This is a genomic window from Actinophytocola sp. (assembly GCF_035634895.1).
Lineage (GTDB): Bacteria > Actinomycetota > Actinomycetes > Mycobacteriales > Pseudonocardiaceae > Actinophytocola.
Genome location: NZ_DASQCC010000257.1, coordinates 56,406 through 97,116 on the forward strand (window position 1 = coordinate 56,406; position 40,711 = coordinate 97,116).

The 40,711-nt window shown below is 71.7% G+C and carries 38 protein-coding genes and 1 pseudogene (1 of these 39 running past the window's edge); 14 read left to right on the top strand and 25 right to left on the bottom strand.

Translation table 11 applies throughout. From position 1 onward, the window contains the following. From VET29_RS39815 to VET29_RS39840, 6 genes are all read right to left on the bottom strand, one after another. A protein-coding gene (locus VET29_RS39815) for a non-ribosomal peptide synthetase/type I polyketide synthase (protein ID WP_324931193.1) crosses the window boundary here: on the bottom strand, positions 1-5,328 show its 5' portion. 2,649 nt of this gene lie to the left of the window's left edge; the window shows 5,328 of its 7,977 coding nt (coding positions 1-5,328); it begins with the start codon at positions 5,326-5,328; the stop codon falls past the left edge of the window. A gap of 186 nt (positions 5,329-5,514) precedes the next feature. Further along, entirely contained in the window at positions 5,515-7,038 is a 1,524-nt protein-coding gene (locus VET29_RS39820) for an amino acid adenylation domain-containing protein (protein WP_324931196.1), read from the bottom strand. Further along, a complete protein-coding gene (locus VET29_RS39825) occupies positions 7,035-7,289 on the bottom strand; it encodes an acyl carrier protein (RefSeq protein WP_324931200.1) in 255 nt (84 codons plus the stop codon). Before VET29_RS39825 ends, VET29_RS39820 begins: the two co-directional genes overlap by 4 nt. A gap of 13 nt (positions 7,290-7,302) precedes the next feature. Beyond that, positions 7,303-10,128 (bottom strand): condensation domain-containing protein, encoded by a 2,826-nt coding sequence (locus VET29_RS39830; protein WP_324931204.1) that lies wholly within the window; start codon positions 10,126-10,128, stop codon positions 7,303-7,305. Next, entirely contained in the window at positions 10,125-11,927 is a 1,803-nt protein-coding gene (locus tag VET29_RS39835; RefSeq protein ID WP_324931207.1) for a non-ribosomal peptide synthetase, read from the bottom strand. Before VET29_RS39835 ends, VET29_RS39830 begins: the two co-directional genes overlap by 4 nt. A 252-nt stretch (positions 11,928-12,179) precedes the next feature. Next, a complete protein-coding gene (locus VET29_RS39840) occupies positions 12,180-12,656 on the bottom strand; it encodes a DUF1707 domain-containing protein (protein ID WP_324931210.1) in 477 nt (158 codons plus the stop codon). A gap of 112 nt (positions 12,657-12,768) precedes the next feature. Here VET29_RS39840 and VET29_RS39845 point away from each other — a divergent pair, with 112 nt between their 5' ends. Beyond that, complete coding sequence (locus tag VET29_RS39845) at positions 12,769-13,257, top strand: cupin domain-containing protein (RefSeq protein WP_324931213.1); 489 nt, start codon at positions 12,769-12,771, stop codon at positions 13,255-13,257. 81 nt (positions 13,258-13,338) lie between these two features. Here VET29_RS39845 and VET29_RS39850 read toward each other — a convergent pair whose 3' ends face one another. Further along, a complete protein-coding gene (locus VET29_RS39850; protein ID WP_324931215.1) occupies positions 13,339-14,469 on the bottom strand; it encodes a serine hydrolase domain-containing protein in 1,131 nt (376 codons plus the stop codon). A 13-nt stretch (positions 14,470-14,482) separates the two neighbouring features. Further along, positions 14,483-15,379, bottom strand: a complete 897-nt coding sequence (locus tag VET29_RS39855) for an alpha/beta hydrolase (protein WP_414636727.1) — start codon at positions 15,377-15,379, stop codon at positions 14,483-14,485. Between the two features lie 95 nt (positions 15,380-15,474). Between VET29_RS39855 and VET29_RS39860 the strand changes: the two genes are divergently transcribed. Then, positions 15,475-16,509 carry a helix-turn-helix domain-containing protein gene (locus VET29_RS39860; RefSeq protein WP_324931220.1) on the top strand — a complete coding sequence of 345 codons (1,035 nt, stop codon included), beginning with the start codon at positions 15,475-15,477 and terminating at the stop codon, positions 16,507-16,509. 219 nt (positions 16,510-16,728) lie between these two features. On the opposite strand, the gene VET29_RS39865 is transcribed toward VET29_RS39860, so the two are convergent. Both VET29_RS39865 and VET29_RS39870 read right to left on the bottom strand, forming a co-directional pair. Then, complete coding sequence (locus VET29_RS39865) at positions 16,729-17,226, bottom strand: helix-turn-helix transcriptional regulator (protein ID WP_324931223.1); 498 nt, start codon at positions 17,224-17,226, stop codon at positions 16,729-16,731. A gap of 96 nt (positions 17,227-17,322) precedes the next feature. After that, positions 17,323-18,282: a glutamate ABC transporter substrate-binding protein gene (locus VET29_RS39870; RefSeq protein WP_324931226.1), complete on the bottom strand. Its 960-nt coding sequence runs from the start codon at positions 18,280-18,282 to the stop codon at positions 17,323-17,325. Positions 18,283-18,411: 129 nt separating this feature from the next. Here VET29_RS39870 and VET29_RS39875 point away from each other — a divergent pair, with 129 nt between their 5' ends. Beyond that, positions 18,412-18,690, top strand: a complete 279-nt coding sequence (locus tag VET29_RS39875; protein ID WP_324931229.1) for a hypothetical protein — start codon at positions 18,412-18,414, stop codon at positions 18,688-18,690. A gap of 123 nt (positions 18,691-18,813) precedes the next feature. On the opposite strand, the gene VET29_RS39880 is transcribed toward VET29_RS39875, so the two are convergent. Beyond that, positions 18,814-19,701 carry an alpha/beta hydrolase gene (locus VET29_RS39880; protein WP_324931299.1) on the bottom strand — a complete coding sequence of 296 codons (888 nt, stop codon included), beginning with the start codon at positions 19,699-19,701 and terminating at the stop codon, positions 18,814-18,816. A 48-nt stretch (positions 19,702-19,749) separates the two neighbouring features. Between VET29_RS39880 and VET29_RS39885 the strand changes: the two genes are divergently transcribed. The 4 genes from VET29_RS39885 to VET29_RS39900 all read left to right on the top strand — a co-directional run bounded on the left by VET29_RS39885 (position 19,750) and on the right by VET29_RS39900 (position 22,146). Next, positions 19,750-20,097: a hypothetical protein gene (locus tag VET29_RS39885; protein ID WP_324931231.1), complete on the top strand. Its 348-nt coding sequence runs from the start codon at positions 19,750-19,752 to the stop codon at positions 20,095-20,097. A gap of 344 nt (positions 20,098-20,441) precedes the next feature. After that, a complete protein-coding gene (locus tag VET29_RS39890) occupies positions 20,442-20,795 on the top strand; it encodes an ATP-binding protein (protein ID WP_324931234.1) in 354 nt (117 codons plus the stop codon). Beyond that, positions 20,792-21,457 (top strand): response regulator transcription factor, encoded by a 666-nt coding sequence (locus tag VET29_RS39895; protein WP_324931237.1) that lies wholly within the window; start codon positions 20,792-20,794, stop codon positions 21,455-21,457. Before VET29_RS39890 ends, VET29_RS39895 begins: the two co-directional genes overlap by 4 nt. Before the next feature lie 113 nt (positions 21,458-21,570). Beyond that, entirely contained in the window at positions 21,571-22,146 is a 576-nt protein-coding gene (locus VET29_RS39900) for a dihydrofolate reductase family protein (protein WP_324931240.1), read from the top strand. Positions 22,147-22,334: 188 nt separating this feature from the next. On the opposite strand, the gene VET29_RS39905 is transcribed toward VET29_RS39900, so the two are convergent. Then, positions 22,335-23,486, bottom strand: a complete 1,152-nt coding sequence (locus tag VET29_RS39905) for an MFS transporter (RefSeq protein ID WP_324931242.1) — start codon at positions 23,484-23,486, stop codon at positions 22,335-22,337. Between the two features lie 47 nt (positions 23,487-23,533). Here VET29_RS39905 and VET29_RS39910 point away from each other — a divergent pair, with 47 nt between their 5' ends. Then, positions 23,534-24,964, top strand: a complete 1,431-nt coding sequence (locus VET29_RS39910) for a PLP-dependent aminotransferase family protein (RefSeq protein WP_324931245.1) — start codon at positions 23,534-23,536, stop codon at positions 24,962-24,964. Between the two features lie 180 nt (positions 24,965-25,144). Here VET29_RS39910 and VET29_RS39915 read toward each other — a convergent pair. The 6 genes and pseudogenes from VET29_RS39915 to VET29_RS39940 form a co-directional block, all read right to left on the bottom strand. Beyond that, a pseudogene (locus VET29_RS39915) lies at positions 25,145-25,339 on the bottom strand (DJ-1/PfpI family protein); the annotation flags it as partial. Then, complete coding sequence (locus VET29_RS39920; protein ID WP_324931248.1) at positions 25,336-25,575, bottom strand: DJ-1/PfpI family protein; 240 nt, start codon at positions 25,573-25,575, stop codon at positions 25,336-25,338. The pseudogene VET29_RS39915 and the gene VET29_RS39920, both read right to left, overlap by 4 nt. Next, positions 25,572-26,261, bottom strand: coding sequence for a DJ-1/PfpI family protein (locus VET29_RS39925; protein ID WP_324931251.1), 690 nt, complete (start codon positions 26,259-26,261; stop codon positions 25,572-25,574). The genes VET29_RS39920 and VET29_RS39925 overlap by 4 nt, the downstream gene beginning before the upstream one ends. A gap of 118 nt (positions 26,262-26,379) precedes the next feature. Further along, on the bottom strand, positions 26,380-26,991 hold the full coding sequence (locus tag VET29_RS39930; protein WP_324931254.1) for a DUF5134 domain-containing protein: 612 nt from the start codon (positions 26,989-26,991) through the stop codon (positions 26,380-26,382). Positions 26,992-27,132: 141 nt separating this feature from the next. Continuing rightward, entirely contained in the window at positions 27,133-27,531 is a 399-nt protein-coding gene (locus VET29_RS39935; RefSeq protein ID WP_324931257.1) for a hypothetical protein, read from the bottom strand. A gap of 266 nt (positions 27,532-27,797) precedes the next feature. Further along, positions 27,798-28,160, bottom strand: a complete 363-nt coding sequence (locus VET29_RS39940; RefSeq protein ID WP_324931260.1) for an STAS domain-containing protein — start codon at positions 28,158-28,160, stop codon at positions 27,798-27,800. Between the two features lie 180 nt (positions 28,161-28,340). On the opposite strand from VET29_RS39940, the gene VET29_RS39945 reads away from it, so the two are divergent. The 3 genes from VET29_RS39945 (at position 28,341) to VET29_RS39955 (ending at position 30,820) form a co-directional block, all read left to right on the top strand. Beyond that, positions 28,341-28,820 carry a DUF2975 domain-containing protein gene (locus tag VET29_RS39945; protein ID WP_324931264.1) on the top strand — a complete coding sequence of 160 codons (480 nt, stop codon included), beginning with the start codon at positions 28,341-28,343 and terminating at the stop codon, positions 28,818-28,820. Continuing rightward, positions 28,820-29,041, top strand: coding sequence for a helix-turn-helix transcriptional regulator (locus VET29_RS39950; RefSeq protein ID WP_324931267.1), 222 nt, complete (start codon positions 28,820-28,822; stop codon positions 29,039-29,041). Before VET29_RS39945 ends, VET29_RS39950 begins: the two co-directional genes overlap by 1 nt. Positions 29,042-29,332: 291 nt before the next feature. Continuing rightward, positions 29,333-30,820 (top strand): carboxylesterase/lipase family protein, encoded by a 1,488-nt coding sequence (locus VET29_RS39955; RefSeq protein ID WP_324931270.1) that lies wholly within the window; start codon positions 29,333-29,335, stop codon positions 30,818-30,820. Positions 30,821-31,352: 532 nt separating this feature from the next. On the opposite strand, the gene VET29_RS39960 is transcribed toward VET29_RS39955, so the two are convergent. From VET29_RS39960 to VET29_RS39970, 3 genes are all read right to left on the bottom strand, one after another. Next, positions 31,353-31,766 carry an Lsr2 family protein gene (locus VET29_RS39960; protein WP_324931273.1) on the bottom strand — a complete coding sequence of 138 codons (414 nt, stop codon included), beginning with the start codon at positions 31,764-31,766 and terminating at the stop codon, positions 31,353-31,355. Positions 31,767-32,256: 490 nt separating this feature from the next. Next, positions 32,257-33,138, bottom strand: a complete 882-nt coding sequence (locus VET29_RS39965; protein WP_324931275.1) for a DUF4349 domain-containing protein — start codon at positions 33,136-33,138, stop codon at positions 32,257-32,259. Positions 33,139-33,243: 105 nt separating this feature from the next. Next, complete coding sequence (locus VET29_RS39970; protein WP_324931278.1) at positions 33,244-34,203, bottom strand: NAD-dependent epimerase/dehydratase family protein; 960 nt, start codon at positions 34,201-34,203, stop codon at positions 33,244-33,246. Positions 34,204-34,474: 271 nt separating this feature from the next. Here VET29_RS39970 and VET29_RS39975 point away from each other — a divergent pair, with 271 nt between their 5' ends. Further along, the gene (locus tag VET29_RS39975) at positions 34,475-35,530 is read left to right on the top strand and encodes a glycoside hydrolase family 75 protein (protein WP_324931281.1); all 1,056 of its coding nucleotides are present in this window, start codon (positions 34,475-34,477) and stop codon (positions 35,528-35,530) included. A gap of 63 nt (positions 35,531-35,593) precedes the next feature. Here the strand turns inward: VET29_RS39975 and VET29_RS39980 are convergent, their stop codons facing one another. From VET29_RS39980 to VET29_RS39995, 4 genes are all read right to left on the bottom strand, one after another. Beyond that, positions 35,594-36,727, bottom strand: coding sequence for a helix-turn-helix transcriptional regulator (locus VET29_RS39980; RefSeq protein WP_324931284.1), 1,134 nt, complete (start codon positions 36,725-36,727; stop codon positions 35,594-35,596). Positions 36,728-36,805: 78 nt separating this feature from the next. Continuing rightward, positions 36,806-37,540 (bottom strand): thaumatin family protein, encoded by a 735-nt coding sequence (locus tag VET29_RS39985; RefSeq protein ID WP_324931286.1) that lies wholly within the window; start codon positions 37,538-37,540, stop codon positions 36,806-36,808. Between the two features lie 19 nt (positions 37,541-37,559). Further along, entirely contained in the window at positions 37,560-38,360 is an 801-nt protein-coding gene (locus VET29_RS39990; RefSeq protein WP_324931288.1) for a glycoside hydrolase family protein, read from the bottom strand. 18 nt (positions 38,361-38,378) lie between these two features. Further along, positions 38,379-38,792, bottom strand: a complete 414-nt coding sequence (locus tag VET29_RS39995) for a cysteine/serine endopeptidase inhibitor (RefSeq protein ID WP_324931291.1) — start codon at positions 38,790-38,792, stop codon at positions 38,379-38,381. A gap of 247 nt (positions 38,793-39,039) precedes the next feature. On the opposite strand from VET29_RS39995, the gene VET29_RS40000 reads away from it, so the two are divergent. Continuing rightward, positions 39,040-39,363 carry a hypothetical protein gene (locus tag VET29_RS40000; RefSeq protein WP_324931294.1) on the top strand — a complete coding sequence of 108 codons (324 nt, stop codon included), beginning with the start codon at positions 39,040-39,042 and terminating at the stop codon, positions 39,361-39,363. A gap of 113 nt (positions 39,364-39,476) precedes the next feature. Continuing rightward, entirely contained in the window at positions 39,477-40,508 is a 1,032-nt protein-coding gene (locus VET29_RS40005) for a LacI family DNA-binding transcriptional regulator (RefSeq protein ID WP_324931296.1), read from the top strand. Positions 40,509-40,711: the final 203 nt, after the last annotated feature.

The following is a 40,711-nucleotide window of genomic DNA, read 5'->3' on the forward strand; positions in this document are numbered from 1 at the left end:
GGGCCGGTACCGGCCGAGGTCACCGGTGCGGTAGAGCCGGTCCGCGCCGAGGCGCACGAACTTCTCCGCCGTCGCCTCGGGGCGGCCGAGGTAGTCGCGGGCGAGGCAGACGCCGCCGAGGTGCAGCTCGCCGGGCACGCCGACCGGCACCGGCCGGGAGCCACCGTCGAGCAGGTGCGCGGTGACGCCGGCGAGCGGCCGTCCGATGGTGATCGGCGCGCCGGGTTCGACCTCGGCCATGGTGGCCCAGATGGTGGCTTCGGTCGGGCCGTACATGTTGTACAGCCGGCGAACCCGGCCACCCAGCTGCTCGGCGAGCGCCGTCGGCAACGCCTCTCCCCCGCACACGGCGGTGAGCTGGTCCCGGCCGGCCCAGCCGTCGGCGACCAGCAGCTGCCAGGTGACCGGCGTGGCCTGCATGACGGTGGCGTGCTCGCGGTCGAGCAGCGCGGCCAGGTCGGCGGGGTCGTGTGCGACGTCGCGGCTCGCGATCACGACCCTGGCCCCGCAGGTCAGCGGCAGGAACAGTTCCAGCACCGAGATGTCGAACGCGTAGGTGGTGACGGCCACCAGCGTGTCCGACGGGCCCATGTCCAGCGCGGCACGCATGGCGTGCAGGAAGTTGACCACGGAGCCGTGCTCGACCCGCACGCCCTTCGGCCGGCCGGTCGAGCCGGAGGTGTACAGCACGTAGGCGAGGTTCGCCGGGGACGACGCCACCCGCTCGACGGGTGCGGTGCCGCCGTCGTCCGCGACGACCACCGGCAGGTCCGGGTCCGCGTACCGGTCCGCGAGTGCCCGCTCGGTGAGCAGCACGGCGGCCCGCGAGTCCTCGAGGATGTAGCGCTGCCGGTCGGGTGGGTAGGCCACGTCGAGCGGCACGTAGGCGCCGCCGGCCTTCAGCACCGCGAGCAGCGCGACGACCAGCAGCTCGGACCGCCCGACGGCGACCGCGACCAGCGTCTCCGGCCCGACCCCGGACGCACGCAGCCGGGCGGCCAGCTCGTCCGCGCGCGCGTCGAGCTCGCGGTACCGCAACGACCTCCCCTCGAACGTCACCGCGACCGCGTCCGGCGTGGACGATGCCTGACGCTCGACCAGCTCGTGGATCCCGAGGTCCGGCGCGTCGCTCTCGCCCGTGCCGGCCCACGCGGCGAGCTGCTGCTCCTCCTCGGCCGTGAGCAGTGGGGCCGCGCCGATCGGCGTCGCGGGGTCGTCGCTGAACGCGGTCAGTAGGCGTTCCAGGTGGGCGAGCAGCCGCCGCGCGGTGGCCGCGTCGAACAGGTCGGTGTTGTACTCCAGCTCGCAGACCAGCTCGTCCGCCTGCTCGTGCACGGTCAGCCCGAGGTCGACCTGCGTGGCGCCCAGCCGCACCGGGCGCTCCGTCACCGCCAGGTCCGACAGGGCGAGCCCGGTGCCCGGCGTGTTGAGCAGGTTGAACATCACCTGGAACAGTGGGTTGCGGCTGGGGTCCTTCGGCGGCCGCAACGCCTCGATGACCTGCTGGAGCGGCGCGCCCTGGTGTGCGAACGCACCGAGCGCCGTCGCCCGGACCCTGGCCAGCAGCTCGGCGAACGGCAGGGCGCCGTCGAGCTCGGTGCGCAGCACCAGCGTGTTCAGGAAGCAGCCGACGACCTGCTCCTGCTCGGCCCTCGTCCGGCCGGCGACCGGGGAGCCGACGCAGATGTCGGTCTGCCCGCTGTAGCGGTGCAGCAGCGCCTGCAGTGCGGCGAGCATGGTCATGTACAGCGTCGAGTCGTTGTCCCGGGCCAGCTTGCGCACCCGCCCGGCGTCGAGCACGCGCCTGGCCAGGCCCCCGTCGAAGGTCTGCACCGGCGGGCGCGGTCCGGCCGTGGGCAGGTCGACGGCCTCCGGCGCGCCGGACAGGTTGTCCCGCCAGTACGCCAGGTCCGCCGCGGGCGCGTCGTCCGCGACGCAGTCCGCGTACTGGTTCGGCGGGTCGGTGAGCGGCGAGGGCTTACCGGCGCGGAACGCGTCGTAGAGCGCGCCCAACTCGGCGAACAGCACGCCGAACGACCAGCTGTCGGCGATGATGTGGTGCACCGTGATGCCGAGGACGTGGTGGTCCCCGGCCAGGCACAGCACGGCGAACCGGAACAGCGGCCCGGTGGCCAGGTCGAACGGCAGCCGTGCGATCGCCCGCAGCTCGGTGTCCACGGCGGCCGCGGTCACCTCGGTCACCGGCGCGTCGACCGCGACCTCGGGCAGGATCACCTGCAGTGGCATGCCTTCCGGCGCACGGAACACGGTGCGCAGCGACTCGTGCCGGCGCACGACCTCGGTCAGCGCGGCACGCAACGCGGTCAGGTCCAGTGCGCCACGCAGGTCGACGGCGGTCGCGATGCTGTAGGCGGCCGGGTGGCCGTGCGCGTGGTCGAGGAACCACATCCGCCGCTGCACCGCCGACGCCGGCAGCACACCCTCCCGCCGGGCCGGGAGCGCGGGCGGCAACGCCGTGGTGCCCACCGCGGCGGTCAGCGCGCGCAGGGTGGGGGTGGTGAACACGGCGTCGAGCGGCACGGTCAGGCCGAACCGCGCGGACAGCCGCGCCACCAGCTGGGTGGCCAGCAGCGAGTCGCCGCCCAGCGCGAAGAAGTCGTCGTCCGGGCCGACGCCGTCCACCCCGAGCAGCTCACCCCAGACGGCGGCGACGCGGGCCTGGTCGTCCGTCAGCGTCTCGTCACCGGCGACCTTCGAGTCCACAGTGGACTGTGAGCGGCCGGCGGCCACCCAGTACCGCCGCCGCTCGAACGGGTAACCGGGCAGCGCCACCATGCGGCGCTCGCGACTCGCCGTGAGCCGGGGCAGGTCGACCACCCCGCCGGCGGCCCACAGGCCGCCGACGCCCGACAGCAACGCGACCACGTCGTCCGTGTCGTCCTTGGCGCGGCGCATCATCGGCACGGCGGCGCCGTCGCTCTGCCGCACGAACGTGGACAGCGCGCCGCCCGGTCCGGCCTCCGCGACGACCAGCCCGGCACGCGCCAGCTCGCCGGCCGAGTCGGCGAACCGCACCGTCTCCCGCAGGTGGGTCGCCCAGTACCGCGGGTCGGTGGCCTGCTTGCCGGTGACCCAGGTGCCGGTGACGTTGGACAGGTACCGCAGCTCCGGCTCGGCGAGCGACACCGCGGCGGCCTCGGCGGTGAGCTCGGCCAGCACCGGGTCGAGCATCGCGGAGTGAAACGCGTGCGAGGTGCGCAGCCAGCGGCAGGCGACCGCCCGGCCACGCAGCTGTGCCTCGACCTCGGTCAGCGCCGCGCGCGGCCCGGACAGCACGCATGACCGCGGCCCGTTCACCGCGGCCAGCGACACGTCCGGCCGGAGCGCCTCGATGGCCTCCTTCTCGGACACCCCGACCGCGAGCATCGCGCCGGGCGGCAGTGCGTGCACCAGCCGGCCACGGGCCGCGACCAGGCCGAGCCCGTCCGCCAGGGAGAACACCCCGGCCAGGCAGGCCGCCACGTACTCGCCGACGCTGTGCCCGGCCATGGCCGCCGGGGCGATCCCACGCTCGATCAGCAACCGCGCCAGCGCGTACTCGGTGGCGAACAACGCGGGCTGGGTCAGCCAGGTCTCGTGCAGCGGCGCGTCGTCGCCGTACAGGGCGTCGCGCAGGTCCAGCCCGAGGTCGGCCCGCAGCACGGTGGCGCACTCGTCGATGACGTCGCGGAACTCGGCGTGCCGCCGGTACAGTCCGGCGCCCATCGCCGTGTACTGGCTGCCCTGCCCGGGAAACACGAACGCCACCCGGCGGTCGGCGCCGGACACCGGGCCGGCCGGCGCCCGCAGCGCATCAACCGCGGCCGCGCGGTCGGTGCCCACCACGACCCGGCGCTGGGCCAGCCGAGCCCGGCCACGCTGGAGCGTCGCGGCCACGTCGGCGAGCTCCGCCGGCGTCCGGGCGAGGTGCCCGGCCAACTCGCCCGCCATCGTCTCCAGCGCGCTGGAGGTCTTGGCGGACAAGGGAATCAGCTGCGGCTCGGCGGTCGGCTCCGATGGAACCAGTGCCGGCGCCTGCTCCAGGACCACGTGCGCGTTCGTGCCGCCCATGCCGAACGAGCTGACCCCGGCCCGGCGGGGACCGTCGGCCGGCCAGCCCGTCGCGGCCGGATTGAGCCGGAAAGGGCTGCGGGCGAAGCGGATCCGCGGGTTGGGCGCGTCCAGGTTGACGTTCGGCGGCAGCGTCTCGTGCTCCAGCGCCAGCACGGCCTTGATCAGGCCGGCGACCCCGGCGGCGGCGTCCGCGTGGCCGAAGGTGCCCTTGACCGAGCCGAGCACGCAGAAGCCCGTGTCCTCGGTGCCGGTGCGGAACGCCTTGGTCAGCGCGGAGACCTCGATCGGGTCGCCGAGGCTGGTGCCGGTCCCGTGCGCCTCGACGTAGCCGATCGAGCGTGGTGACACGCCGGCGTCGGCCAGCGCGCGGGTGACCACGTCGACCTGCCCGTCCACGCCCGGCGCGGTGAACCCGACCTTGGCGGCGCCGTCGTTGTTCACCGCGGACCCGCGGATGACCGCGCGGATCGGGTCGCCGTCACGCAGTGCGTCGGCCAGCCGCTTCAGCACCACGACGCCGGCGCCGCTGCAGCCGGTGGTGCCGCGGGCGTCGGCGTCGAACGGCCGGCAGCGCCCGTCCGGGGAGAGGGTGCCGCCGTCGACGTAGCGGTAGCCACGCCGCTGCGCCGGTTCGATGCTCGCGCCGCCGGCCAGTGCCACCTCGCACTCGCCGGCCAGCAGGCTCTGCCGGGCCAGGTGCACGGCCACGAGCGACGACGAGCACGCGGTGTTCACCGCGATCGCCGGCCCGCGCAGGTCGAGCTTGTAGGACACCCTGCTGGCCAGGTAGTCCTTGTCCGTGGAGAGCACGACCTGGTACTCACCGACGGCCGCCAGCAGCTCCGGCGCGGACGAGAGGTTCTCGGCCAGGTAGGCGCTAGTCCGGGCGCCTGCGAACACGCCGACCCGCTGCCCTCCCCTGCCGGGTGCCTGGCCGGCGTTCTCCATCGCCTGCCAGCAGCACTCCAGGAAGATGCGGTGCTGCGGGTCGAGCACCTCCGCCTCGCGCGGGGTCAGGCCGAAGAACTCCGCGTCGAACTCGGCCACGCCGTCGAGCACCGCGCCCGCCCGGACGTAGGCGGGGTCGGCGAGGCCGGCCGGATCCGCGCCGTCGGCGAGCATCTCGGCGTCGGTGAACGGCCGGACCACGTCGGAGCCCGACGTGATCGTGGCCCAGAACTGCTCGGGGTCGGCGGCCGACGGGTACCGGCAGGCCATGCCGATGACGGCCACGTCCCGGTCGGACTGGCGCATGGGTGAGGCTCCTCCTGTGCGGTGTCCACCAACGTTGGTGGGTCTATCGGTGGATCCAGGTCTCCGCTGGCAAGGCGCCGATTCGCCCTCGTACTGGACGTACTTGGGCGGATCGGCAACGCCGTCTCGCCGGCCCGGCGCTCGCTGGGCCGCCGAGAGACCCGGCGAACGTTGGTGGACACCGCACTAGTGCGCGGGCAGGCTTGTGGCGGCCAGCTCGCGCAGCTGTGGACGGTCGAACTTTCCGTTGGCGTTGAGCGGCATGCTCGGTAGCTGGACCAGGCGGCGGGGCACCATGTAGATGGGCAGCCGCCCGCGTACCGCGCGACGCACGTCGGTCACCGCGGGGACGCCGGTGTAGAAGCCGACCAGCTCGGTCTCGCCGTCGCGTCTCGTGGCCACGACCACCGCGGTGTGCACGCCGTCGGTGCGCCGCAGCGCCGCCTCGACCTCGCCCAGCTCCACGCGGTGCCCCCGCACCTGCACCTGGTGGTCGGTCCGGCCGACGTGCACCCACGCGTCGCCGTCGCGGCGTACCACGTCGCCGGTGCGGTAGTAGTGCTCCGGCCGGACCGGACCGGCCACCGGGACCACGCCGTCACCGGCGCGGGCGACGAACCTGCCCGCGTTGTCGGCCGGGTCGAGGTAGCCGTCGAACCGCTGGGCGCCACGCAGGCACAGCTCGCCCTCCTCGGCGGGGTTGCCGGCGCCGTCGACCACCACCGACTCCAGGTGCGGATAGGTGAGCGCGATCGGCACGCTGTCGTTGGTGGTGCGTGGCCACGCCGTCTCGTCCGCGGGCAGCGCGTGGTCGGCGCACAGCACGGTCGTCTCGGTCGGGCCGTGGGCGTTGGCGATCTCGGCGCCGGGCACCACGGCGTGCCAGGCACGTGCCTGCGCCAGGGTCAGCTGCTCACCGCAGAAGACGCTGTGGCGCAGCTCGTTGGGCAGCCCGGCACGCAGCGTGCCCAGCTGGGCGGCGACCGAGATCACCGACGGGACGGAGATCCAGTGGGTGAGCCGGCGCTCCGCGATGTAGCGCACGGGCTCCACCAGCTCGGCGCGGCGAGGGCAGACCAGCGTCGCGCCGCCTGCCCAGGTGACGAACAGGTCGAAGATCGAGACGTCGAAGCTCAGGTCGAAGGTGTGCGACATGCGGGCGCCGGGACCGACCCCGAACCGCGCCACGTTGTGCGCCACGAACGGACTCACGTTGCGGTGCCGGATCGGCACGCCCTTGGGGCGGCCGGTGGAGCCCGAGGTGAACAGGATGTAGGCCACCGCGTCCGGGTCCCGGCGGACCGACGGCAGGTCCACCGTGGACAGTGGCGGGTCGACGAGCGTGCGCGGCACCGCGAACTCGGGTGCCAGCCTGGCGCCGGCCGCGTCGGCCAGCAGCAGCTCCGGTTGTGCGGCGGCACGGATGGCGCGACCACGGGCGACCGGGTGGTCGGGGTTGAGCGGCACAACCACCGCGCCGAGGCGGGTGATGGCCAGGTACCCGGCGAAGGCGAGCAGGCTGCGCGAGGCCAGCAGTGCGACCCGGCCCGGCACCTCCCCGCACTCGGCGACCAGCCGGGTGGCGAGCCGGGCGGACAGCTCGTCGAGCTCGCGGTAGGTCACCTCGCGGTCGTCGACCTCGACCGCCACCGCGTCGGGTAATCGCGCGGCCGAGGCGGCGAACCACTCGTACAGCGTCGGCGTGGTCATCCTGCCGCGGCCAGCAGGTCGGCCTGGGCGGTCACCGTGCTGTGCTGGAACAAGTCGACCGAATCGACCCACACGTCGCCGGTCTCGTTGAGCACGTCGGTGAGGAGCATCAGCAGCATGGAGTCGCCACCGGCGTCGAAGAAGTTGACGTCCAGCGGCACGGCGTCCTCGGTGATGTCCAGCACCTCGGCCCACGCCTGCCGCACCCGCGCGACCAGGTCCTGGCGCACGATGGTTTCGTTGTGTGTCATTGGTTTCCTTTGTTCAGAGAAGGGACCGCGGGTGGCCGGCCAGTTCGGTGGCCGCCGCCAGCAGGGTGTCGGCCAGCTCGGCCGCGGTGGCCGCGTCGAAGAGGCCGGTCAGGTAGGTCAGCTCGAACACCAGCTCGTCGCCGGCATCGAGCGCCAGGAACTCCAGCTCGTACTTGGACTTCAGCGGCCGCAACGGAAGCAGGCTGGCCGGCACGCCGAGGTCGGGTGGGCGGGGCTCGGTGCCCGCCGACACCTGGACCGGCGTGACGGGCGGCCGGCTGAGGTCCCGCTCGGGTTGCAGCGCCGCGGCGACCAGGTCGAACGGCACGTCGGCATGGCGGTAGCCGACCGCACCGGCGGTGGCCACCCGGCGCAACGCGTCCTGCCAGGTCGGCGTGCCCCGCAGGTCCGCCCGGATCGGGACGGTGTTGACGAACATGCCGACCGCCCCTCCGGGCCGCTCGGACCAGGGGAAGACGAAGAGGAAGTCGCGTTGTGTGCCGTGCCGGGAGAGGGAGGCCGCCGCGAGGGTGACGGTGGCCAGGAAGAGGCTGCACCCGGCGTCGGCGATGACCTGGCGGAGCCCCGCGGTCCGGGTGGCGTCGAGCCGGCGGCGCACGGTGGCGGCGTCGACGGACTGCAGCGGGCCACGCGGGCGGTCGTGGGGCAGGGCGATGTCGCCGGGCGCGCCGGTGAGGGCGGCGACCACGGCCGCGGCGCCGGTCCCCGGTTCGTCGGGTGGCGGGTCCGCCGGGTCGGGCAGCGGCTCGCCCCGGTAGGCGGCGCCGATCTGGTCGAGGAGGAGCTGGCGGGAGTGCCCGTCGACGACGATGTGGTGGGCACAGAGGACGAGCAGGGTTTCGTTGTGCCCGGTCAGGATCTCCGCACGCGCGGGGGCATCGGCCGCGAGGTCGAACGGCGTCCAGCAGAGGGTGGCGAGGTGCTCGGCCAGCTTGTCGTCGTGCCACGTGGAGACGTCCGTGACGTCCGTGCGGGCCGGCTCGCCGGTGGTGGTGTGGACGACCCGCTTCGCCGCCCGGTCGAGCCGGAACCGGGACCGCAGCGCGGGATGGCGGGCGAGCACGGTGTCCACGGCGGCGCGGAGCCGGTCCACCGCGAGGTCGCCGTCGAACCGGAGGACAGTGGGGACGAGGTAGGCGGCGCGGAGGTGGCGCATGCGGTCCTGGACCCACATCCGCTGTTGGACGGAGGTCGCGGGTCGTTCGCCGGCCGGCTCGCCGGCCGGCGAAGCGGTCTCGGTGCCGTCGACCCGGGCGAGCAGCCGAGCCAGTCCGGCGACGGTGGGGTCGCCGAGGAACTCGCGTGGCGTGACCGCCGAACCCGCTCTGGCCAGCATGGTCACCGCGAGCATCGAGTTGCCGCCGAGCGCGAAGAAGTTGTCCTCGGCACGCGGTCGGCCGGTCACCAGTCCGTCCACTGTGGACAGAGCATTGTGGAACAGCTCGCCGGCCCGGCGTTCGAACCGTGGCGCGGGCACCCCACCCGCGACGGGCTCCTCGACCGGCGACTCGACCGCCCCGGCCGGACCGTACGGTATCTCCACAGAGGACAGTCGCCGGTCCGGTTCGGCCAGTGCCGCCGCGAGCACCGCCTGGTAGTCGGCGGCGAACCGGTCGCCGAACTCCTCCGGGTAGCGGTCGGTGGCGTACTCCAGCGTGCCGGTGGTGCCGGCCTCGGCCGCGTCGACGATGAGTAGGACGTCGGCCTTGGCCGTGCCGGTGGGCAGCAGCTCCGACCGCCACGGCGGCGTTTCCAGCCGCGGCGCCGGGAAGTTCTGGTACGCGAACCCGACGTCCGGCAACGCCCGCCTGCCCCGCGCCGTGACCGTCGCGGCGAGCCGGTCGTACGGCAACCGCTGCAGGCGCAGGGTGGCGAACGCCTCCGCCCTGGTCGCGGTGAGCAGCTCGCGGAAGGTCTCGGTCCCGTCGCAGTGGCAGCGCAGCGGGACCGTGTTCACGAAGAATCCGACCATCCGCTCCAGCGCCGCGTGCGGCCGGTTCACGGTGAACGTGCCGACCAGGAAGTCCGCTCGGTCCGACCAGCGGCGCAGCGTCTCCAGGTACGCGGCCATGAACACGACGAACGGCGTGGTCCGCGACTCCCGCGCCAGCCGCTCGGCGGCCTGGACCTGTGCCGCGCCGACGGCGAAGTCGACCTGCCGGCCCGGCCGCGCCCCCTCCGGGGTCGCCGCGACCGCCCGGGCGCCGCCCAGCAGCAACGGTGTGGGCACCTGAAGCAGCTCGTCGGCGCGCCGCGTCAGCTGCTGGCGCAGATCGTCGAGCTGGGGCCGCTCCCACGCCGCGTAGTCGACGTACCGCAGCTCGACGGGCGGCAGCTCCTCCGCGCGGTACAGCTGTGCCAGCTCCTCGAACAGCGGCGCCAGCGACCACCCGTCCACGGCGATGTGGTGGACCAGCAGGAGGACCGCGTTCCCGGCCGGCCACACGACACAGCGCACGGGAAGCTCGGTGGCGAGGTCGAACCCCGACCGGGCGCGGCGCAGCGCGTCGGCCCGCACCTCCCCCGGCGTGGCCAGGTCGGCGACGACCTCGACCGGCACCGGCGCGGGCGGCGCCACGACCTGCACCACCTGGTCGCCGCGGCGCTGGTAGTTGGTGCGCAGCACGTCGTGCCGCTGGACCAGCATGGTCATCGCGGCCCGCAACGCGGTCACGTCCACCGGCCGCGCCCACCACAGGAGCAGTGGCACGTTGTACACCGGCGACCCGGGGGCGCCCTGGTCGATCAGCCAGAGCCGCTCCTGCGCGGAGGACAGCGGGGCGACCGTCGCGCCGGTGCCGGCTAACTCGCCCTTCATGCGCCGGCCACCGCTTCGCTCGCCAGCGTGCCGGCGAACTCGGCGAGGGTCTCGGCCAGCAGCAGCTCCGTCGGGTCCACGTCCACCGCCAGCCGCGCCCCGATCCGCGACGCGATCCGCACGGCCAGGATGGAGTTGCCGCCCAGGTCGAGGAAGTTGTCGGACGCGGCCACGCCGTCGACGCCGAGCACCTCCGCGACCACCTGCCCGACAACCGCGAGCTCCGCCTGTCGTGCGGGCTCCGCCGGTCCCGTGGAGTCAGGTGCGGCCGGTGGTGCGGGAGCGGCCAGCATCGCGAGCATGGCCGTGCGGTCGGCCTTGCCGGTCGGGCCCAGTGGCACGGCGTCCAGCGGCACCCAGCGGGCCGGGACCATGTAGCCCGGCAACGTCTCCGCCAGCCGCGTCCGCAGCACCGCGGCCAGGCCGTCATGATCGGCGGCACCGGCGGCACCGGCGGGCAGCACGAAACCGACGAGTGCCGCGTTCGGTCCCTCGCCGACCTTCTCCACGAACACCGCCTCGACCAGACCGGTCGCCGCGGTGGCGTGCTCGATCTCCTCCAGCTCGATGCGGAACCCGCGCACCTTCACCTGCCGGTCGCTGCGCCCCACCACCTCGAGCGCGCCGCCGGGCAGCTCCCGGACCAGGTCGCCGGTGCGGTAGATCGTCCGGCCCGCCCACTCGACGAACCTGCGCGCGGTCAGCTCCGGCTGGCCGAGGTAGCCGAGCGCCACGCCCGGGCCGCCCACGCACAGCTCACCGACCTCGCCCGGGGTCACCGGGGTCAGCCGCTCGTCCAGCACCAGCAGCTCGGTGCGCTGCAGCGGGTAGCCGATCGGCACCTTGGCCATGCCACGCAGGCTCTCCTCGGTGCACTCGTACGCCGCCGCGAACGTCGTCGTCTCGGTGGGGCCGTAGCCGTTGACCAGCCGTCCCGGCGGTTTCCCGGCGAGCACCCGGCGGGACACCGCGAGGTCCAGCTGCTCGCCGCCGACGACGAGGTTCGCCAGCGTGGCGAAGGCACCCGGCCGCTCGCGGGCGATGGTGTGGAACATCGACGTGGTCAGGAACATCGTGTCGACCGCCGCGCCGGCGATCCGCGCGATCCACTCGTCGACCGGCAGCTCCGCCGGCGTCGGCAGCACCACCACCGTGCCGCCGGCGGTCAGCGTGCTCCACAGCTCGAACGTCGTCGCGTCGAACGCCGGGTTCGCCATGTTCGCGACCCGGTCGCCGGGCGAGATCGTGCAGTAGTTGGGTTCGAGCACCAGTCGCGCGACCGCGCGGTGCGGCACGACCACGCCCTTCGGCCGGCCGGTCGACCCCGACGTGAACGACACGTACGCGGGACTGTCCGCGCCGGCCTCGCCGTCGACGGCGCTCCCGCCGCCGGCCGGGACCCGCACCACCGGGTGTCCGGCCAGCCGGTCGGCCCACCGGTCACCCGGCTCGCCCGCGGCGACCACGACGGGCGGGTCACCGGCCTCGTGGAGGATCGCCGCCAGCCGGTCGGCCGGCGCGTGCGGGTCGAGCGGCACGTACGCCGCGCCGGCACGCAGAATGCCGAGCAGCGCGACGGCGAGGTCGACGGACGGGCTCGCGGCGGCGGCAACCAGGCGCCGCGGGGCGCCGGCCAGCTCCGCGGCCAGCCAGCCGGCGTGGCGCCACAGTTCCTCGTAGGTCAGCGAGCGACCGCTCTCGCTTTCGGTCACCGCACAGGCGGTCGGGGTCCGGCGCACCCATCGCGCCACCAGGCCGTGCACGCTCGTCGGCGCAGGCGGCGACTGCCGCGAGATCATGAACCCCCCTGGAGATGAATTCCCTGAACAGGCAATTTAAGTAAGGGTTCACCCAATTCAGATAGCCCGTTCGGCGGCTAATCAACGACAGTTGGAGTATGTGGGACGGCAACGGCCACCAACCGTCTGCCACTGTCACACACAGAGTGATCAACATATGCGTTGACCTGGTTGATGTCGCCGGTCAACACAAACTTCGGAATGCCCCGGACCAAATGTCCGAGGCATGGTGAACCGTTGTCGCGGCGGCGGTCAGCGGTCCCGGCGGCCACGCCGGCGGTCGTGCTCGCGCCGGCCCTCCCCGCCGCCGAAGCGGCCAAGGGCGCCGAGCACCATCGGGATGAGCAGCCAGACCGGCCAGAAGTACAGGAGATGCCCGGTGGTGATGCTGGTAACCAGCCAGATCACCGACGAGAGGACGAAGATTCCGCCGAAACCGCCCAGCCACGCGCGGACGAGCTGACCGGAACGGTCGCGGACCGCCGCGGGCACCGGGGCCGCCGCGGCGGGGGTGGGCTGTGCACCGGCCGGGGCGTGGACGGGCGCCGTGCTGCCGGGCAGGTCGTCGAGCAGCCCCTTCAGGTCGCCGTAGGTCCTGGCGGCGTAGGTCTTCTGCAGACGCTCGTCGTACTCGGCGAGATCGAGCCTGCCCTCGTCCATCGCCTTCTTCAGCTTGTCCGCGACAGCCTGGCGATCACTGTCGGCGGCCCGCATCTCATCACGACCCATGCCCCAAAGAATGCCATCCCCACCCACCGGCGACATCATCACACCGCGAGAACACTCGACGGCCGCCGGTCGAGCCGGTCGCGCCGCACCGGTGTGCGGCAGAATGGCCGGCATGCGACCGACCGCGGAGGAGCTGCGGCAGCTGTGGGGGATGACCAAGCTGCCGCAGGAGGACGTGCTGTTCACCCCGACCTACGAGTCGGCCGGCAAAGGCCCCGACGGCAAGCCCCTCGGCACCGGCATGGTGGCCATGTTCACCGACGAGCCCGGCTCGTTCTCGGACATGCACCGCCTGCCCACCGACGAGATCTGGCACTTCTACCTCGGCGACCCGATCGAGCTGCTCCTCCTCCACCCCGACGGCCGTGACGAGCTGACCATCCTTGGCACCGACGTCCTCAGGGGACAGCATGTCCAGACCGTCGTCCCCGCCGGCGCCTGGATGGGCGCCCGCCTGCGGCCGGGTGGCGAGTACGGCGTCTACGGCAACACCATGGCCCCGGGATTCGTACCCAGCGACTTCGACCCCGGCGACCGTGCCGAGCTGACCCGGCGCTGGCCACACCACGCCGGCCTCATCGCGGCCCTCACCCGGGACTGAGTCGCGGAGATCGCGCCGCCGCTTCTCCGCGATCTCCGCGATCCGGCCGCCGTCCACGAACACCACGCAGCGGATCCGTGGTCATCGGCCGCACAACGCCTGCCGCTGGAAGGCCGCCAGCGCCGCGTCGATGGGATGGGGCTGCGGCACGCCGGCCGAGTCCGCCTTGTTCCACCGCACGAGGTTGACCGCGACGGACAGCTGCCGCCCGCCGTCGGCGCGGGTCATGGAGACCGTGCCGGCGCCCCAGACCGTGCCGTCGTGGCCCCAGAACGTGCCGTGGCCCGGGATCTCGACCTTGTGCAGCCCGAGCCCGTACTCGATCGTCTTCCCGTCCAGCGCGATGACCGGACCCGTCCGCCGCATCTGCGCGAGCGACGAGTCGCCCACGATCTCGCCGGCGAAAAGCTTGTCGTAGAAGCGGTTCAGGTCCGAGACGGTCGACACCAGCCCGGCCGCCGGCCCCACCCAGGACATGTTGTAGACGCTGTAGTCGCGTGGCGGGTCGATCAGGCCGTACAGCGCCTCGTACATCCGCGAATGCGGCTCGTCGATGTACGGCACGGCCGGGAACCCGGTGTGCCGGAGGCCGGCGCGCTGGATGACGTCGCGGGTGATCTGCCGCTCGACCGTGGTGCCGGTGACCAGCTCCAGGAGTTGGCCGAGGAGCAGGTAGTTGGCGTTGGAGTACACCCCCGGCCGCGCTCCCGGCTCGCCGGTGGCCGGCGCGCCGAGCCCCATCCCGATCAGTTCGGTGGGGAGGAACCGGCGGAACCGGTTGTCGTCGATGCTCTCGGGCGAGATCTCCAGCAGCGAGGGGAATCCCGCGAAGGACGGGAACGCGTACGGGAGGTAGTCGGCGATGCCGCTGGTGTGGTTGAGCAGCATCCGCACCGTGATCCGCTCGCCGCGCTCACCCGGCACCAGCGTGGGCAGGTAGCGGCCGATCGGCGCGTCGAGCTCGATCCGTCCACTCTCGACCTGCCGCAGGACCGCGGCGGCGGTGAAGGTCTTGGTGACACTGCCGATGCGGTGCCGCATGCCGGGCGCGACGGGCCGGCCGGTCGCGACGTCGGCGACCCCCGCGGCGCCGAGCCACACCTCGCCACCGGCACGCACCTCGGCGTACAACCCAGGCATTCCCGCGCGGTGCACACCGTCCATCGCGGACCGCAGTGCCGCGGCGTCGAGGCTTTCCAGTTGGAGTTCCATGTGAGTCGTCCTCTCATTCGGCCAACGCGCGGCGCAGGACCGCGCTGAGCTCGGCGATCTGCCGCTGGGACACCTCGGCGGACAGGATCGCCTGCGACCCGTGGAAGGTGCCGGGCCACTGGTGCAGCTCGACGGAGACACCCACCCGCAGCAGGCGCAGCGCGTAGGTGATGGCCTCGTCGCGGATCGGGTCGAACTCCGCGGTGGCCATGTAGGCGGGCGGCAGCCCGGACAGGTCGGTGGCCCGGGCCGGGGCGGCGTACGGCGTTGCCTCCGCGTCGCCGAGGTAGTGCCGCCAGGACCTGGCGACCTTGTCGCGATAGGACCAGGGCGTGTCCGTGAAGTTGCGGGCCGACCAGGTGTCCATCCGGTCGTCGAGCGAGGGCTGGTTGAGCAGCTGGAAGCAGATCGGCGGGCCCTGCTGGTCGCGTGCGCGCAGCGCCAGCGCGGCCGCGAGCCCGCCGCCGGCGCTGTGCCCACCGACCGCGATCCGCCCCGGGTCGACACCCAGCTCGGCCGCGTGCTCGGCCGCCCAGGCCAGCACGGCGTAGGCGTCGTCGAGGGCAGCCGGGAACCGGTGCTCGGGGGCCAGGCGGAAGTTCACCGAGAGCACCACCGCGCCGGCCCGGTCCGCGAGCCGGCCGGCCCACGGGTGCTCGGAGTCCACGTCGCCCATGACGTACCCGCCGCCGTGCAGCCAGACGATGGCGCCGGACGCCTGTCGCGGAAGGTAGATCCGCACCGGCACGTCCGGCGCACCGGGTACGACGCGGTCCTCGACCGCCATGTCCGCGATGTCGGGCGGCGGGACCCCCGCCGCCAGCTCGGCGAGCAGCTTGCGGTCGTTGACCGGGTCGATGAGGTCGGCCGGCGGGAACAGCGGGATGAACGCCTCGAGCTCGGGATCCATGCCGACCATCGTGTCGGTCGGGTCGCGGGAGTTCACCCGCCACCCGTCGCGCGTTCCGGCCTTCTCACGCACCGATCGCGCATATCCTCGGGTGTATGGAGGCACTGGCCAAGCGCCTGTCGCACCTGGGTCCGCAGGTCGAGGGCATGCTGAAGGTGGTCATGTTCTACGACACGCTGATGCGCAGGCGGGTGGACCTGCCGGCACTGACCAGGGCGTCGGCGGGCCTGGCCGAGTGCGTGGTCGGGATCCGGCTGCACGGCACGGGCCGCGTGGTCCGCACGACGCCGGATGGCAGGCCCGCCCCCGAGCCACCACCTCCCGCGTCGACGACGATGCCGATCACCCTGGACGACGAGGAGATCGGCACGGCGTGGCTCGAACGCCCCGGCCGTCCCGGCCCCCTCGACGAGGCGGTACTGGACCGCCTGGCCATCGCCGCGGCGGCGGTGGTGGAGAAGTACGGCCCCGCCCGCACCACCATGGCCGACCCGGCACTGGTGGAACTGGTGATCAGCGCCGAGAGCGACGACGCGGCGAGGGCACGCGCGCTGCGGCTGCTGGGTTTCGCGGCGGACCTGCCGATCCGGGTGGCGGCCGTGCGGTCGCGGGTGCCGCTGGACCAGGTGGCCGGACTGGTGTGCCCGAGCCGCCCGGTGAAGGCGGCCACCCTGGGCGACGTGGGCGTCATCCTGGCAACGACCCTGGACCGGTTTCCCGAGGGCGTGCGGGTGGGGGTCGGCGCCGCGGAGAGCCCCGCGGAGTCGTGGCGGGAGGCCCGCACGGCGCTGCGCTTCACGACCGCACGGGAGCCGATCGCCGAGTACGGCGATCTGGGGGCGTTGGCACTGCTGGCACAGGTGCCCGAGGAATGCCTGCGCGACAACGCGGACGTGGCAGCCGTCGGCCGGTTGACCGCCGAGGACCTCGCGACCCTGGACGTCTACTGCGCGACCGGCTCCCAACGACGCGCGGCGGACGTTCTGCACCTGCACCACAGCAGCGTTTCCCGCCGGCTGGAGCAGATCGGCCGGACGCTCGGCATCGACCTGACCGAGCCGACCGGCCTGACCCGCGCGAGACTCGCCCTCACCGCCAGCCACCTACTCGACCCCGCCGACGAGGAATGAGCCCCTCGGCGACCCAGATGTAGCGGCCCAACGCACGTTTGTTTTCGTCCGCGACAAGCAGGTCTTCCGGGCCGGGTCACCGGTCCTGGGTCGGGCGTGACGTCAGATGCTGTGCGATGAGCGCGGCACCGCCGGCGAGAACGAAGCCCTCGCTGGCTGGCAGGGTGAAGAAGAGCCTCGCGACCTCGAGTTGGAAGTCGGTAAGAGTGATCTTGTTCGTCACTGTGCGGGGACCGAATCCGCGATCAAGGGTTCCCACACGGCGCGAATGTCGCGAGGGAGCACCAGTTCCTGCCACAGGTCGATCAGCAGGGCGCCGTCGATGTAGGTGAGCACGTCGGTTTCGGCGCCCTCCCGTAGCACCGCCTCGTACACGCGGGCACGGTCCGACCGGTCCCGGAGTCGGTACTTCCGGCCAGGCTGCGACCAGTTCAACGACAGAGGCAACGCTACCGTCGCCAACGCCCTGCGCGGCGGGAGTGACGGGAGCTGGTCCGGCACCTGGTAGATGCGACCTCGGGTACCGGGGACAGGGTGGAACGTGATCCGAGGACGCATGTCCAACTCGAAGCCCGAGGCGTTCAGCAGGCGCTCTGCCGTGTCCAGCGTCGGCTTCTTCCGGCCGTTCTCATACGCCGACACGGCCGTTCGTGACGTGTGCGCCTGCTGGGCGAGCTGATCCTGGGTCAGGCCGGCCTGGTGCCGTGCCTCCCCCAACAAACTCCGCTACGGACACCGCCAGCACCTCCTCACGAACCCAGTCAGGGTATCTACTTGGATACGGTACGCCGCGCGCAGGCCGGGCAGCAGCGGTCACGTCCGGTAGCGCGCGAGCGGCGGTGGCGGCGGTGACCCGAGAATCGGTGAGAGCCAACGGGTGTACGAGGCCGTCCAAGTGCCGTCGGCGCGCATTCGTTCCAGGACGGCGTTCACGAAGCGGACGAGCTCGGGTGCGGTCGGCGCGATGCTGACCCCGTACGGCTGCTGCTTGAGGACACGGCCGACCACCCTGGTGTTGGGGTCCTGGGCGGCGAGCGCCATGAGCAGGATGTCGGAGGTGGAGATCGCGTCGATCTGGTGCTGCTGCAGCATCACCAGGCAGTCCACGACATCGGGCGCGGACACCGGGATCGCCTTCGGGTTGAAGGTGGGGATGTTGACGATCGACGTGCTTCCGGTGGCCGCGCAGACCTTCCGCCCGCTGAGCTGCTCGATCTCGGTGGCGGGATCCCCGTTCCGGACGAGCAGCCGCTGGTTCGCCGTGTAGTACTCGGTGGAGAAGTTGGCATCGCGCCAGTTCTCACAGGTCATGGTGGTGGTCCGGACGGCGAGGTCGATTCGGCCCTGTCGCAGCAGGGAAACCCGGGTGCTGGCGTTGATCGCGACGAACCGCACCCGCGTGGGATCCCCGAACAGGGCCCGAGCGATCTCCCGGACGATGTCGATCTCGAAACCGCTCAGCTCCCCGGAGACCGGGTCCCGATAACCGACGCGGTAGGCGTTCTGGTTGACCCCGGCGACCAACATCCCCCGACGCACGATCCGGTCCATCGCCGACCCGGACGGCGGTCGACCGGGCGCGGGCAGCGCCTCGGTCGGCCGCAAACTCGCCCGAGGGTCCCCACATTCGGTCGACTCCGTGGTCGAGTTCGGTGGCGGCGCCGGGTCCCGCACCTCCGCCGGAAGCACCTCCCGCACCGGCACCCCACGCCGAACCGGCACCGACTCGGCCTGCCCACACCCACCGACCAGCACGACGAACACGGCCAGCACAGCGACAAGGCGCCCACCGTTCCCCCACATATCCCACAGCACAACACATCGACGGCGGCCACCGCCATGGGAACATTCCCGAGAACCTGCCCGGCGTGTAGTGCTCACCGCCTGGTGGATGATGCCGGGATGCAACGATTCGAAGACGACGACGTCGGCTATGAGACCTGGCTGGCCAAGCATCCCGGCCTGTACGTCCTCAACACGGCACGCAACCCCGCGCCGAACTACCTGATGCTCCACCGTGCCACTTGCCGCACCATCGCCGGCGTTCCGGCACGCGGCGTCCGGTGGACCGGCGAGTACATCAAGTTCTGCGGCCAGTGGGTCGAGTTGGAGGAGTTCGCCCAGACCCACGTCGGCGGCACCGCTTTCCCTTGTCGCCTCTGCCTGAAACCGCGAGACTAGTGTCCCGCGGTGTATGACTCGGCCCTTGCGGACCGCGTGGCGGAGGAGGAGCGTCGCGGCGACCAGGGGAAGCGCATCCGCGCAACCAGGTCATCTCCGGGGTTCCCGTCGTCACAACGAGAATCAGCAGGAGATGTCCTTGGCCGGCAACGTTCCCGCGGTCAGGAACGCGACCGCGGCCTCGTCGGCGCACGTCGAGCCGGTGCCGTACACGTAGTGCCCGCCGTTGTCGACGCCGACGAAGCCGGCGCGACCGCCCAGCGCCCTGCGCATCCCGAGCCCGGACTCCCACGGCGTCGCGTTGTCGCGGCGGTTCTGCAGGATCAGGACGTCACGTGGGCCCTTCGCCGTCACCGTGACCGCTGCCTCGACCGGTGTGCGGGACCAGAACGCGCACGGCCAGATGTTCGCGGGCATCCCGGCGCTGAGCGGGTACCGCTCGCGGTCGGCCGCCGTGTTGGTCTCGTACGACGCCACATCGTGCGACCACGTGGCGTCGCCGCACAGGATGGCCAGGCTCATCGTGATCTGGTTGTCCGCGGGTACGCCAGGCTCGGCCGGCGAGCCGGCGAACACCTGCGACAGCACGGCCAGGTCCGGCGCGTTCCCGGCGGCCAGGTCGGCCGCGGCCCGCCAGGACCGGGTCAGCGGGGCGAGTGTGTCGTCGTGCATCAGCAGCTGGTACGTGACCGCCCGCAGCAGCCCTCCGTTGAGGGACACCGGCGTGCCTGGCACCGGAACCGGCTGCCGGTCGAGCTTGTCCGCCACGTCGACGAACGTCTTCTCGACCTCCTCGACCGTGCCGCCCAGCCCGAGGCCTGCGTTCACGGCGACGCGGGCGGCGTCCGGGAACCGGGCGTCCATGCCCTTGTTCCACGTCCGGATCTGCTGTGCCCACACCCTGTTCGGGTCGACGTTGCCCTCGAACACCAGCCGGTCGCTGTGCCGCGGGAACAGCGTGGTGTACACGGCACCGAGGTACGTGCCGTAGGACTGGCCCCAGTACGAGATCCTCTCCTCGCCGAGCGCCTGCCGGACGACATCGAGGTCACGAGCCGTGTGTCACCGATGCCGGCGCACTGCCTGGCAATCGCGCGTGCCCTGGTGATGTCGGGCTCGATCGAGCCGCCCGCGCCGGGATACGGGAACCCGCTGGTCTCGCTGGGGTCGGACAGCCCGCAGCTCATCGGCGAGCTGTGCCCGACACCGCGCGAGTCGAAGCCGACCAGGTCGTACTGGTCGAGGATCGCGGGCGCGAGGGTCGCCGCCATCTCCCCCGGCATGTCCAGGCCCGCCAGCGCGGGACCGCCCGGGTTCAGCACCAGCGCGCCGCGCCGCTTGCCTGGCTCGGCGGTGGCGATCCGGGAGACCTCGACGGTGATGGTCCTGCCCCGTGGATGTCGGTAGTCCATCGGTACGGTCACCGTGCCGCAGGTCTGGCGAGGGTCCCGCGTGGCGCCCGGCACGGACGCCGGGCAGGCACCCCAGGTGATCGGAGCCGGTTCGGCCACGGTGGCGGTCGTGGGGGACGCGGCCGTGGCGGCCTCGTCGCAGGCCGACGTCGAGGCGGCGGCCAGGACGCCGGCGACGACGAGGAGTCCGCGCCGCACGCGCGTGAACATGGTGATGCCCTCCGTTTTCCTTGTTATCGCGGGAATGACGGAAAAGACAGGAGGACAGGGCGTCGGCGCGAGTCACCAGGGTGAGGACATCGGCGAGTACCTCTCCCGGGGGATGTCTAGGCTCTGCGCATGCCGACAACCTGGGTCACCGACCGGTTGCGGACGGTGCGGAGTTGGTGGCATGCCCACGACGCCGCCGTGTGGGACCGAGTGGTGCAGGAAGGACTGACCACCGCAGTGAAATACGCCACCGGCCAACCCACCGAAGTACACGCCACCCACCGAGACGGCCGGATCGAGGTGGCGGTGACCAGTTCGACCGCGCCGGTCACGGTCGGCGCCGGGCGTGCACTGTCCGGCGGACGTGGGTTGACCGGGCCGCGGGAACGGGTCACGACGCTCGGGGGCGGTTTGACGGCGGGTGAGCAGCCGGACGGACGGTTCCGCGTGCATGCCGTGATTCCGATCGCGGGGGACGCGTGACCACTCGGCTGCTGATCTGTGAGGACCAGGAGCTGGTCCGGACCGGTTACGTCACGGTGTTCGACGCGCAGCCGGACATGGCCGTCGTCGGGGAGGCGGCGGACGGTCCGTCGTCGGTCGAGGCGGCGGCGCGGCTGGCGCCGGACGTCGTGGTCATGGACATCCACCTGCCGGGGATGGACGGAATCGAGTGCACGCGGCGGATCGCGGGGCGGGCGGGCGCGCCGAAGGTGCTGATCGTGACGACGTTCAACACCGACGAGTACGTGTACGAGGCGTTGCGTGCCGGAGCAAGCGGGTTCCTGCTGAAGGACGCGCCGCTGGTCGAGCTGGTGAAGGGGGTGCGCACGGTGACGCGGGGTGAGTCGCTGCTGTCGCCCACCGTGACGCGGACGCTGATCGGGCGCTTCGCCGACCGGATCCGGCCCGTCGCCGTGGTACCGGAGGGAGATCCGCTGGAGATGCTGGCGCCCCGGGAACGTGAGGTGCTGCGGCTGATCGCACGCGGCCTGTCCAACACGGAGATCGCCGAGGAGCTGACACTCGGCTTCGAGACAGTCAAGACCTACGTCTCCCGCATCCTGACCAAACTCGACCTCCGCGACCGAGTCCAAGCCGTCGTCTTCGCCTACCGCACCGGCTTCGTGAGCGCCGAGGACTAGCGGCAGGACCAACCGGCGGAGCCCGCCGGAAGCTCCGGGAAACCGCGTGTCGAAATCCGTGCCTCCCGTTCGACGCACTTACGATCGCACGCCGAACAACCGAGGAGCACCCCATGCGCACCCTGATCACCACCGCCTTCATCTCCCTCGACGGTGTCGTCGAGGCACCCGGGGGCGAACCCGGCTACCGCAACTCGGGCTGGACCTTCAAGGGCGTCGAGTTCGACCCGGCCGCCTACGAGCTCAAGGGCCGCGAGCAGGACGAGGCCTCCGCCATGATGATGGGGCGCACCAGCTACGAGGCGTTCGCGCCGGTATGGCCGGGGATGACGAAGGAGTTCCCCGGCTACCTCGCGATGCCGAAGTACGTCGTGTCGACCACCCTGCGGGAGCAGGACCTCGTGTCCAACTGGAACGAGATCACGATCCTCCGCTCCCTGGACGACGTCGCCGCCCTCAAGGAGACCGACGGCGCGCCGATCATCGTCCACGGCAGCGCCACCCTCAACCGCAACCTCTCCGACGCCGGCCTGGTCGATCGCTACCACCTGCTGGTCTTCCCGGTCCTGCTCGGCGCGGGCAAGCGACTGTTCAGCGGCACCGACAAGGACCAGCAGAACCTGCGGGTCGTCGAGAGCGAGACCTACGGCAACGGCATCCAGAAGCTGGTCTACGACGTCGTCCGCTAGTGTCCCGCGCCGGAAATGCGGTGATTAAGTCGGTGGATCCGGGTTTCTGCTGGCAAGACGCCGGTTCGCCCTCGTACTGGGTCGTACCTGGGCGAACCGGCAACGCCGCCAGCAGGAAGCTGGGCCGCCGAATTAGTTGCCTGATTTCCGGCGCGGGACACTAGTGCGGGGTCGGGGCCTGACCGACCTCACGCGCGGCGGTCGCGGCGGTCGCGGCGGACCAGGACCAGGGCGGGCAGGATCACGGCGGCGCTGAGGACGAAGGTCATGGCGTAGCCGGCCGAGGTGACGACCAAACCGGCACCCAGCGCGCCGGCGGCCATGCCGAGGTCGTACGCGCCGTTCCAGATCGCGCTCACCGCGCTCTCGCCACCGGCCGGGGCCCGGTTGTACATCAGTGCCTGCGTCGCGTTCTGCAACACGCCGAACCCGACGCCGAACACGATCGCGCCGCCGATCACCGCGGCCGGTGGCCCGGCCAGCAGCGCCATGCCCGCCGCGGACAGCACCAGTCCCGGCGCGAGCAGGGACGCCGGGCCCCGGCGGTCGCCCAGCCGGCCCGCGAACCAGCGGGCCACGGTCGACGCCGCGGGCTGCGCGAACAACGCCGTCGCCGCGACCCAGGCCGGCTGGTCCGACGTCGCGAGCGGCAGGAAGGTGACCAGCACCCCGACCGCCGCGGTCGTCGTCGCGAAGATGGCCGCCGGCCGGGTCAACGAGGGGTTCCGCAGACCGGCCAGCACGCCCTTCTCCGTCTTCGCCGTCGCGGCGCGGCTGGGCAGGCCGGGGACCGACAGCAGCGCCAGCAGCGTGGCCACCGCCGTCATCACGAACACCGGGTCGTAGCCCCAGTGCGCCGCCGCCCACACGCCCGCGGGCAACGCCAGCAGGCCTGGCACGCCGACCACGAGTCCCGTCAGCGCCAGGCCCTCCCCACGCCGCTCCGCCGGGATCAGCAGCGCGGTCACGGCACCACCGGCCACGACGGTGATCGCGAAACCGGCCCCCCGCACCACGCTGACCGCCACGATCACCCACAGGTCGCCGCTGAACGTGAGGACGATCGCCGGCGCGCCGAGCAGAACCAGTCCAGCGGCCAGCGCCCAGCGGTAGCCGACCCGGTTGACGAGCCTCGGCGTCACCAGCTCGGCGGCCACGGTGGCCAGCAGCAGCGCGACCGTCACCATGCCGGCCTGGCCGTCCGAGCCGGACTCCCGCGCGAACAACGGCACCACCGACAGCGGCAGGTTGAAGCCGATCGACGAGCCGGCGATCGACACGAAACGCAGCAGCAGCGCCCGGGACACCAGCCGGGGGCGGGCCGTCAGGTCCGTAGTCATGGTGAGAACGCTAGGAGCCGACCTGCTCACCGGTAAGGTCCGGTTTCATGCCTGTGGAGTGGGCCGGTTCCGGGCCGGAGCTGCTGATCGAGATCGACCGGGACAGCACGGGCCTGCGCGCACAGCTCGAGGACCAGCTGCGCGACGCCATCCGCCGCGGTCGCCTCGCCGCCGACGAGCGGCTGCCGTCCTCGCGTGAGCTCGCCAGGGCACTCGGCCTGTCCCGGGGTCTCGTCCAGGACTGCTACGCCCAACTGCGGGCCGAGGGCTACCTGAACAGCCGCGCCGGATCGGCCACCCGCGTGGCCTCCGGGGTGGGCACACAGCGGGAGTCGTCGCCGAGCCCCGGCTCCCGGCTCGCGCCGAGACATCCGGTCGCCGACTTCCGCCACGGCGTCCCCGATCTCCGGCTCGCGCCCCGCGAGGACTGGGCGTGGGCGGTCCGCGAGGTCTGCCGCACCGCCCCGAACTCCGCCTTCGACTACGGCGACCCGCTCGGCGAGCGCCGGCTGCGGGACGTCCTCGCCGCCTACCTGCGACGCGTGCGGGCCGTCGACGCCACCGGTGACCGGGTCGTCGTCTGCACCGGCATGGCACAGGCGCTCGGGCTCTCGCTGCGGGCACTCGCCGCCGACGGCATCGGCACCCTCGCCTTCGAGGACCCCGGCGCCCCCGGCTCGACCATCGAGCAGGCCGCCGCGGCCGGCATGGCCACCGTCGCCGTCCCGGTCGACGAGGACGGTCTCGACGTCGACGCGCTCGAACGGACCGGGGCGCGTGCCGTGCTCGTCACCCCGGCCCACCAGTGGCCCACCGGCGTGGTCCTCGCCGGTCACCGCAGGCTGGCGCTGATCGCCTGGGCACGGCGGCACGACGCGGTCATCCTCGAGGACGACTACGACGCCGAGTTCCGCTACGACCGCGACCCCGTCGGCACGCTCCAGGGGCTCGCGCCCGACCGCGTCGTCTCACTCGGCACGGTCAGCAAGTCGCTCGCGCCCGCACTGCGCCTCGGCTGGCTGGTCGCCCCCGGCCGGTTGCTCGGCGCGTTGACCCACGGCAAGCAGGTCGCCGACCGCGGCAGTCCCGGACTCGACCAGCTGGCGCTGGCCACGCTCATCGAGTCCGGACGCTACGACCGGCACCTCCGGCGCGTCCGCGCCGAGTACGCCGCCCGCCGCGAGACCCTGCTCACCGCCGTCGCCGCCCACGCGCCCGAGCTGCGCGTGACCGGGCTCGCCGCGGGCTTCCACGCCGTCCTGCACCTGCCCGCCGACACGAGCGAGGACGAGCTGATCGCCGAGGCCGGCCGGCGCGGCGTCGGCCTCTACGGCATGGCCGGACTGCACCACACCGTGCGACCGGCCGGGCCGCGGCTCGTCCTTGGTTTCGGCGACACGGCACGACACGCGATCCAGGCCGGCATCGCCGCCGTCGCCGACCTCCTGGCTGGCGGCGTCGTCCAGGAGGCGGACTGACAGCTCCTTGAGCTCCTCGCTCGCCTCGGCCGCGTTGCCGGAGTCCAGCGGCGGCTGCGGGTCGTACTCGACCGCGAGCTGAAGTGCGCGTGCGACGGTCTCGCCGACGAGCTGGACGGCGAGGTACAGGGCCATGTCGATGCCCGCGGCGACCCCCGCGGCGGTGATGATCTTGCCGGTCCGGACGTACCGGGCGGGCACGTACCGGACGCCGAACGTGGTCTCCAGGTAGTCCGCGGACGCCCAGTACGTCGTCGCACGGTCGTGGAGCAGGCCCGCCCTGCCGAGGATCAGCGAGCCCGTGCACACCGACGTCGTCCAGATGGTGTGCCGGTCGACCGCGCGGATCCAGTCCACCAGGGTCTCGTTCTTCATCGCGTCGGTCCGCCGCCCGGGACCAGCAGGACGTCCAGCCGGTCGACGTCGCCGACGGCGCGGTCGGCCAGCATCGCGACCTGTCCGGTGTCGGCCCGGACGGGACCGCGGTGCTCGGCGATCATCGTGACCGTCGCACCCGGCAGCCGGGACAGCAGATCGGCCGGGCCGGCCGCGTCCAGCAGGCTGTACCCGTCGTAGAGCAGGATCCCGATGTGCGGGCCGGGTCGCGTCATCTGGTCCAGACCGTTCCTCTGACCTGGTACTCGAGCTGGTTCTCGACACCGACGGCCGCGTCGGCGCCGAGCTCTCGCCGCACCAGCCACAGTGCCAGGTCGAGTCCACTGGTGACACCGCCGGCCGTGACGATGTCGCCGTCGTCGACCACCCGGGCCTTCGTCAGGATCCCGCCGTGCGCCCCGAGATCGGCGACCGCGCCGTGGTGGGTGATGCAGGGGCGGCCACGCAGCAGGCCGGCGGCGCCGAGCAGCAGCGTGCCGGTGCACAGCGCGGCGAGGGTGCGGCCCCGCACGGCGGCCAGCGCGGTCGGGAGGGTGCCGCGGTCGATCTCGGCCCAGACGCCGGGGCCCTCGCGACGCGCGTAACCGCCGCCCGGCACGACGATCACGTCCGCCCGCTCGGGCGCCCACCCGTGCTCGACCTCCACCAGCGTGCCGTACGAGGCACGCACGACGCCCGGTCCGTCCACGCGGACGTAGCTGGTCTCGACGCCACGTGAGGCGTGCCCGGCGGCGACCGAGAACACCTCGTACGGGCCGGCGAAGTCCTGCTCCTCGACCCCGTCGAACATCACGACCTGCACGCGCAGCGGCGCCGCCGGGCGCGGGTCCGCGGCCGACGCGGTGGTCGCCGCGGTCAGGCCGGCCGTCGCCGAGCCGCGCAGGAAGTCCCGTCGTCGCATGGCGTGCCCCCGATCGTGCGGTTCATGACCTCGTAGTCGGAGAGCGACGCGCCGCGGTTCCCGGGACCTTCCTCGGGTGCGTTGACATCCACAGTGCACTGTCCCGGATGGATGTCCGTCAGACGACCAGCATGTAGCCGGCGCCGAGGGCCATGAAGACCTGGCAGGAGGCGGCCAGGCGCGGGGCCGTGAGCAGTGCCGGCAGCCGGGCGTCGCACCCCACGGCGGGCCGGGCCACCCGTGCGCCGAGCGTCGTCGCGTGGACGACGAAGTAACCGGCGAAGGCCCAGCCGATCACCGGCAGCGCCAGGTTCGCGTCGTGCATCGCCGGTACCCACGGCGCGGCCATCGCGTTGTGCCCATCGCCGGCCGGCATGGCGAACAGCATGTACAGCATTGCCAGCCCGGCGACCATGTGGTGCAGGCCGCTGCCGTGCCAGCCGATCTCCTCGGCCGGGGAATGCCGTTGCCGCAACCACGACGCGCCGAACCACGCCGTGGTCACGAGGAAGATCGTCTGCCAGCCGGCCACGGGCACCGGGCCGCCCGCCGGGGAGCACATGACGGCCATGCCCGCGCTCATCATCCCGTGCCCGAGATCGGTCGCCCGATGGCAGGCGCGATACCGCGCCGGCACGTGCCGGGCCGCCGCCAGCCGGGCCACACAATAGGCGCCGACGGCGACGAAAAGCACGGTCAGCAGCCAGCGAAACCAGTCCGGACCGCCCATGGGTCGCCACCTCGGTGTTCACCGGTGAGAAAGCGCAGCGCGCGGTCCCCGGCCAGAGACGTCCGGGGACCGCTGTATACGCACTACGAGATATGCACTACGGGTGAGACGATTTCGGCCGTGAATCGGGTCCGGCCCGATTCAGCCCAGGCTCGACAACTGCGAGCGAAGAAGCTCCGCGGCGCGACCGGCGCTCTCGGAGTGAATTCGGCAGTGCTCGCTGTGCTCGGCGTGTGCACCGCATTCCTGCGCACTGCGTTCGGCGGCCGCGGCGGCGGCCTCGAGAACGGCCTTCACGACGGTCAGGTCGGCGCCTTCGCCACGGGCGAGCACACGGCCCGCGGTGGCGGCGGTGTCGGCGGCGTCGAGGGCGGCGCGGGTGGCGCTGAGCACGCCGCCGCCGCCGGCCGTCATGGCCACCGCACATGCGGTGGAGTCACGGTCCAGATCGGCGAGCGACTGCAGAACGGTCGACAACTGGTCGACATTGAAAGACGGCTCGACGGTAACTGTTTGTAAGATGTCCTTCGCGGTGGTCATTGACAACTTTCCCTTCTCCTGGCTAGAAGTTCGAGAAGTCGGTCATGTGGTGCCGGCTGAATCTTCGCGAGGTCAGAAGTCCGTGTCAATACGGACAACTGCACGGACAACGTTCGGCCCCCAGCAGTACACCCAATGGCGGAAGAGATCTTCATCAATTCACGGGACCCCGGACGTGACCGATTCCCGGAAGATTCGTGACGAACTCACATCGTATTCGAATCCGGAACGCACACCCGCGGCCGTCTGTCCACAAGCGACAGTGACTAGGCGGCGAGCGCCTCGGTCACGGAGCCGTACAACGCGAGCACCCCGTCCCGACCGGTCAGCTGGATCGGCCGGATGACCGGCCGGTTCGAGCCCACCACGACACGCAGCGACCGGGCGCGCTGGTTCACCTCGATCAGGGTGGTGAGCCCGGCCGAGTCGAGGAACGTGACGCCGGTGAGGTCCACGACGCAGAGACCTCCCGGCGACTCGGCGAGCGCGTCGAGCAGAGCCGTGCGCAGCGCGGGCGCGGTGACGAGGTCGACCTCGCCCGCGGCCTCGACCACCCGGACTCCGCCCACCGTGCGACTGGTGATGCGCAGGCCCGGGCGCGACAGGTTGGCGTCGTGGCGGTCGTTCACAAGGGTGGAGGTTAGTAAAAGCCTTCGGGCGCACCGGAATCAGCCGTACTGGCCAGTTGGACAGAGATCTGACCAGGACATTCGCCTGTGGACACCCCGGCCTGGACCTCCCAGAACACCGTGACAACGGTTCGATAGATAGCGATTGACAATCGATAGATAGCAAGCGAGACTCGATGCATGACGGTGGCGCATCGGGCCGTGGCCCTGCTCAGAGTCCTCCTCGTGGTGTTGTTCGGCATCCTGGTCGTGTTCCAGACCATGTCGCTGCCCGGCCAGTTCCGCTTCATGGCCCAGGAGGAACCGGACCTCGCGTACCTGAGGTGGCCGGCGACCGCCGTGTCGGTGTTCTGGGTGCTGTGCGTCCAGGTGGTGATCGTGTGTACCTGGAAGCTGCTCACCCTGGTCAGGAAGGACCGCATCTTCAGCCCGGCGTCCCTCGCGTGGGTCGACGCGATCGTCTGGGCCGTCGCCGCGGCCTGGGTGGTGCTGGTCGGCGTGTTCCTCTACGTCGGCTTCAACGCGGACGACCCCGGGCTGCCGCTCCTGCTGTTCCTGGTGGTGGTCGGCGTGACCGTGTTGGGCCTGTTGCTGGTGGTGCTGCGTGCGCTCCTGCGCCAGGCCACCACGCTGCGCGCCGACATGGAAGCGGTGATCTGATGCCGATCGTCGTGCGCATCGACGTCGAGCTGGCCAAACGGAAGATGAGCGTCGGCGAGTTCGCCGAGCGGGTCGGGCTCACGCCGGCGAACGTCGCGGTACTGAAGAACGGCCGGGCCAAGGCCGTGCGCTTCAGCACCCTGGAGGCCATGTGCAGGGTGCTCGACTGCCAGCCCGGCGACCTGCTCGAGTGGATCGAGGACGATCACCCCGGCACGTAGGGCTCGCCGTTGTTCCCCGCGTGGACGGGTTACGGTCCACATCGGACGAATCAAGGCGAACAGGGTTCTTCGCGGTCGATCAGGTGCCGTGGCGTGCTGAGACGCGGTGATACTTGCTACTTGTTTCGCACGTGGGCATGATCTGCGCTGTGGTGCTGTCGCCGATGCCGCCGCCTGCCCGAGACCGTCGGGCGCGGCGGTCCTGGGCCCGCGGACCTCGGCGGGCGGCCCGTGTGCCGGTGAGAAGCCAACCGCGAGGCCGTCCGGGCGGCGTGCAGAAGGGTGCCACCGATGACTGAGGTGCGGACCACCGCCGGAACAGTCCGCGGCCGCCGGAAGGACGACCTGACCGTCTTCCGCGGCATCCCCTTCGCCGCACCACCCGTCGGCGACGCACGGTTCGCGGCACCACGACCAGCGGTTCCCTGGGACGGTGTGCGCGAGGCGTTCGCCTTCGGGCCACCCGCACCGCAAGACCTCGGCAGCTTCCGGCCCGCGGGCGCCGCCCTGCCGCCACCGCCGCCGGGCGACGACTGGCTGACCGTCAACGTGTGGACACCCGACCCGGACCCCGCCGCGCGCCGCCCGGTGATGGTGTGGATCCACGGCGGTGCCTACAAGCTCGGCACCGCCGCCCAGGCGGGTTACGACGGCGGCCGCATCGCCCGCGACGGCGGCGTCGTGGTGGTCACCTGCAACTACCGGCTGGGCATCGAGGGTTTCGCGGAGATCGGCGGGGCGCCGGCCAACCGTGCCCTGCTCGACCAGGTCGCGGCGCTGACCTGGGTGCGCGACAACATCACCGCGTTCGGCGGCGATCCCGGCCAGGTCACCGTGTTCGGCGAGTCCGCGGGCGGCGGGTCCGTGGCCGCGCTGCTCGCGATGCCGGCCGCGGCCGGGTTGTTCCGCCGCGCCATCGCCCAGAGCGTTCCCGGCACGTTCCTCTCCGCCGAACTGGCCGCCGACGTCGCCGCCGCCATCGCCGCCGAGCGCGGCCTGCGGCCGACCGTCGCCGACCTGGCCACTGTGGAGCCGCACGAGCTGGTTCTCGCCGGTGAGGCGGTGGCCGCCACGACGCTCGACCACGCCGACCACTGGGGGCAGCTGGCCCACGGCGACACCATCTTCGCCCCGGTCGTCGACGGCGAGGTCCTGCCGGTCACGCCGTGGCAGGCACTGGCCGGCGGCGCGGGCCGGGACATCGCGCTGATCACCGGGCACAACCGCGAGGAGTGGCGGTTGTTCATGGGCATGTTCGGCAGGATCGGCAACATCACCGACGACGACGCGAACCGGGCGCTTCGTGTGTTCGGCCCCGGCGCCGACTACCGGACCGCGTTCCCGGACGCCTCGGCCGAGCAGCTCTACGAGCGCGTCCACTCCGACCTCGTCTTCCGCATGCCCACCCTGCGCCTGGCCGAAGCCCAGGCCGCCGGCGGCGGGCGCGCCTACCTCTATGAGCTGACCCTGGCCGCCCAGGGCCAGTTCGGCGCCTGCCACGGTCTCGACATCCCGCTGCTGTTCGGCACCACCGACGCCGACCTCGGCCCGCTGCTGCTCGGCCCGGAACCGTCCCCCGACGTACAGCGGCTGTCGACCGCCATGCGCACGGCGTGGACCGCGTTCGCCACCACCGGCGACCCCGGCTGGCCGGCCTTCGACCACGTCGAGCGTCTCACCCAGATCTTCGACACCACGTCGACCGTCGCGCCCTACCCCGAGGAGACGTCCCGGAAGATGTGGCAGGGCAACGACTTCCTTCCCCTCCCGCTCAGCTGACGGCGGTCCACCCCAGCGGGACAGGACAACCGAAGTGGAGGGGTGTCGCCGGCTGGAGCGCCGAGGGCGCGAACGGGCCTGCTCGATGCCCCACACAGGCGGACGTGCTCATTCTGGCGGCCGGTGGCGTGTCCGGCGCCGTGGGCACCGCTGTCGACCGCTGAGTGGCCGGAACGGGATCCGGGATGACAATTGGCAACGTCTCGCCACGCCGCGGGCCGCTCGTCCCCCGACGACACGGCGGGACCGTCCTCAGTGCACGATGACCGCGGCCAACGCACTACTGTCCGCCGCGACGCCTCACCTTGCGGTATGCGAGTGGCTCACCCAAGGAAATCATGGTGACCAGACAACAGTGCGTCACGTCGTGGTCCAGGCAATCAGCGGCAGTACTGCGTCATTTGTCACAGGTCGACGCAAAGCCGACAGCCTGTCCGCAATTCCCCGGTGCCGAGAAACCGATGACGGGAGCTTTTTTCGCATTGCGGCTGTGACGCGGGCACAGCCTGGGCCGCCGCACCCGCGTCACAGGTCACGCTTTCTTGGCCGGCGTGCGTCGCCGGGCCGTGACTTTACTGGCGGCGACGGCCTTCGTCTTCTTCGCCGGCTGCTGCTGCGCTTCCTTGTACGCCTCGATGACGTGCGCGGGAATCCGGCCACGACCAGCCAGTTCGTATCCGTTCTCCAGCGCCCATACGCGAATCGCGCCGGCCTCGCCGTTACTGCTGGACCGGTCGGCCGAGCGCGTTCCGCGCTTCAACCGGCCACCGGTACGGCGAGCCGACCCGATGTAGTCCTCGTACGCCTTGCGAAGCCGCTCCGCGTTTGCGGTGTTCACGTCGATTTCATACATGACGCCGTCGAGGCCGAACTCCACCGTGGTGACGTCATCGGACGACGTGCCGTCCAAGTCGTCGACCAGTTGCACCAAAACCTTCTGGGCCATTGCCTTCTCTCTTACGTCCGGGGGGTGTGCGCGCATATCCGCGACATTCAACGCACTGTATAGGCCACGATAGCAAATATTGCCGGGTCGCCGCACGTCGCGGTCTGATTTCATTCTGCAGCGGATTGTCGGGCACGGGCCTGTTCGCGCCGTTTCGGTGACCGAATACGCCCACGTCGTTTGCCCGGTCCGGCCGCCGTGCTTGGTGAACCTCGTCTCAATGAGACGTAAGGGATGGGCCAAATGGCCGTCGTCGGCAGACCCGGCGGGGCGGTGGGCTACGCCACAAAAATGCGTCGCACCCGACCTGGACCGGGTGCGACGCCGCTGGAACTCGATGTTATTCGCGCCCGGATGCGAGGTGGCGGGACGCGATGAGCCGCACCGCGTGGGAGGTGTTCGCGGACGGCGCGCGGTGTTCATTCGTGGCTCGACGGCGAAAAAAGCAGTGCCGGGCTGTCCAATATGGGCAGCCCGGCACCGCTTCCCGTCACGACTCCTGAACGGCCGCGATCCGGCGACGCCGCCACCAGCGGTACGCCAGCACGCCAGGAACCGCCAGCACGAGCAGGAACGGCAGCACCGCGCCGAGCACCTGCAGCGTGACGGCGCCGGCATCGAGGAACGCGCTCCAGCCGTCGGACAGGCCGGCGACGAAGCCGCTCGACTCCTCCTCCCGCTGGACCGCCGGCGGCGCGGTGGACCTGCTGACCTTGACGGTCACCGTGGACAGGGCGACCTGGCCACCCAGTGCCTGCCTGCGTTGTTCGAGCGACTCGAGGTCCGCCTCACGCGTGGTCAGCTCCTGCTCGATCCGCACGATCTCGTCGACCGTGGTCGCCTTGGCCAGCAGCGTGCGGATGCGGTCGACACTGGCCCGCTGGGTCGTGATGCGGCTGTCGAGGTCGACCACCTCCTCGGTGACGTCGTCCGCCCGCTGGTTGCTGCGGGTCACCGTGCCCAGCTCGGACAGCTCACCGAGCGCCTGGTCGAACCGGTCGGAGGGGATGCGCAGGGTGAGTGTCGCGGTGTCCTCGCGAACGTCCTCCTGCCCGGAGTAGCCGCCCTGGGCGATGGCGATGTCCCGCGCGCCGGCGGCGACCTTGCCCACGTCGTGGGTGGTCAGGTCGATGTTCGCGGTACGCACCAGCATCCGGTTCACCCCGGGCTGGTCGACGTTCTCTCTTTCCGCACCGCCGGACTTCCTCGGCTGGTCGGCGCCACCGGAGCCGCCCGCCGAGTCCTGTGCCCCGTCCGCCGAGCCCTCGACCGGCATCGAGGTCGCGACGTCCGATCCACTGGCGGTACACGCGGTGGCAAGCCCGGTGGCGATGCCCAACACGAGTGCGACGCCGGCAAGCCTGCGGTTCATGTGTCCTCCTGGTTGTCATCTGGTGTCCGAAAGACGGAGAAACACCCGATGCCCGTTGTCCGGGAAGGATCACAAGTCGGCATCCTGTGCGGCCCTGGCCCGCCGTCAGAGAGCGGGGACGTCACCCCGGGCGGCCAGCCACTCCAGAGCTTCCCGGACCGCCTGCAGTGAGCTGTAGCGGGGCCGGAAGTCCAGCAGCCGTTCCGCCTTCGCGATGCCGCAGTTCGGGCTGTGGGCGATGTGGTCCCACGTCGCACCCGCGGCGCCGGGGTCGACCGTCTCCCGCCACTGTTCCCACGGCAGGAAGCTCAGGTCGGCCGCGCGTCCGTACCAGCCGGCCACCGCCTCCGCGTAGCCGCGCAGCGTGAGCGCCGCGGGTGACACGACGTGGAAGCTCTCCCCCACCGCCGCCGACCAGTTGGCCATCGCCGCGGTGAACGACTGGGCGACGTCGTCCGCGTGCACGTGGTGCAGGGTCTCCAGGCCCAGGTTGGGCAGCGCCACCTGCTCGCCATCGGCAAGCCTGCGGTAGACGTCCAGGTCCAGGTTGCCGGCGGGGTTGATCGGCACCCAGCCGGGCCCGCTGATGTGCCCGGGGTGCAGCACGGTCGCGGGGAACCCGTCGCGGCGCGCGCGATCCAGCAGGTACGTCTCGATCTCCGCCTTCTGGACGCCGTAGTCGCCGAACGGGCGGCGCGGCGCCTCCTCGGTGGTCGGGACCTGCACGCTCGGCCCGTGCACCCAGATCGTGCCGCAGTGCAGGAAATGGCTTACCTGGCCGTCCAGCGCCTCCGCGAGCTGCCGCGCGCTGTCCAGCGTGAAGCAGATCAGGTCGATCACGACGTCCGGCGCCAGGCCACGCACGCGGTCGCCGAACGTGCCGGCCCGGTCCTCCTCCGCACGGTCCGCGACGACCGTCGTGACCGACGACCACGCCCCGTCCGGCCGGTACGGGCTGGCCTTGCCCCTGGTCAGGACCGTCACCTCGTGCCCGGCCGCGACCAGTCGCGGCACCAGGTAGCCGCCGATATGTCCCGTGCCGCCGATTACCACCACGTGTGTCATGTCCTGATCGTGCTCGGCCGGCCACCCCGACGCCAACGCGGGACTTCCCGGCGAGCCGACCGGTGCGGCCGTACCGGTTGTAGCAAGCGCTTTCCCGACCTCCGGCCGAGATGCGGACATAACGGTACACAACAGACAGTTCGACGGCCATCCGGTATAGCCGCGGCGATATCGATGCCCTTGGCGGTATAGACCATTGACGTACGGCGGCCGGCAGCCTACTTTCCGTTATTAGTAAGGAAGACTTTCTAACTGTTCGGGAGGTGTAGCCATGCGTGGAGCCAAAGCCGTCCTGACCGCGGTCGTCGCCGTCGGTGGCCTCGTCGGGGCGCCGGGGGCAGCGCCCGCGGCGACGACGGTCTACCAGGCCGAAGGCGCGGTCGTCTCGCAGGGTGTGGTCGAGTCCAACCACGCCGGGTTCACCGGGTCGGGATTCGTCAACACCGACAACGTCGCCGGCTCCTCGGTGCAGTGGTCGGTGTCCGTGCCCGCGGGCAGCACGCAGCTGGTGTTCCGGTTCGCGAACGGCACCACCGCCTCGCGCCCGATGACCGTCGCGGTCGACGGCGCCGCGGTGTCCACGCCGGCGTTCGCGGCGACCGGCGCGTGGACCACGTGGACCACCAGCACCGTCACCACCACGCTGAGCGCCGGCAGCCACACGGTGCTCGCCACCGCGACGACGGCGGGCGGCGGCCCGAACCTCGACTCGCTGACGGTCAACGACAGCGCGGGCGGCACCGCCGCGCCGACCGCGGCCGAGCTGCTGGCCAAGGTCACGAGCTGCACGCAGATCTCCAACGGCAAGTACAAGACCGACGAGGAGGCCTCGCGCACGATCTCGGTGTGCGACAAGAACGGCGCGGTCTTCTGGAAGGCCGACATGGACATCGACTGCGACGGTCAGCGGACCACGCAGTGCAACGAGGACACCGACTGCTGCTTCCAGGACGACACCGCGTTCCACCAGTCCGACGGCAGGCCGCTCAACGCCGCCACCCTGCCCTACGTCGTGGTGCCGAGCCCGAGCAGCACCTGGGACTACCGCAACTTCGGCATCAAGGGCGGCGGGGTCGTCGCGATCATCTACAACAACCAGGTGTTGTACGCGGTGGTGGGCGACACCGGTCCGACGGACATCATCGGCGAGGCGTCGTACGCGTCGGCCGACCAGCTCGGGATCAACCCCGACCCGAGCAACGGCGGCACCGACTCGGGCGTCACGTACATCCTGTTCAAGAACTCCCAGATCTCCCCGATCGAGAACCACGGCAAGGCGGTCACCACGGGCGAGCAGCTGGCCCGTCAGTTCGTCAACAACAACTGAGGCCGGCTGACGGCCCTCGTGCGGGCTCGCACGAGGGCCGTCAGCGCGGGTCGGAACCGCGGGTCAGAACAAGGCCGCCAGCACGGCGCTCAGTTCGCGGCGGCCCGAGATGCCCAGCTTCCGGTAGACGCCGGACAGGTGGAACTCGACGGTCCGGAGTGTCAGGCTCAGCTTCTCGGCTATCTGTCTGTTCGTGTGCCCGGCGGCCGCCAGCCGCGCGACTCTGGTCTCCTGTCGTGTCAGCGGGGCGGTCGCACCCGGCGCCGGCAGGTTCTCCAGCACCGGCCTGATGCGTCGCGACCACCGGACGTTGCCGCCCCGCCGCGCCAGCCTGTCCGCCAGCAGCAGCTTCGCCCGGGCCGCGCCGCGGTCCCGCCGCTTGCGCAGCAGCAGCCCCAGGTCGTGCAGTGCCCAGATCTGCTCGTTGCGGGCACGGGCCAGGTCCAGCAACCGCACCGCGTCCGCCAGTAGGTCGATGTCGGTCCGGAGCAGCGCCACGGGGTGCAGCGCGGCGCCCACGGTCGCGGGCGAACCCCACCGCCTGGCCGCCACCAGCTCGTCGTCGGCCAGTGCCAGCGCCAGGTCCACCCGCCGGGTCGCGAGTGCCGCCAGTGCCGCGCGGGACCGCCACGCGACCACCGCCGGGTTGGCGATCCCCGACTCGGCCAGCTCCCTTCCGCACGCCAGGTACCCGTCCACCGCGAGCTCGAACCGGTTGCTCGCCAGCTGGACGGCCGCGTGCGCGGCGAGCGCCCCACCGGGAACCGACTCGAGCAGGGACTCCGCCAGGGCCAGCTCGTCGCGCTGTACCAGGATCTCCACCAGCCACGCCAGGTCGCCCGGCGGCGGCGCACGCAGCGCGCCGGCGACCATCTCCCTCGCGACGGCGCAGTCCCCGGCCAGGTAACGGATCCGGGCATGCAGCACCGTGAACTCCGCGCGCCACTCCGGTCTCGTCAGCGCGGCCGCGCAGTGGGCCTCGGCCGACGGCAGGTCGCCCGCGTACACCAGCGTCAGCACGGCGTGCCGGAAGCAGCTCGGGTCGCTCGCGCACTCCTCACCACCCAGCGCCCGCTCGGCGAGCTGGACCGCCAGCGACCGGTGGATCCCCTGGTGTGCCGCCTGAATCGCCCGGTGGGCCAGGCAGTCGCGCGGGACGACCGCGGACGGGGCTGCCGTCCGCGGTCGCTGGGTCACATTCCGTGATTGTGCCGGACCCCGCGGGCAGCCGGCGACATCTGCCCGATCGACCAGCCCGTGTTGCCCGCGCGCCCCCTACCGTCCACTGTGGAACGTCACGGTGAACCCGCTGCACTGCCGGCACTGCCGCACGACCTGGTTGCCCGGCACGGTGTCCTGGTGCGACCAGGCGTAGGCCCTGGGGCACCGGGACGAGATCGCGTCGCTGTACGCGGTCCGCACGTCCCGGTTGGGGTTGGTGCAGAGCATCGGTGTGCCGTCGTCCCAACGGGTCAGGTTCGCCGCCGGGCAGAACGGCAGCAGGTTCTGCGAACACCCCATCGCCTCGCACTCCGGCGGTGACGCCGACGCGTCGCGCGGCACGATGGTGACCGGCAACGAGAACGCGTTCACGTAGCTCACGTTGTACCAGGGCGCCAACGAGTCCGCGCGGTCGAAGTTGAACTCCGCCAGGCTGGCCGGCTGCTCGCCGGTCGTGCAGCGGTTGGCCTGCGGCCCGCAGTCGCCGACCCGGCAGCGGAAGGTGCTGCCGGGCGTGCCGGTGCAGCCCTGCCGGGCGAAGAACTTGCCACGCCAGTGGTTCGGTGCGCTCGACTCGGGAATCGTCACGGTCACGGACTGCCCGTTCTGCAGCACGGGGAAGTTGGTGAAGTTCACCGAGCCGTCGGCGTTCACCCCGCTGCCGAGCCAGATCGTCCCGCCGGACTGGTTGACCAGGGTGACGGTGTGGTCCGCGAGGGCCGTCGCGGGTGCCGCGGTCACCAGCGTCGCGGCAATCGTCGCGATGAGGGCGTACAGGATCCTGCGCATTCGCTCCTCCTGGATTTCGTCACGCGGCGGCGCGGTAGGCGGCGCCGGCGGCATTGGCGGTCGAGCCCGTGTACAGGCCGGTCGGGCTGGTGCTGGTCGACAACGTGAACCAGGCGTACCGCTCCACGAACGCCAGGCCCTGCAGCATCGCGGTGGAGTTCCGCGCGAAGTCGGCCTGCTGGGTCTGGCTCGGGTACCTCGGGGTCGGGCCGGTGAAGTCGATCAGCGCGTACTCGGTGAGCCAGATCGGTTTGTGGTACCGGTCGTACACGGCCTGCAGGTAACCGCGCAGGTGGCCCACGGCCGCGGCGGAGAAGTCGCTGCCGTACCAGTGCAGTGGGATGAAGTCGACGCGGTAGCCCCGTGCGGCCGCACCGCTCATGAACCGGTCGAGCCAGCCGCCGGCGGAGTCGCCGCCGAACGCGACGGCCGGCGCGGAGAGCCGCATGCCGGTCCCCTGCAACCGGGGCCACAGCCCGAGCGCCTGGTCGACCGACATGTTGGCCTGACCGGTCATGTCCGGCTCGTTGAACGCGAGCAGGGTGGTGCCCAGTGCCTTCGCCTCGTTCAGCTGGGCGTCGTTGACCGAGCCAGGACCCCAGATCATCGGCACGAACTCCACGCCGGACGGCGCGATGACGCCCTGCTTGTTCGACGCCCAGGTGTAGAACCAGCCCGCCCGGACGTCACCGAGCGCGGCGGTCACGCCGTTGGTGTTGAGCGCGCTCACGCCCTTCTTCGTCGCCTGCGCGGCATCGGCCGGCGCGGCCGCGAACAGCGTCACCAGCAGGAGGATCACCAGGTTGCGCAGCCACCGCATCGAACGTTCCCTTCGTCGTCAGGACCGGACGAACTTCCACGTCAGCCGGATGTTGCCGAGGTTGGGATCGGCGAGCCGCGCGAACGCCGGCTGGCTGAGGTCGATGTGCGCGCTGTCGCAGCTCGGGCACTTGTCCCTGACCGGCACGGTGATGGTCCGGCCGTTGTAGGTCACCTGGACCGAGACGCCGGTGCAGAGCGGGTCGTTGTTCGGGTTGGGCGTCGACCAGTAGGAGGCCGGCACCGCGACCAGCATCTCCGTCGCGGCGTTCAGCCAGGTGCCGCACGCGCCGAAGCCCGAGTCGTTGTAGTACGTGGCGTTGCCGTTGACCGGCTGGTTGAACGGGATGTCCGCGTACGCGGTGCCCGTCATGGCCAGTGGCAGCGCCACGGCCGAGGACAGCACCGCGAGGGCTCTACCAATCTTCTTCATACCAGGACATCCAACACCGGCCGGACGGCTGAGTCTCTACGGTCCGACCACAGGAAATCGCTTTCCGCGTGACAGGTCCCCGGGACGAACGGCTCGGTGCTCGCCGTTGCCACTTTCGATGCTCCTCGCGGCGCGGCCACCCATCGTGAGACGGGTGTGACTCCGGGTCGCACCCAGGACTCCGTCCGAGTGATGCACGTGCATATGCCCTTTTGCAATTTGCACTCAATTCGTAGTGTCACCTTCCGTGAACGAAACGACTCTCATCGATCCCGAGGGTGACGTCGACGCCGCCAGCGAGTTGTTCGATGCGGTACGGGCCGCGCAATACCACCTGTTACGTCGCGGAACCGATCTCGCGAGCGTCAACCACGCGCTCGCCGATCTCCTCGCGGTACTGCTTCCGGTGTACGCCCAGCTCGTGTCGATGGCCGTCGCGCATCCCACCGGCGCGGTCGCGACCGTGCTGCGGCACCTGCGGCGCGCGTTCTGCCAGGCAGCAAGCGGGCTCCCCGAGACCGCCGTGTCCGCCGTGGTCCTCGCCGCCGTCTGGACCTACCACCTCGACTGAGGCTCAGTAGGCGACCGGTGGTCGAGTGTCCCGGGAGGGCCGGCGACACGCGACATCGGTTCGCGGTACGGGAATCGCAGAGGAGAGCGCTCTCCGCCACGTACCATGCCGGCATGAAGGATCGGCGAACGCCGACGCTCGAGGACGTCGCACGGGTCGCGGGCGTGTCGCGCGCGACAGTGTCCAGGGTGGTCAACGGCGTGCGCAACGTCGACGTGGAACTGCAGGAGGCGGTACGCAGGGCCGTCGCGGAGACCGGGTACGCGCCCAACCGGGCCGCCCGGTCGCTGGTGACGCGGCGTGCGGGCAGCATCGCGCTGGTCGTGTCCGGAGCGGGCGACGGGGACCGGGACTTCACGTCGTCGGTGTTCGCGGACCCGTTCTTCGGCCGGGTGGCCGCCGGGGTGGTGGAGTTCCTGCGACCGCTCGGCATGCACCCGCTGCTCATGCTGGCCGACAGCGACGACGTGCGGGCCGAGGTGGTCGCGCAGCTGCGGCAGGGAGCGGCGGACGGCGCTCTGCTCGTGTCGACGCACGGGGAGGACCCGCTGCCGGAGATGTGCGTGCGCGCGGACGTGCCCGCGGTGCTGTTCGCCCGGCCGGCGACCCCGATCCCGATCAGCTACGTCGACCTGGCGCACGCCGAAGGTGCCCGGCTGGCCGCGGAGTACCTGCTGAGCCGGGGCTGCCGCCGGCTCGCGACGATCACCGGACCGCTGGACGTGCCGGCGAGCCAGGACCGGCTGTCCGGCTTCCGCGACGCGGTGGCCCGGCACGGCCAGCCGTACGTGCCGATCGTGGAGGGCAACTTCCGACAGGACGGCGGCGAGGCGGCAATGGAGCGACTGCTCGCCGAGCACCCGAAGGTCGACGGCGTATTCGCGGCCAACGACCTGATGGCCCAGGGCGCTTTGCGGGTACTACGCCGCCACGGCCGCGAGGTCCCGACCGACATGGCCGTGGTCGGCTTCGACGACGGCCCACAGGCTCTGGCCTGCGACCCACCCCTGACAACGGTCCGCCAACCCGTAGAGGACATGGCCGCGGAAATGGCCCGCCTACTCCTGAAACACATCGAAGAACCCGGCCACGACCCAGTCTCCGTAATCTTCGACCCAAAAGTAGTCACCCGAACCTCAGCCTGACCCCCACCATTCGCGAGTCCCGCGCCCAAACAGCGCGAGTCCCGCGTTCAAACACCGCGAGTCCCGCGTTCAGACATGCCGAGTCCCGCGTTCGAACACCATGAGCTGCGGTTTCGTGCGCACCGACCCTGGGCGAGGGCCGCGGCGTGGGGAAGGGTCTGCACGAAACCGCAACTCGGTGTGCGTGAACGCGGGACTCGCTA

Excerpts from the sequence above, each read along its gene's own strand:
- VET29_RS39925 (WP_324931251.1), bottom strand. The coding sequence starts at position 26,261 with ATGCGACGACGGGACTTCCTGCGCGGCTCGGCGACGGCCGGCCTGACC.
- VET29_RS39920 (WP_324931248.1), bottom strand. The coding sequence starts at position 25,575 with ATGACGCGACCCGGCCCGCACATCGGGATCCTGCTCTACGACGGGTAC.
- VET29_RS39960 (WP_324931273.1), bottom strand. The coding sequence starts at position 31,766 with ATGGCCCAGAAGGTTTTGGTGCAACTGGTCGACGACTTGGACGGCACG.
- VET29_RS39820 (WP_324931196.1), bottom strand. The coding sequence starts at position 7,038 with ATGACCACGCCGACGCTGTACGAGTGGTTCGCCGCCTCGGCCGCGCGA.
- VET29_RS39930 (WP_324931254.1), bottom strand. The coding sequence starts at position 26,991 with ATGGGCGGTCCGGACTGGTTTCGCTGGCTGCTGACCGTGCTTTTCGTC.
- VET29_RS39975 (WP_324931281.1), top strand. The coding sequence starts at position 34,475 with ATGCGTGGAGCCAAAGCCGTCCTGACCGCGGTCGTCGCCGTCGGTGGC.
- VET29_RS39985 (WP_324931286.1), bottom strand. The coding sequence starts at position 37,540 with ATGCGCAGGATCCTGTACGCCCTCATCGCGACGATTGCCGCGACGCTG.
- VET29_RS39860 (WP_324931220.1), top strand. The coding sequence starts at position 15,475 with ATGGAGGCACTGGCCAAGCGCCTGTCGCACCTGGGTCCGCAGGTCGAG.
- VET29_RS39965 (WP_324931275.1), bottom strand. The coding sequence starts at position 33,138 with ATGAACCGCAGGCTTGCCGGCGTCGCACTCGTGTTGGGCATCGCCACC.
- VET29_RS39990 (WP_324931288.1), bottom strand. The coding sequence starts at position 38,360 with ATGCGGTGGCTGCGCAACCTGGTGATCCTCCTGCTGGTGACGCTGTTC.
- VET29_RS39875 (WP_324931229.1), top strand. The coding sequence starts at position 18,412 with ATGCAACGATTCGAAGACGACGACGTCGGCTATGAGACCTGGCTGGCC.
- VET29_RS39910 (WP_324931245.1), top strand. The coding sequence starts at position 23,534 with ATGCCTGTGGAGTGGGCCGGTTCCGGGCCGGAGCTGCTGATCGAGATC.
- VET29_RS39840 (WP_324931210.1), bottom strand. The coding sequence starts at position 12,656 with ATGGGTCGTGATGAGATGCGGGCCGCCGACAGTGATCGCCAGGCTGTC.
- VET29_RS39950 (WP_324931267.1), top strand. The coding sequence starts at position 28,820 with ATGCCGATCGTCGTGCGCATCGACGTCGAGCTGGCCAAACGGAAGATG.
- VET29_RS39900 (WP_324931240.1), top strand. The coding sequence starts at position 21,571 with ATGCGCACCCTGATCACCACCGCCTTCATCTCCCTCGACGGTGTCGTC.
- VET29_RS39825 (WP_324931200.1), bottom strand. The coding sequence starts at position 7,289 with ATGACACACAACGAAACCATCGTGCGCCAGGACCTGGTCGCGCGGGTG.
- VET29_RS39855 (WP_414636727.1), bottom strand. The coding sequence starts at position 15,379 with ATGGATCCCGAGCTCGAGGCGTTCATCCCGCTGTTCCCGCCGGCCGAC.
- VET29_RS39955 (WP_324931270.1), top strand. The coding sequence starts at position 29,333 with ATGACTGAGGTGCGGACCACCGCCGGAACAGTCCGCGGCCGCCGGAAG.
- VET29_RS40005 (WP_324931296.1), top strand. The coding sequence starts at position 39,477 with ATGAAGGATCGGCGAACGCCGACGCTCGAGGACGTCGCACGGGTCGCG.
- VET29_RS39830 (WP_324931204.1), bottom strand. The coding sequence starts at position 10,128 with ATGAAGGGCGAGTTAGCCGGCACCGGCGCGACGGTCGCCCCGCTGTCC.
- VET29_RS39850 (WP_324931215.1), bottom strand. The coding sequence starts at position 14,469 with ATGGAACTCCAACTGGAAAGCCTCGACGCCGCGGCACTGCGGTCCGCG.
- VET29_RS39945 (WP_324931264.1), top strand. The coding sequence starts at position 28,341 with ATGACGGTGGCGCATCGGGCCGTGGCCCTGCTCAGAGTCCTCCTCGTG.
- VET29_RS39905 (WP_324931242.1), bottom strand. The coding sequence starts at position 23,486 with ATGACTACGGACCTGACGGCCCGCCCCCGGCTGGTGTCCCGGGCGCTG.
- VET29_RS39995 (WP_324931291.1), bottom strand. The coding sequence starts at position 38,792 with ATGAAGAAGATTGGTAGAGCCCTCGCGGTGCTGTCCTCGGCCGTGGCG.
- VET29_RS39935 (WP_324931257.1), bottom strand. The coding sequence starts at position 27,531 with ATGACCACCGCGAAGGACATCTTACAAACAGTTACCGTCGAGCCGTCT.
- VET29_RS39835 (WP_324931207.1), bottom strand. The coding sequence starts at position 11,927 with ATGATCTCGCGGCAGTCGCCGCCTGCGCCGACGAGCGTGCACGGCCTG.
- VET29_RS39890 (WP_324931234.1), top strand. The coding sequence starts at position 20,442 with ATGCCGACAACCTGGGTCACCGACCGGTTGCGGACGGTGCGGAGTTGG.
- VET29_RS39845 (WP_324931213.1), top strand. The coding sequence starts at position 12,769 with ATGCGACCGACCGCGGAGGAGCTGCGGCAGCTGTGGGGGATGACCAAG.
- VET29_RS39970 (WP_324931278.1), bottom strand. The coding sequence starts at position 34,203 with ATGACACACGTGGTGGTAATCGGCGGCACGGGACATATCGGCGGCTAC.